The sequence below is a fragment of the Kitasatospora sp. NPDC094016 genome (assembly GCF_040304045.1).
Classification (GTDB): domain Bacteria; phylum Actinomycetota; class Actinomycetes; order Streptomycetales; family Streptomycetaceae; genus Kitasatospora.
Window position 1 is genome coordinate 1 of record NZ_JBEOUK010000058.1, and the last position, 50542, is coordinate 50542.

Genomic DNA, 50542 nt, shown 5'->3' on the forward strand with positions numbered 1-50542 from the left:
AAACGCTCGGCTGGGAGACCCCAGCCGAGCGCCTGCATAAACTGCTCGCGGCCTAGACAACCGACCACGTGTTGCAACGACCCCTAGAAACCGCCGGTCGGTGCGGGGCCCTTTCGGATGCGGCGGGCGCGGGTCAGGCGCTCTTCTCGCGCCGCTCGCGCTTGATCATGTCGCGCGGGACGAGGGTGGGGATGGCGTGCTTGGAGACCACGTCCCCGGTGACGACCACGCGGGCGACGTCCTGACGCGAGGGCACCTCGTACATCACGGACATCAGCACCTCCTCCATGATGGCCCGCAGACCGCGCGCGCCGGTGCCGCGCAGGATCGCCTGGTCGGCGATCGCCTCCAGCGCGTCCCGGGAGAACTCCAGCTCCACGCCGTCCAGTTCGAAGAGCTTGCGGTACTGCTTGACCAGCGCGTTCTTCGGCTCGGTGAGGATCTGCAGGAGCGCCTCGCGGTCCAGGTTGTGCACGCTGGTGATCACCGGCAGCCGGCCGATGAACTCGGGGATCATGCCGAACTTCACCAGGTCCTCGGGCATCACCTGACGGAAGTGGTCGCTGGCGTCCGACTCCCGCTTGGAGCGGATGTTGGCGCCGAAGCCGATGCCCTTGGCGCCGGCCCGGCCCTCGATGATCCGCTCCAGGCCGGCGAACGCGCCGCCGACGATGAACAGCACGTTGGTGGTGTCGATCTGGATGAACTCCTGGTGCGGGTGCTTGCGCCCGCCCTGCGGCGGCACCGAGGCGGTGGTGCCCTCCAGGATCTTCAGCAGCGCCTGCTGCACGCCCTCGCCGGAGACGTCCCGGGTGATCGACGGGTTCTCGCTCTTGCGCGCGACCTTGTCGATCTCGTCGATGTAGATGATCCCGGTCTCGGCCTTCTTGACGTCGTAGTCGGCCGCCTGGATCAGCTTGAGCAGGATGTTCTCGACGTCCTCGCCGACGTACCCGGCCTCGGTCAGCGCGGTGGCGTCCGCGATCGCGAACGGCACGTTGAGCATCCGGGCCAGGGTCTGCGCCAGCAGCGTCTTGCCGGAGCCGGTGGGGCCCAGCAGCAGGATGTTGGACTTGGCCAGCTCGATGGCGTCCTCGCGGCCGTTGCCGCCGCTGCGGCCCGCCTCGCCGGCCTGGACACGCTTGTAGTGGTTGTAGACCGCCACCGACAGCGCCTTCTTGGCGAGGTCCTGGCCGACCACGTACTGGTCCAGGAACTCGTAGATCTCCCGCGGCTTCGGCAGCTCCTCGAAGCGCACCTCGGAGGTCTCGGCGAGTTCCTCCTCGATGATCTCGTTGCACAGGTCGATGCACTCGTCGCAGATGTACACGCCTGGGCCGGCGATCAGCTTCTTCACCTGCTTCTGCGACTTGCCGCAGAACGAGCACTTGAGCAGGTCGCCACCGTCTCCGATGCGTGCCACGAGGTGCTTCCCCTTCGCCAGGGGCCCCGCAGGGGTTCCGGGGCCTGGTGCTGTGGACCGTCAACGCCGACGGCGATCGGTCTCGCTATCCGACGGTACTCTGCCGGGCCCCTGATTCCGTCCTCTTCGCCGGGTCTGCCCTACGCCCTGGGCGAATTGATACCGAACAGATGCCGTTGCGGAGGCCGCCGACGAACCGGAGCGGGGCGCGCACGCGGAATGCGCGCCCCGTCTCGGAGGGTGCCGGCCTCAGGAGGTCAGCGAGGTCTTGCGGGTGGAGATGATCTGGTCGACGAGGCCGTACTCCAGGGCCTCCTCGGCGGTGAGGATCTTGTCGCGCTCGATGTCCTCGCGCACCTGCTCCACCGGCTTGTTGGAGTGCTTGGAGAGCATCTGCTCCAGCTGCTCGCGCATCCGGAAGATCTCCTTGGCCTGGATCTCCAGGTCGGACACCTGGCCGCGGCCCGTCTCGGTGTACGGCTGGTGGATCAGGATGCGGGCGTTCGGCAGCGCCATCCGCTTGCCGGGAGTGCCGGCCGCGAGCAGCACGGCCGCGGCGGAGGCCGCCTGGCCCATGCAGACCGTGGTGATGTCCGGCTTCACGTACTGCATGGTGTCGTAGATGGCCGTCAGGGCCGTGAACGAGCCGCCGGGCGAGTTGATGTACATCTGGATCTCGCGGTCCGGGTCCATCGACTCCAGGCACAGCAGCTGCGCCATGATGTCGTTCGCCGAGACGTCGTCGACCTGCGAGCCGAGGAAGATGATGCGCTCCTCGAACAGCTTGGCGTACGGGTCGTACTCGCGGATGCCCTGCGTGGTGCGCTCGACGAAGCGCGGGACGATGTAGCGACCCTCGGCGCGCATGTCCTCGACGCGGGCCTGGGCGGCCGACAGGCTGGGGATGTTCATGGGGGTTCTTGTCCTCCGGGGCGTTGTGGCTGTGGTCTCGTGGGCCGGGCCGAGGCTCAGGCGCCCGTGCCGCCGCCGCCGGGGACGTCCGCGGCACTGTGCATGATCGCGTCGATCAGGCCGTACTCGAGGGCCTCCTCCGGCGTGAACCAACGGTCGCGGTCGGAGTCCCTGGTGATCTGCTCGAAGGACTGGCCGCTGTGGAAGGCGATCAGCTCGGACATCCGCTTCTTGGTGCGCAGCAGCTGCTCGGCCTGGATGCGGATGTCGGTGGCGGAGCCGCCGAGGCCGGCGGAGGGCTGGTGCATCAGGATGTTGGCGTTCGGCAGCGAGAAGCGCTTGCCCTTGGCGCCGGCGGTCAGCAGGAACTGGCCCATCGAGGCGGCCATGCCCATCGCGATGGTGACGACGTCGTTCTTGATGTACTGCATGGTGTCGTAGATCGCCATGCCCGCCGAGATCGAACCGCCCGGGGAGTTGATGTAAAGGAAGATGTCCTTTTCCGGGTCCGCGGCCAGCAGCAGCAGCTGGGCGGTGATCTTGTTGGCGATGTCGTCGTCGACCTGCTGGCCGAGGAAGATGATCCGCTCGTTGAGCAGCCGGTTGTACACCTGGTCGCCCAGGCCGCCGAGCACGTCACCAGAGGCGGCGTGCGGCGCCATCGGGCCAGGCATCTGCATCTGCGGGAACGTCACTTAGCCACCTGCTCAGTCGATTTGGACGGTCGCTCCACGGCCGTCACGGTGTCGCACAGCTTCCGGGTATCACGGTGTGATTGGTGCTGTCCAAGGACCCTAACGCGCAGGCCGGGCCGCAGAATCCCTCACGCAGAACTGTTCGCTGTGAGCGCAGGGTCGGGCCCGTCCCGGGGGACGACGACGGGCCCGGACGCCGTACGGCGTCCGGGCCCGTCGCAGACCTCAGGGGTTACCGGGGCACTCAGGCCTCGGTCTTCTCCTCGGCGGCGGTCTCCTCGGCGGCGGGGGCCTCGACGGTCTCGGCCGTCTCGTCCTCGTCGTCGAAGTTGACCTCGTTGCCCTCGGTGTCGACGACCTTGGCGGCCTCGACCACGGTGGCCAGCGCCTTGCCGCGGGCGACCTCGCCGACCAGCAGCGGCACCTGGCCACCCTGGACGACCTGCTGCGCGAACTGGTCCGGGGTGAGACCCGAGCCGGCGGCGCGGCGGATGAGGTGCTCGGTCAGCTCCTCCTGGTTAACACCCAGCTCTTCGTCGGCGACGATCTGGTCCAGGACGAACTGGGTCTTGATGCCCTTCTTCGCCTGCTCCTCGATCTCGGCGTCCCACTCCTCGCGGGTCTTGCCCTGGGTCTCCAGGTAGCTGTCGATGTCGAGGCCCATCGGCTGGAGCTGGTGGTGCTCCAGGTTGTGCTTGCGGGTCTCGACCTCGTCCTTGAGGAGCTTCTCCGGGAACTCGATCTCGACCAGGCCGAGCAGGGCGTCCAGCACCTTCTCCTGGGCCTGGGTGGCCTGGTCGTACTCCTTCATGCGCTCAAGGCGCTTGCGGGAGTCGTCGCGCAGGGCCTCCAGGGTGTCGAACTCGCTGGCCAGCTGGGCGAACTCGTCGTCCAGCTCGGGCAGCTCCTTCTCCTGGACGGCGGTGACGGTGACGGTGACCTCGGAGGTCTGGCCCGCCTGGGTGCCACCCTTGAGCTCGGTGGAGAAGGTGGCGGTGCCACCGGCCTCCAGGCCGGTCACGGCGTCGTCGATGCCGTCGATCAGGCGGCCCGAGCCGATCTCGTAGCTGACGCCGTTGGCGGTGCCGTCCTCCGGCACCTCACCGTCGACCTTGGCGATCAGGTCCACGACCACGATGTCGCCGGCGGCCGCGGCGCGCTCGACGTCCTTGACCGAGGAGAAGCGCTCGCGCAGCTGCTCCAGGGACTTCTCGATGTCCTCGTCGGAGACGACGATCGGGTCGACGGTCACCTCGATGGAGGCGAAGTCCGGAAGGGTGATCTCCGGACGGATGTCCACCTCAGCGGTGAACTTCAGGTCACCGCCATCGGCGATCTTCTCGACACCCTCGATGTTGGTGATGTCGGGCTGGCCGAGGACCTCGATCTTGCCCTCGTCGACGGCCTGCGTGTAGAAGCGCGGCAGGGCGTCGTTGACGGCCTCCTCCAGCACGGCACCGCGGCCGAAACGCTGGTCGATGACGCGAGCCGGGATCTTGCCCTTGCGGAAGCCCGGAACCGTGACCTGCTGGTTGATCTTCTTGTACGCCGCGTCGAGGCTGGGCTTGAGCTCCTCGAAGGGCACCTCGACGGTGAGTCGAACCCGGGTCGGGTTCAGAGTCTCGACGGCGCTCTTCACGGTTAGGTCTCCTATGGGCTTGCGGTCAGGTTGCCTCCGCCGTTCCCGGCCGCCGGCCGAGGCCGTGCGAGTGGGTCGGGCGAGACGGGCGATGAAGGGTTGGAGCTGCATCTCCCGTGGGGGGTGGACGGTGAGAGTGACTCCTCGCCCTCGTGCGGTTGACCTGGGTTGAGACCGCAGGGACTACCGCCAGCGCCCCATCCTACCGGTACCACGAAAGGCGGACGCCAGGCGCCACCGTCGGGCCGAACAGAACAGGGCCCCGCCACGGTGGACGAGACCCTGCCGCACTGTCGGGGTGACCGGATTCGAACCGACGGCCTTCCGCTCCCAAAGCGGACGCGCTACCAAACTGCGCCACACCCCGTGGTGCCGAGAGGAAGCGTACACGTCGGGCCCTGGCGGCTCGCCGACATATTCGGGGACGGTCCGAGGGAGCGCGCGGAGAATCCGGTGTGCACGGAAGCGGCCGGACCAGGTACGCTGTCTCCCGAACTTCCGGCCGGCAACGACCGGGGGATCGCGCGGGCGTAGCTCAATGGTAGAGCCCTAGTCTTCCAAACTAGTCACGCGAGTTCGATTCTCGTCGCCCGCTCATCGACCCGGCCCCGGTGCGTCTCCACGCACCGGGGCCGTCGGCGTTTCCGGGCGGCCCTCCCGGCCCCGCGAGGGCCGGTTCAGAGTCCGAGCCGGGCGGCCCGGGCCGCGGCCCGGTCGAGCAGCCGGTGGACGTCGGCCTCCCGGGTGGCGGGGCGGTCGTTGTACTCGTCCGGGGAGCGCGCCGGGCGGCCGGTCGCGTGCAGCACCTCCATCAGCTGGACCCGGGCGGTGCGCACGGTGGCCGGGGTGCCGTAGCCGTGCGCGAGGACGGCGGCCTGGGCGCCGAGCAGGCAGACCCGGCCGTCCGCGTCCCACATCGCGCCCTGCAGCCAGCCGTGGGCGCCGATGTAGCGGGAGGCGAGCCGCAGGTGGTCGGCGGCGCTGACCGGCACCGGGCGGGCCGGGCGGCGCAGCGCCCGGTCGAGCAGGGTGGCCCGGGGCTCCGGGTGGCCGGCGCACCACGGCCGCACGGCGGTGCCGTGGGAGCAGACGTACGGCACCGGGTGGCGCGCTGGGGCGGGCAGCGAGGCGAGGTAGGCCTCGATCTCGGCGGCCAGGCCGGAGCCGTCCGGGCCCGCCAGGAGGGGCGGAAGGGGCGCCGGAGGGGCCGTCAGGGGTGACGGCGGGGGCGTCGGGGCGGTGCGGGTCATGCGGGCTCTCCAGGCGGGCGGCAGGGCCCCGGCCGACGGCCACAGGGCGGTTCCGCTTCCCAAACTGGTGCATTCCAGACATTTCCGCGACTGGAGAACCGGGGAGGCCGGACGGTTTCCCGCCTGGCTGCCGGGCCGATAGCCTCGGCGGCGTTCGAGCGCAGTTCGAGCGGGAGCTCACCCGCCGCGCTCCGAGGTGGAGGAGTCCCGGTGCGTCCCCAGGAGCGGCTGGCCGTCATACAGCGCTGTGTCGTCCGGGAGATGGCACGCCTCGGGCAGGAGTTCAGCGCCGACGGCGAGGTGGTGCGCGGCCCGGGGACGACGGCGGTGGCGGTGCGCGAGCACCCCGGGGACGACGGCGCCGGCCACGTCGACCTCGGCTACGTGCTGCACCTGGGCCGGGCGGACGCCCCGGTGGTGTGGGACTGCGCGGCCGGCCTCGGCAAGACCGAGGAGGAGAAGCTCGCCAACGCGGTGAAGATGTGGGCGACCACCACCGCCTCGGTGCTGGTCGAGCTGACGGACGGGCGCGGCGTGCACGCCGACCACGCGGACCACGCCGAACTCCCGGGCTGGCACGCCCTCCAGGGGCCGGCGGCGGTGTTCGGCTTCGGCAACGAGCACCTGGCGGGCTGGCTCGCCGAGCACCGGGTGCTGCCGGCGCTCGCGCCCGCGCTGCGGCCGCAGCTGGCCGGGCCGGGGCCGGTCGGGGTGAAGCTCTTCCTGGGCGGGAAGGCGGGCGACGACGTCGCCGAGGTCCGGGTCGACGGCGAGGTGTCGGAGGCCGCGTCGGCGGCGCTGCGCGCGATGGACTGGCCGCGGGGCGAACGGCTGTGCTGGGCGCGGCTGTTCGTGCTGTTGACGGCCGATTCGGCGGCGCCGGGGCAGGCCTGCGCGGCGGGTGCCGCGACACCCCCGCCGATGCGCGCCCCCGCCCCGGCGGCGGCCCGCCCCCGGGGACTGCTCGCTCGCTGGCGGGAGGCCAGACGGGCCGGCCGGTGATCCCCTCGCGGGGGTAGCGGACGGCCCGGCCGGGTCAGCCGCCGGTGATGCCCGAGATGCTGTGGGCGAGGTTCGCCAGCAGGGAGTTGATCGAGCCCGCGACCGTGGTCTCGTGCAGCATGAAGCCGAACAGGGCGGCGATGATGCCGTGCGCGATCTTCAACTGCTTGTTGCGGATGAAGATGATGCACAGGATTGCGAACAGGACCAGCGCGGAGACGGAGAGTGCCACCCGGACTCACTTCCTCGTTTCATAGCGTGGTGCCGCCGCCCGGCGGCACCTGCGAAGCCGGACCCCGGCCTGTCCGACGGTCCCGAGGCGGAATCGCGGATCGACCGGCACACCACCGGCGAGGGAGCCCGGCGCGGTCGAACGTTGTCTGCCGTGCCGCACGTGACGCCCCCCATCCCCCGAATCCTGAACAGTCCCGCCCGGACTCAGTGTGGTCGACCGTGCCGATTGCGTAAAGGTCTGACAGTCAGCCCAACGCCGATATCCTGCGATGCGAGACGAGTTTCCGCCGACCGGGACGATAGCGGAGCCGTTCTGACGAATCATCGGCGGGGCGGCGCTGAGCGGCCGGAAGGCGGCCGGGGGCGGGTAACGGAAGCCGCAGGTCCGGTCAGCCGACGGGGCGGCCGATTTGGCCGAAGATCGGCTGCCCGGCTTGACAGCACGTGCCCGCGGCATGTGCCGGTCCGTCCGGTGACGGACGGCCGGGCCGAGGGGGCGTCAGTCGCGCCAGAGCAGCAGGACCGCGCGGTCGTCGTTGATGTCCCGGGCCACCGTCTCGATCAGCGCGGCCGCCGCGCCGGCCCCCGCGCCCGGACCGCTGCCGGGCACCAGCCGGTCCGCCTCCCCCATCAACCGGTCCATCCCCTCGGAGAGGTCCCGGCCCGGCTCCTCGACCATGCCGTCGGTGCACAGCATCAGCACGTCGCCGCGGTTCAGCCGGCCGCGCACGCCGTCGAACTTCGCGCCGTCGTAGATCCCGAGCAGCGGGCCCTCGGCCTCCTTGACCTCCCAGCGCCCGGCGCCCGCCAGCCGCTGCATCCCCGGCAGGTGCCCGGCCGACAGCAGCTCGTACTCACCGGTGTCCAGGTCCAGCACCAGGTGGACGGCGGTCGCGAAGCCCTCCTCCCAGGACTGACGCAGCAGGTAGCCGTTGGCGGCGGGCAGGAAGTCGTGCGCGGGCAGCGAGCCCACCAGGCCGCCGAAGGCGCCGGAGAGCAGCAGCGCGCGGGAGCCGGCGTCCATGCCCTTGCCGGAGACGTCCGCGAGGACCACCTCCAGCAGCCGCTGGCCCGGGCCGGTGCGGGCGGCGACCACGAAGTCCCCGGAGAAGGACTGCCCGCCGGCCGGGCGCAGCGCCATGTCGGCGTGCCAGCCGTCCGGCAGCTCCGGCACCCGGCTCTGCACCCGCAGCCGCTCGCGCAGGTCGAACAGCATGGTCGAGCCGCCCCACCAGGGCACGCCGACCCGGGCCCGGAACTGGGCCAGCAGCAGGCCGCCCACCCCGGCGGCGCCGACCACCAGGGCCGCGCCCGGGGTGACGCCGTAGATGTAGGCCTCGGGGTTCTCGCTGGCCACCCGCTGGCCGGTGTGGATCACCGACTCGGCGGACAGGCCGAGCGCCGCCAGCGCGTACAGCACCACCAGGCTGCCGGGGCGCAGCAGCAGCGCGCCGGCCAGGATCGGCAGGACCAGCGCGGTGGGCGGGGCCCAGGCGGGGATCCAGATGTTGAGCAGGATCAGCAGCGGGACGAGCAGGGCGAGCGCGCAGAGCACCGGCCAGTCGGCGGCGCCGCCGCGGAAGTAGTCGACACCGGCCGTGCGCAGCCTTCGGCGGACCCGGCGGAGCCTCCTGCGCAACCGGGCCGTCACGGGTCCGGACGCCGTGGCGGCGCCGGGCCTCGTCGCAGTCGTCTGGGGCGGTGCGCCCGGCGGTCTGCCAGCCATGGGGCCCGACCCTATCCACGGGCACCGCCCGGCGTCGACGGGCCGGACGCGAGCGGGTGTGCCGTGGCGCGGGCCCGTCAGCCGGTTTCGGCCGATTGCCGCGACGGCGGGCGCGGCGTCAGGAGGCGTGCGCCGGTTGGGCGTACGAACCACGCGGGCGGCGCACGCGCCCCGCGCGTACCGGCGTCGGCCCGCCCGGCCCTGTGGCCGATGACACAGCCGTACGGGCCCGGGAACGGCGGCGGCCGGCCGCGTGGAGCGTGCGGCCGGCCGACGGGGGTGGACGGGGGGAGGGATCAGCCCTGCGGGTGGTGGGCCGGGATCGGCGGGAGTTCGCCGGTGGTCTCGTACTCGCTCAGCATCTCGATCCGGCGGGTGTGCCGCGGCTCGCCGCTGTAGGGGGTGTTGAGGAAGACCTCGACGAACTTGGTGGCCTCCTCCAGCGTGTGCATGCGGCCGCCGACGGAGACCACGTTGGCGTTGTTGTGCTCGCGGCCGAGCCCGGCGGTCTGCTCGCTCCAGGCCAGCGCCGCCCGCACGCCCTTGACCTTGTTGGCGGCGATCGCCTCACCGTTGCCCGAGCCGCCGATGACGACGCCCAGCGCCTCCGGGTCGGCGGCGGTGCGCTCGGCGGCGCGCAGGCAGAACGGCGGGTAGTCGTCCTCGGCGTCGTAGATGTGCGGCCCGCAGTCGACCGGCTCGTGGCCGGCCTCCTTGAGCCACTCCACGAGGTGGTTCTTCAGTTCGTATCCGGCATGGTCTGAGCCCAGGTACACGCGCATGCCATGAGTGTGGCATGCGCGTGCGCCCGGGCCCGGCAGGGGGCTCACCGCTTCGCGGCGAGCTTCCAGACCAGTGGCAGGGCCCCGGCGGCGAGGACGGCCTTCAGCGCGTCGCCGACCAGGTACGGGTAGAGGCCGAGCTCGGCCGCCCGGGCGAGCGGGACGTGCAGCGACAGGGCCAGGTACGGGACGCCGACCGCGTAGATGGCGAGGCTGCCGAGGACCATGGTGACGGCGGTGTTCACCGGGCTCCGGTCGGCGCCGCGGCGGGCCAGCTCGCCGGTCAGGCCGGCCGCCAGGACGAAGCCGAGCACGTAGCCGAGCGAGGGCATCGTCCAGCCGGAGGTGCCCTCGGCGAACCAGGGCATCCCCGCCAGGCCGGCCAGCAGGTAGAGGGCGAGCGAGGCGATGCCGCGGCGGGCACCGAGCGCGGTGCCGACCAGCAGGGCGGCGAAGGTCTGGCCGGTGACGGGCACCGGCGAGCCGGGGATGTTCACCGACAGCTGGGCGGCCACGCCGGTCAGGGCGGCGCCGCCGGCCACCAGGGCCAGGTCGCGGGCCTGGGCGCCGAGGCGGGTGGTGGCGGCGGGCAGCAGGTCGGCGAGGACGGCGCGGCGCGGTATCGGGGTGGTGGCAGTGGCCATCGGGGGTCTCCTGTGGGGTGCTCAGGTGAGTGAACACCTGTGAACCTACGTGGTGATCCACTACGCCACCGCCACGGTTTCGGACAAAGCCCCGCCCTCGACCGTTGTCGGAACCATCCCATTCCGCCCGATATCGACGCTGTGTCACCGGTCGGACCCGTTTCGTCACCGCGTGGTCCGCATGGTGGGCCCGGGGTCCCCGCTCTTGGCATGAACAGAGGTATCACCGGATATTGGACAGCTCATGCCGCATTCCGCACAGTCTGGATCCAGCCCTATGGCCCCCACCCCCGCGCCCCAGGCGCCCGGGACCACCGACGCCGACGGCGCCCCGGCCACCGGCCAGCAGCTCGCGCACGGCCTCAAGCAGCGCCACCTGTCGATGATCGCGCTGGGCGGGGTGATCGGCGCGGGCCTGTTCGTCGGCTCCGGCGCCGGCATCGCGGCCGCCGGTCCGGCGATCATCCTGGCGTTCACCCTCTCCGGCCTGCTGGTCATGCTGATCATGCGGATGCTCGGCGAGATGTCGGCCGCCCGCCCCGCCTCCGGGTCGTTCTCGGTGCACGCCGAGAAGGAGATCGGCCCCTGGGCCGGGATCACGGCCGGCTGGATGTACTGGGTGATGCTGTGCTGCGGCGTCGCCGCCGAGGCCACCGCCGCCGGGAAGATCGTCAACGGCTGGGTGCCGGGCGTCTCCTCCTGGGTCTGGGTCGGCCTGTTCATGGTCTTCTTCTGCGCCAGCAACCTGACCGCGGTGAAGAACTTCGGCGAGTTCGAGTTCTGGTTCGCCACCATCAAGGTCGCCGCGATCGTCGCCTTCCTGGTCCTCGGCGGGCTCGGCGTCGCCGGGGTGATCGGCCCCGGCGCCCCCGGCGCGACCAACCTGACCGGCCAGGGCGGCTTCCTGCCCACCGGGGTCAGCGGGCTGATCGTCGGCCTGCTCGCCTCGGTCTTCGCCTACGGCGGGCTGGAGACCGTCACCATCGCCGCCGCCGAGTCCGACGACCCCCGCAAGAACGTCGCCAACGCGGTGCGCACGGCGGTGTGGCGGATCGCGATCTTCTACATCGGCTCGATGGCCCTGGTCGTCACCCTGGTCTCCTGGAAGGACCCGGCGGTGGTCACCGACGGCCCGTACGTCACCGTGCTGCGGCACCTCGGGGTGACCGGCGCCGGGACGATCATGGAGGTGGTGGTGCTGATCGCGCTGCTCTCCGCGATGAACGCCAACATCTACGGCGCCTCCCGGATGGCGTACTCGCTGGTCGGCCGCGGCCAGGGCCCCCGGGCGCTCGCCAAGGTCTCCGGCGGGGTGCCGCGCCGGGCCGTGCTGGCCTCCTGCCTGTTCGGCTTCGGCGCCGTGCTGGCCGCCAAGTTCTGGCCGGAGACCGTCTTCACCTGGCTGATGAACACCACCGGCGTGGCCATCCTGGTGGTCTGGCTGTTCATCTGCCTGGTCCAGCTGCGGATGCGCCGCCGGCTGGAGCGCGAGGCACCCGAACTGCTCACCGTGAAGATGTGGGGCTACCCGTACCTGACCTGGATCGCGACGGCCGCCGTGACCGGCATCCTCGCCCTGATGACCACCACCGAGGGCAACCGGCAGCAGCTGTACGCGGCCGGGGTGCTGGTCGCGCTGCTGAGCGCCGCCGGCCTGGTCAAGCAGCGGCGGGACGCGGCCGCAGCCCGCTGACCCCGGCACGCACAAGGGCCCGGTACCGCAGCAGGCGGTACCGGGCCCTTCGCGCGCCCCGCGCTACTCGAAGGACGGGCCCGCCGTACGGGTCCGCTTGATCTCGTAGAAGCCCGGGGTGGAGGCCACCAGCAGGGTGCCGTCCCAGAGCCGGGCCGCGGCCTCGCCCTTCGGGGCCGGGGTGACCACCGGGCCGAAGAAGGCGACCCGCTCGCCGTCCACGCCCTCCACCGCGATCACCGGGGTGCCGACGTCCTCGCCGACCAGGGTGATGCCCTCCTTGTGCGAGGCGCGCAGGGCCTCGTCGTACGCGTCCGTGTCGGCCGCGTCCGCCAGCCCCACGGGAAGCCCGGCGGCCACCAGCGCCGCCTCGACCGTCTCCCGGTTCTGCGGCAGGCCCTGGTTGTGGAAGCGCAGGCCCAGCTCGGTGTAGAGCCGGCCCAGCACCTCGTCGCCGTGCTCCCGGGCGGCCGCTATGCACACCCGCACCGCGCCCCAGGCGTTGTCCAGCAGCTCGCGGTAGTTCTCCGGGAGGTCGCGGTCCTCGTTCAGCACCGACAGGCTCATCACGTGCCAGTTCACGTCCACCGGACGCAACTGCTGCACCTCGATCAGCCAGCGGGACGTCATCCACGCCCACGGGCAGGCCGGGTCGAACCAGAAGTCGGCGGTCTTGCGCTCAGCGGCAGTCGTCACGGCTGTCGTCCTTCGTGAGGTGATGACGAGGCAGGCAGGCGTGCCACCCCGACTCGTCAACACCCGCCCGCCGCCGCTGATTCCGGCCCCGCCGGGACGGCCTGTGCAATGGTACCGGCGAGGGAGGGCGTGAAAGGATGCCCCTGCGGGGCGCGGCACACCGCGCGCCGAGACCGCACCACCCACAGACGCACCACCGTGCGAGCCGGACAAAGGAGTACCGCCGTGCCGGGCAAGAACCTGAGCCGCGACGAAGCGCAGCAGCGGGCCAGCATCCTGGCCGTGGAGGGCTACCAGGTCCGGCTGGACGTGACCTCCGCCCCCGATCCGGCGGCCGCCACCTTCCGCTCCACCACCACCGTCACCTTCCGCTGCTCCCGGCCCGGCGCCGACACCTTCCTCGACCTGCTCGCCCCCGCCGTCCACGCCGTCACCCTCAACGGCCGCGCGATCGACCCGGCCACCGCCTACGACGGCGCCCGGGTGCACGTCGACGGCCTCGCCGCCGAGAACGTCCTCACCGTCGAGGCGGACTGCGCCTACAGCCGCACCGGCGAGGGCCTGCACCGCTTCACCGACCCGGTGGACGGCGAGACGTACCTCTACACCCACTACGAGCCGGCCGACGCCCGCCGGGTCTTCGCGACCTTCGAACAGCCCGACCTGAAGGCCCCGTTCCGCTTCACCGTCACCGCCCCGGCCGCCTGGGACGTCTGGTCCAACGCCGTCCACGACGAGGTCACCGAGGAAGGCGCCGCCCGCACCTGGGAGTTCGCGCCGACCCAGCCGATCTCCAGCTACCTCACCGCCGTCGTGGCCGGCCCCTACCACGTCGCCCGCGACCACTACAGCCGCGAACTCGCCGACGGCACCACCCTGGAGATCCCGCTCTCCGCGATGTGCCGCAAGTCCCTCGCCCAGTACTTCGACGCGGACGAGATCCTCGGCGTCACCAAGCTCGGACTCGACTTCTTCCACGAGGAGTTCGACTACCCGTACCCCTTCGGCAAGTACGACCAGGCATTCGTCCCCGAGTACAACATCGGCGCCATGGAGAACCCCGGCTGCGTCACCTTCCGCGAGGAGTTCGTCTTCCGCTCGAAGGTCACCGACGCCGCCTACGAGGGCCGCGCCAACGTCATCCTGCACGAGATGGCGCACATGTGGTTCGGCGACCTGGTCACCATGCGCTGGTGGGACGACCTGTGGCTGAAGGAGTCCTTCGCCGACTTCATGGGCTCCTACGGCCTGATCGGCGCCCGCACCCGGTACTCCTCCGCCTGGGTCACCTTCGCCAACCAGCGCAAGGCCTGGGCCTACCGGCAGGACCAGCTCCCCACCACCCACCCGATCACCGCCGACATCCGCGACCTCGAGGACGCCAAGCTCAACTTCGACGGCATCACCTACGCCAAGGGCGCCGCCGTCCTCAAGCAGCTGGTCGCCTACGTCGGCTCCGAGGCCTTCTTCGAGGGCGCCCGCCGCTACTTCAAGCGCCACGCCTTCGGCAACACCGAACTCGGCGACCTGCTGGACGTCCTGGAGGAGACCAGCGGCCGCGACCTCAAGGCCTGGGCCGCCGCCTGGCTGCAGACCGCCGGGGTCGACTCGCTCACCCCGCAGGTGACCACCGACGCCGAGGGCCGGATCACCGAACTCGCCGTCCTCCAGGACGGGGCGGTACTGCGCCCGCACCGGATCGCGATCGGCCTCTACGACCGGGACGCCGACGGCTCCCTGGTGCGCACCGAGCGGATCGAGCTCGACGTCACCGGCAACCGCACCGTCGTCACCGAGGCCGCCGGCCGCCCCCGCCCCGCGCTGGTGCTACTCAACGACGACGACCTCACCTACTGCAAGGTCCGCTTCGACTCCGAGTCCCTGCAGACCCTGCGCACCGGCCTCGGCGACATCCACGACGAGCTCGCCCGGGCCCTCGCCTGGTCCGCCGTCTGGAACCTCACCCGGGACGGCCTGATGCCGGCCCGCGACTACGTCGCCCTGGTGCTGCGCTTCGCCGGCCAGGAGGGCAACATCGGCGTGCTGCAGTCACTGCACGCCCAGGCCAAGACCGCCGTCGACCTGTACGCCGACCCGGCCTGGCGCGGCGAGGGCGGCCGGCAGCTGGCCGACGGCGCCCTGCGCGAACTGCGCGAGGCCGTCCCCGGCAGCGACCACCAGCTGGCCTGGGCCCGCTTCCTCGCCCAGACCGCGGGCGGCGCCGAGCACCTCGGCCTGGTCCGCGGCCTGCTGGCCGGCAGCGCCCGGATCGACGGCCTGGAGGTCGACCAGGAGCTGCGCTGGTCGCTGTGGCTGGCGCTGGCCGCCGCCGGCCAGGCCGGCGACGAGGAACTGGCCGGGGAGCTGGCCGCCGACAACACCGCCAGCGGCAAGCGCCAGTACACCCAGTGCCTGGCCGCCCGGCCCACCCCGGAGGCCAAGGCCGCCGCCTGGTCGGCCGTGGTCGACTCCGACGAACTGCCGAACGCCCTGGTCGAGGCCGAGATCGCGGGCTTCGCGCTGCCCGCCCACCGCGACCTGACCGCGCTCTACGCGGCGCCCTACTTCAAGCTGCTGGAGCGGGTCTGGGCCGAGCGGACCATCGAGATCGCGATGCGGATCGTCAGCGGTTTCTTCCCGCGCGCGCAGACCGGCGAGCAGACCCTGGCCGAGGCCGACGCCTGGCTGGACGGCCACCCGCAGGCCGCGCCGGCGCTGCGCCGCCTGGTCCTGGAGTGCCGCGACGACCTGGCCCGCGCGCTGCGGGCGCAGGCCTGCGACCGGGCCTGACCCAGGTGTGAAGGGGCCCGCCGTGCGGACACGGCGGGCCTCTTCACGTCGGGGCGTCAGTCGCGGCGCAGGCCGCGGTCCAGGGCGGCGATCGCACTGCCCTGGGCGTCGTCGCCGTCCAGCGACCAGACCATCACGCCGCCCAGGTCGTTCCAGCGCACGTACCGCGCCTTCTGGGTGAGCACCTCGGCGGTGTCGTAGCTGTAGAAGGTGGTGCCGTCGTACTTCCAGGACGCGCCGTGGTCGCGGTCCACGTACACCTTGCCGGGCAGCGCGTTGACCTCCCGGTAGGAGAGGTCGGGGGCGGTGGCGGTGGCGCTCTGGTAGAGGCCGCCGCGCCTGCCGGGCGCGACGCCCGTCCAGCCGTGGCCGTACAGCGGGGCGCCGAGCACGATCTGCTCGGCGGGCAGGCCGCGCTCCTGGTAGTGGTCGACGGCCGTGTCGGCGCTGCGCCGGCGGGCGTCGGGGTCGGCCGGGTCGGAGTAGAGGTTGGCCTGGTGGTTGGCCGGGCCCTTGCCCTCCCAGGGGCCGTGCAGGTCGTAGGTCATCAGGTTGAGCCAGTCGACGGACTCGCTCAGCTCGGGCAGTTCGAGCCGGTCGGCGACGGTCTCGTTGGCGGCGACGGCGGCGGTCAGCAGGTAGTGCCTGCCCTTGTCGCCCTTCTTGCCGCCCTTCTTGCCGAAGTCGTCGAGCTGGCGCCGGAACTCCTGCATCAGCAGGGTGAAGTTGCGCCCGTCCTCGGGGCGGACCACGTTGCCCGCGTCCCCGCCGCCGCCCGGGTACTCCCAGTCGATGTCGATGCCGTCGAAGACGCCCGCGGCCGCGCCGGCGCCGCCCTCCGGGGAGCCGGGCAGGACCGGCACGTCGCCCTTGAGGTAGAGGTCGATGCAGGAGGAGACGAACTTCTTGCGCGCGGCGTCGGTGGCGGCCGCGTCGGAGAAGTACTTGGACCAGCTCCAGCCGCCGAGCGAGATGACCGTGCGCAGCTGCGGGTTCTTCGCCTTGAGCTTGCGCAGCTGGTTGAAGTGGCCCTTCAGCTTCTGGCCCGGGGCGTCGGCCACGCCGTCGACCGAGTCGGCGGCGGAGAAGGCGCGCTGGTAGTCGTTGTGGGCGTCGCCCTGGCCGGCGTCGTTGCTCTCGAAGCAGGTGCCGTCGGCGGAGACGTTGCCGAAGGCGTAGTTGACGACGGTGAGCTTCCCGGCCTGGCCGGAGTCCTGGACGCGCTTGGCGGAGCTGTCGGCGCCCCACTGGGTGAAGTAGCCGACCCGCTGGCCCTTCAGCTTCGGGCCGTGCCCGCCGTCGGCGGCGTTGGCGGTGGCGGGGGCGGCGAGCAGCGCGGCGACGGTGGCGGCGGCGAGCAGGGCTGAAGCGCGAGTGGGCATACCGGACCTGTTCTCTGAATGAGCGTCAATTGGTCTGGACCAGATGGGATAGAGGTTTAGTCCATCGCGGCACACCGCACAAGGGGCAGGGCGCAGGAGAGGCAGCATGCAAAAGAGGCCGGACCGCGCGATGCGGTCCGGCCTCTCAGCCACCGGGGCGCTCAGCCCCCGGAACTAGAACTCGGTTCAGCCGATGAGCGAGCGCAGCACGTACTGCAGGATGCCGCCGTTGCGGTAGTAGTCCGCCTCACCGGGGGTGTCGATGCGGACGACCGCGTCGAACTCCTTGTCACCGGCCTTGACCTTGACGGTCTTCGGGGTGCGGCCCTCGTTGAGCTCGGTCACGCCGGTGAAGGAGAAGGTCTCCTCGCCGGTCAGACCGAGGGACTCGGCGGTCTGGCCCTCCGGGAACTGCAGCGGCAGGACGCCCATGCCGATCAGGTTCGAGCGGTGGATGCGCTCGTACGACTCGGCGATGACGGCCTTGACGCCCAGCAGCGCGGTGCCCTTGGCGGCCCAGTCGCGGGACGAGCCGGAGCCGTACTCCTTGCCGGCCAGGACGACCAGCGGGGTGCCGGCGGCCTGGTAGTTCTGCGAGGCGTCGTAGATGAACGACACCGGGCCGTCGGCCTGGGTGAAGTCGCGGGTGTAGCCGCCCTCGGTGCCCGGCGCGATCTGGTTGCGCAGACGGATGTTGGCGAAGGTGCCGCGGATCATCACCTCGTGGTTGCCGCGGCGCGAGCCGTAGGAGTTGAAGTCGCGCTTCTCGACACCGTTGGCGGTCAGGTACTGCGCCGCCGGGGTGCCCGGCTTGATGTTGCCGGCCGGGGAGATGTGGTCGGTGGTGACCGAGTCGCCCAGCTTGGCCAGGACGCGGGCGCCGGCGATGTCGGTCACCGGGCTCGGGGTCTTGGCCATGCCCTCGAAGTACGGGGGCTTGCGGACGTAGGTGGACTCGGCGTCCCACTCGAAGGTGTTGCCGGTCGGGACGGGGAGCGACTGCCAGCGGTGGTCACCGGCGAAGACGTCCTGGTAGCCCTTGTCGAACATCGCCTCGTCGATGGAGCCGGCGACGGTGTCCGCCACCTCCTGCTCCGACGGCCAGATGTCGGCGAGGAAGACGTCGTTGCCGTCGGCGTCCTGGCCCAGGGCGTCGCGGGTGATGTCGATGTTCATGTTGCCGGCCAGGGCGTAGGCGACCACCAGCGGCGGCGAGGCCAGGTAGTTCATCTTCACGTCCGGGTTGATCCGGCCCTCGAAGTTGCGGTTGCCGGAGAGCACCGAGACGACCGCCAGGTCGGCCTCGTTGACAGCGGCCGAGACCTCCTCGGGCAGCGGGCCCGAGTTGCCGATGCAGGTGACGCAGCCGTAGCCGACCAGGTTGAAGCCCAGCTTCTCCATGTACGGGAGCAGGCCGGCCTTCTCGTAGTAGTCCATGACGACCTTGGACCCGGGGGCCAGGGTGGTCTTGACCCACGGCTTGACCGTGAGGCCCTTCTCCACGGCCTTCTTCGCCAGCAGGGCGGCGCCCAGCATGACGGAGGGGTTGGAGGTGTTGGTGCAGGAGGTGATCGAGGCGATCACGACCGCGCCGTTGTCGATCTCGTACGTCGACCCGTCGGGGGCGGTGACGGCGGTCGGCTTCGAGGCCTCGGCGGAGTACGTCGGCAGCGCCTCGGCGAACCGGGTGGCGGCCTCGGCCAGGACGACGCGGTCCTGCGGGCGCTTCGGGCCGGAGATCGACGGGACGACGGTGGAGACGTCCAGCTCCAGGTACTCGGAGAAGACCGGCTCGACCGACGGGTCGTGCCAGAGGCCCTGCTCCTTGGCGTACGCCTCGACCAGGGCGAGCTGCTGCTCGTCGCGGCCGGTGAGCTTGAGGTAGTTGATGGTCTCGGCGTCGATCGGGAAGATCGCGCAGGTCGAGCCGAACTCCGGCGACATGTTGCCGATGGTGGCGCGGTTGGCCAGCGGGATCGCGGAGACGCCCTCGCCGTAGAACTCGACGAACTTGCCGACCACACCGTGCTTGCGCAGCATCTCGGTGATGGTGAGCACCAGGTCGGTGGCGGTGGTGCCGGCCGGCAGCTGGCCGTTGAGCTTGAAGCCGACCACGCGCGGGATCAGCATGGAGACCGGCTGGCCCAGCATCGCGGCCTCGGCCTCGATGCCGCCGACGCCCCAGCCCAGCACGCCCAGGCCGTTGACCATGGTGGTGTGCGAGTCGGTGCCGACGCAGGTGTCCGGGTAGGCCTGGCCGCCGCGGACCATGACGGTGCGGGCCAGGTGCTCGATGTTCACCTGGTGGACGATGCCGGTGCCGGGCGGGACGACCTTGAACTCGTCGAACGCGGTCTGGCCCCAGCGCAGGAACTGGTAGCGCTCCTTGTTGCGGCCGTACTCGATCTCGACGTTCTGGACGAAGGCGTCCGGGGTGCCGAACTTGTCGGCGATGACGGAGTGGTCGATGACCAGCTCGGCCGGGGCCAGCGGGTTGATCTTGGCCGGGTCGCCGCCCAGCTCCTTGACGGCCTCACGCATGGTGGCGAGGTCGACCACGCACGGCACGCCGGTGAAGTCCTGCATGATCACGCGGGCCGGCGTGAACTGGATCTCCTGGCTCGGCTGGGCGCTGGCGTCCCAGTTGCCGAGCGCGCGGATGTGGTCGGCGGTGATGTTCGCGCCGTCCTCCGTGCGGAGCAGGTTCTCCAGCAGCACCTTGAGGCTGTACGGCAGCCGCTCGGAACCCTCGACGGCGGAGAGCTTGAAGATCTCGTACGACTCGTCGCCCACCTGCAGCGAGCTGCGGGCGTCGAAGCTGTTCGCGGACACGACTGACTCCTTCTGGGTGCTTCGTGCGGTATCCGGCCGCCACGGTGGTAAGGTCAGCCTTACTTAGGCTTACCTTGCCCGCATCGCCGGCGAGCTCCGCTCGGCAAGTATCTTGATGTCGAGATATATCCTATGGGGCAGTTATCTCGATGTCGAGATAAACCATAGTGCATGCCGTCACCTTCACCACCGCAGGCATGCCTGGGTCGGCAAAAGCGCAGGTCAGAGGCCTTTCGGGCGGCGGCGGGCGGCAACCGCACCGCTGCCGGGTCGGCGCAGGCCCAGTGTCGACCCAACACCGACCCAGCACCGACTCACACCAGCTCACCACCGGAACCGCCGGTCGGCGACGGGACGAGCAGAGGTGCGCCCGCGCGACCCCGTTCGCCTCCGGGACCGTTCGAGGGTGTCCACCGGCGCCCGGCGCCGTTGAGCAGGGCGTCCGTCACCCCGCCCGTGGAAGGCCCGTTGATGTCCGCTCCGCTCGCCGCCGCGCTGCTGCCGCTGGCCCTGCTCGTCCCCGCCGCCGCCTCGTCGGCCCCTGCCGCCTCGCCGGGCTCCGCCGCCTCGCCCGTCTCCGTCGTCGAGGCCGCCTTCGACCCCGCGACGGCCTTCGTCCCGCCGACCGCCGTCAGCTACGCGGACGACCTCGTGCCGTACGGCGCGCGCACCCGGATCGTCACCGACCGCTCCACCGCGGGGCGGACGGTGCTCACAATGACCGTCACCGGACTCGCCCCCGACCACGAGTTCCCGGTGCACCTGCACACCGGCTCCTGCGGGGCCGACCCGGCCTCGTCCGGACCGCACTACCAGGACGCCGTGGACCCGGTGCAGCCGTCCACCGACCCCGCGTACGCCAACGGGCGCAACGAACTGCGGCTGGCGCTGCGCACCGACGAGCACGGCGAGGGCACCGCGACGACCTCGGTGCCCTGGCAGCCGCGGCCGGGCGAGGCCCGCTCGCTGGTGATGCACGCGGGCACCCCGGCCGGCCCGCACGCGGCGGGCGACCGGGCGGCCTGCGTCAAGCTGGAGAAGTGAGCTCCTGCTCCTGCTCCTGCTTCAGCTTCAGCTTCAGGAGCCGAGGGTGGCGACCAGGACCGCCTTGATGGTGTGCAGGCGGTTCTCGGCCTGGTCGAACACGACGGAGTGCGCCGACTCGAACAGCTCGTCGGTGCACTCCAGCTCGGTCATGCCGGTCGCCTCGTACAGCTGCCGCCCGACCACCGTGCCGAGGTCGTGGAACGCGGGCAGGCAGTGCAGGAACTTCACGGCCGGGTTGCCGGTGGCCCGGACGGTGTCCATCGACACCTGGTAGGGCTTGAGCAACTCGATCCGCTCGGCCCAGACCTCCTTGGGCTCGCCCATCGAGACCCAGACGTCGGTGTAGAGGAAGTCCACGTCGGCCACGCCCTCGGCCACGTCCTCGGTGAGGGCGATCCGGGCGCCGGTCGCCTCGGCCAGCGTCTCGGCCGCCTTCCGGACCTCCTCGGCGGGCCAGAGGGAGCGCGGGGCGACGATCCGGACGTCCATGCCGAGCAGGGCGCCGGTGACCAGCAGCGAGTTGCCCGTGTTGGAGCGGGCGTCGCCGAGGTAGGCGAGGGCGGTCCCGGTCAGCGTCTTGGTGCCGTGCTCGGTCATGGTGAGGACGTCGGCCAGCATCTGGGTGGGATGCCACTCGTCGGTGAGACCGTTCCAGACCGGGACGCCGGCGTTCGCGGCCAGCTCCTCGACGACCTCCTGGCCGTGGCCGCGGTACTCGATGCCGTCGAACATCCTGCCGAGCACCCGGGCGGTGTCCCGGATGGACTCCTTGTGGCCGATCTGCGAACCGGACGAGTCCAGGTAGGTCGTGGTGGCGCCCTGATCGTGGGCGGCGACCTCGAAGGCGCAGCGGGTACGGGTGGAGGTCTTCTCGAAGATCAGCGCGATGTTCTTCCCGCGCAGCCGGGGCTGCTCGGTGCCCGCATACTTGGCCGCCTTGAGCCCGGCGGCGAGGTCCACCAGGAAGCGGAACTCCTGGGGCGTGAAGTCGAGCTCCTTGAGGAAGTGCCTGTTCCGGAGGTTGAAGGCCATGCCGGGCTCCTGGGATGACGGGACGTGCGGGAAAGAAGCAAGTCTATACGATACTCGGAATTTCTATACACGGCGGGGGTGGAAGAGGGGGGAACCCCGCCGCAGGCTCCCCCCTCAACGCCCGGTCGGCCTACAGCCGCGGGCACCCTCCGCGCCCGGTCAGCCCACAGGCGCGGGCCTCCTCGACTCCCGTCGGCCTACAGGCGCGGATCGACCGGCTCGGACTCCAGCGCGAGCACCGCGAACACCGGCTCGTGCACCCGCCACAGCGGCTCGCCGGCCGCCAGCCGGTCCAGCGCCTCCAGACCCAGCGCGTACTCGCGCAGCGCCAGCGAGCGCTTGTGGCCCAGCGACCGCTCGCGCAGCCGGTCCAGGTACTCGGTGTAGTCCGGGCCGTAGACGATCCGCAGGTACTCCCGGCCGCGCACCTTCACCCCCGGCTGCACCAGCCCGCCCGGGCGGTCCCCGCCCCGCTTCGTGCGCACCACCGAGGCCAGCGGTTTGACCACCATGCCCTCGCCGCCCGCCGCCGTCAGCTCCTCCCACCAGGCCGTGGCGGCCGCCACCGAGGCCTCGTCCTCGGTGTCCACCAGGAAGCGACCGGTGCGGTGCACGACCGGTGCCCGGTCGCCGTCCGTTTCGGACGCCGCTTCGTCGGCCACGACCAGGCGGTCGATCCAGGCCAGGTGCTCGTCGTGCGGGCGCACCGCGAGGTTCGCCCCCTCGGCGGCCAGCACCTGGAACGGCGCCAACCGCACGCCCGACAGCCCCTCGGTCGGCCAGCAGTACCGCCGGTACGCCTCGGTGAACGCCTGCGCGTCGGCCGCGCGCCGCCGCTGCCTGTCGGTCAGCTCCGCCAGGTCCAGCCCGCGACCGGCCGCCCGCTCCAGGGCCGCCAGCGCCTCCGGCAGGGCGGCGCCCGCCGCCGCGCCGACCGCCGCGTACTGGCGGCGCAGCAGTTCCACGGCCTTCAGTGACCAGGGCATCAGCTCTGCGTCCAGCAGCAGCCAGCCGGTGCCCAGCTCGTCGAACAGCCCCGAGCGCTCGGCGGCCGCCCGTACCCGGCCCAGCACGGCCGCGGTCAGGCCGTCGTCGGCGAGGAACGCCCGGCCCGTCCTGGTCCAGATCGCGCCCGGACCGGCCACGCCGAAGCGCCGCTCCAGCGCCGCGTCGTCCCGGGCGACCAACACCACCGCGCGGGACCCCATGTGCTTCTCCTCGCACACCAGGTGCCGCACGCCGTCCGCGCGGTAGGCGGCGAACGCCTCCTGCGGGTGTTCCAGGAAGCCGTCCCGGCGGGAGGCCGCGCTCGGCGCCATGGTCGGCGGCAGGTACGCCAGCAGCCGCGGGTCCAGCGCGAAGCGGCTCATCACCTCCAGCGCCGCCGCCGCGTTCTCCTCCCGGACCGCGACCCGCCCGTGCAGCCCGGTCTCGACGATCCGGCGGCCCGCCACGTCGGCGAGATCCAGCGGACGGCCCTCGCGGGCGCCCGGCGCGTCCGTGGACAGCGGGCGCACCGGCGCGTACCACTCCCGCTCGGCCGGCACGCTCACCAGCTCCCGCTCCGGGTAGCGCAACGCCGTCAGGGTGCCGCCGAACACGCAACCGGTGTCCAGGCAGACGGTGTTGTTGACGAAGCTCGCCGACGGCACCGGCGTGTGGCCGTACACCACCAGCGCCTTGCCCCGGTACTCCTCCGCCCACGGGTAGCGCACCGGCAGGCCGTACTCGTCGGTCTCGCCGGTGGTCTCCCCGTACAGCGCGTGCGAACGCACCCGGCCCGAGTTGCGGCCGTGGTAGCGCTCCGGCAGACCGGCGTGGCAGACCACCAGCGCGCCGCCGTCCAGCAGGTAGTGGCTCACCAGGCCGCGCATGAACTCCCGCGCCTCGGCCCGGAACTCCTCGGACTCGCCGGCCAGCTGATCCAGCGACTCCTGCAGACCGTAGGCGACGTTGACCTTCTTGCCGTCCAGCGCCCGGCCCAGCTTGTTCTCGTGGTTGCCCGGCACGCACAGCGCGTGCCCGGCCCCGACCATGCCCATCACCAGGCGCAGCACGCCCGGCGTGTCCGGGCCGCGGTCGACCAGGTCCCCGACGAACACGGCGGTACGGCCCGCCGGCGGCACCGCGTCCACCGGCCGGCCCCCGGCGTCCCGGGTCAGCGTGTAGCCGAGGCGGGTCAGCAGGGTCTCCAGCTCGGAGCGGCAGCCGTGGATGTCGCCGACGATGTCGAACGGGCCGGTCAGGTGACGCAGGTCGTTGTAGCGCTTCTCCAGCTCCACCTCGGCCGCCGCCACCTCGGCCTCGCCGCGCAGCACGTGCACCTTGCGGAAGCCCTCGCGCTCCAGGCCGTGCAGGGAACGGCGCAGCTCGCGGTGCTGGCGCGGGACGACGTGGGCCGGCAGCTGGCGGTCCGGGCGGGAGCGGTTGCGCTCGGCGCACACGCCCGGCGGGACGTCCAGCACGATCGCGATCGGCAGCACGTCGTGCTCGCGGGCGATCCGCACCAGCTGGCGGCGCGCCTCGGGCTGGACGTTGGTGGCGTCCACGACGGTCAGCCGGCCGGCCGCGAGGCGCTTGCCGACGATGTAGTGCAGGACGTCGAAGGCCTCGGCGGAGGCCGACTGGTCGTTCTCGTCGTCGGCGACCAGGCCGCGGCAGAAGTCGGAGGAGACGACCTGGGTGGGCCGGAAGTGGCGGCGGGCGAAGGTCGACTTGCCGGCGCCGCTGGTGCCGATCAGGACGACGAGGGAGACGTCGGTGACGGGGAGGCGGCGGGGGGCGGGGTGGTCCTGGGGCCGGCCCTGGTCGTGCTCCTGGTGCTGGTGCTGCTCGGGCGTCGGGGTCGCTTCGTCGGTCATCGGGATTCGCCTCCTTCGGGCGCCGGGTCGGTCGGGGTGTGCTCGGTCGGGGTCGGGTCGGTCGCGGCCTGGTCGGTCGCGGCCTGGTCGGTCCGGGCGGTGCCGGTCGGGGTCTGCTCGGCAGGACCGGTGCCGAGGCGGAACAGGGCCAGCTGGGTCGGCGCGCCGACCTCCTCGTCCTCCGGCCCCACCGGACGCAGCACCACCGTGTAACCGAACACGGCCGCGACCCGCTCGGCCCACGCGCGGAACTCGGCGCGCGACCACTCGAAGCGGTGGTCGGCGTGCCGGACAGCGCCCGCCGGCAGGCTCTCCCAGCGGACGTTGTACTCGGCGTTCGGCGTGGTGACGACCACCGCCCCCGGCCGGGCCGCGCCGAACACCGCGTACTCCAGGGCGGGCAGCCTCGGCAGGTCCAGGTGCTCGACCACCTCGCACAGCACCGCCGCGTCGAAGCCCTTCAACCGGGCGTCCGTGTACGTCAGCGCGCCCTGCGCCAGCGTCACCCGGGCCGCCAGCCGCTCCGGCATCCGGTCCAGGCGCAGTCCGCGGGCCGCCGCCTGCAACGCCCGCGCCGACACGTCCACGCCGAGCACCTCGGTGAACCGGGCGTCCTTCAGCAGTTCGCCGATCAACTCGCCCCGGCCGCAGCCGAGATCGGCGACGCGGGCCGCGCCCACCTCCCGCAGGGCGGCGATGATCGCGGCGCGGCGCCGCCCGGCGAGGGACGGCGGCTTGGGCTCCGATGTCGCCCCCGTCGCCCCGGTCGCCTCCGCCGGTTCCTCCGGCCGGTCGTCGACCGCGTTGTCGACCTCCTCGGGCTCCCGGTCGTCCGCCTCCGCCAACCGGGCCAGCTCCAGACGCTCCATCGCCACCCGGGTCAGCGCCCGGCTCCGGGACAGGTAGCGGCGGGTGATCAGGGCGCGTTCCGGGTGCGCGGCCAGCCAGCCCTCGCCGGCGGCGAGCAGCTTGTCCACCTCGTCCGGGGCGACCCAGTAGTGCTTGGCGCCGTCCAGCACCGGCAGCAGCACGTACAGCTGCTGGAGCGCGTCGGCGAGCCGCACGGCGTCCGAGACCAGTGCGAGCCGCACGTACCGGGACTCACCCCACTCCGGGAACGCCTCGTCCAGCGGGAGCGCCACCGCCTCGACCCGCCAGCCCAGCGGCTCGAACAGCCGGACCGCCATCACCGGGCCGCCGCCCTCGCCCGCGCCGTTCGCGGGCACCGCGGGCAGCGTGATCCGCAGCGGGCGCGGCCGGTCCGCCAGCCCGGGCCGGGCCGGGCAGGCGCCCTTCATCGCGGACCGGAACACCGTCCGCAGCGCCACCGCGAGCAGCGAGGACGCCGCGTACGGGCGGTCGTTGACGTACTGGGCGAGCGCGAAGTCCGGCGAGCCGCCGCGCCCCTTGCCCCGGCCCTTGCGGACCAGCGCGATCGGGTCGACGTCCAGCAGCAGCGCCGCCGTACAGACGTCGTCGCCCGCCTCGGGGTAGAAGACGTGCGCCTCGCCGTGCGACGTCGCGAACCGCTGGACCTTGCCCGGGTGCTTGTGCAGCAGGAAGCCGAGATCGGTGGCCGGGCCCTCGACGCTGCCGGTGGTGGAGATCGACATGAACACCCGTCCGAGTATCACCGAGCAAACCTCCGCTGAACACCGGGTTTTCCGGCTCGGCGGCCGTCCGCCGCAGCCCGCCGGCGGCCGTGTACGCACGGCAGGGGCGTGCCGACCGGCGGCCGCGTCCGCACGACGGGCGTGTTCGGCAGCAGGGCCCCGCATTGGTTAACGTGCACGGTGTGACTGCTGAATCGACCTCCCTCCCGAACGGGGCCGTGGCCGCCGGCCTGGCCACCATCGCCGCCGACGGCACCGTCCTCGACACCTGGTTCCCCGCCCCCGCCCTGGCCGCCGAGCCCGGCCCGGCCGGCACCGTCCGCCTGACCGCCGAGCAGGCCGAAGCCGAACTCGGCGCCGGCGCGGCCGAGGCGCTGCGCGCCGACCCGCGCCGCGGCGTCGAGGTGGTCGCCGTGCGCACCACCATCGCCTCGCTCGACGAGAAGCCGCTCGACACCCACGACGTGTACCTGCGCCTGCACCTGCTCAGCCACCGCCTGGTCAAGCCGCACGGCCAGAACCTGGACGGCGTCTTCGGGCTGCTCGCCAACGTCGCGTGGACCAGCATCGGCCCCGTCCCGGTGGACGCGGTCGAGCAGGCCCGCCTCGCGGTCCGCGCCCAGGGCGGCCAGCTCGCCGTGTACGGCATCGACAAGTTCCCGCGGATGACCGACTACGTCGCCCCGTCCGGCGTGCGCATCGCCCACGCCGACCGCGTCCGCCTCGGCGCCCACCTGGCCGTCGGCACCACCGTGATGCACGAGGGCTTCGTCAACTTCAACGCCGGCACCCTCGGCACCTCCATGGTCGAGGGCCGGATCAGCGCGGGCGTCGTCGTCGGCGACCACAGCGACATCGGCGGCGGCGCCTCGATCATGGGCACCCTCTCCGGCGGCGGCAAGCAGGTCGTCTCGGTCGGCGAGCGCTGCCTGCTCGGCGCCAACGCCGGCATCGGCATCTCGCTCGGCAGCGACTGCGTCATCGAGGCCGGCCTCTACGTCACCGCCGGCACCCGGGTGACCACCCCGGACGGCACCGTGGCCAAGGCCGTCGAGCTGTCCGGCCAGGACAACCTGCTGTTCCGCCGCAACTCGCAGACCGGGGCCGTCGAGGTCATCGCCCGCTCCGGCTCCTGGGGCGGCCTCAACGCCGACCTGCACGCTCACAACTGACCTGCGGGACCACGCCGTCGGGGTCCGGAGCCGACTCGGGCTCCGGACCCCGAGTGCGTGCTGCGGCTTTCGGTGGGCGTGCGGGGCCCCTCCCCCCCCTCCCTCCCCTCCGCCCTCTCCTCCTTCCCCTCGCCCGAAGCCCTGGTCCTGTCCCGGCTTGGTCGGGCGCCCGGCTTGCTCGGCGCCGAGCAAGCCGGGTATGTCTCGTCGCGCACCTAGCCCAGGCCGCTTCGCGGCGGCAAGCCGGGATCACCCGGGAGGCTTACGGCGTAACGGAGTTGGACCACATCGGGTGGCGCGCGGTGACCGGCCGCCGGAGCGGTTCGTTGGTGCTGCGGCGGGGGCGTGTGCCTCGGTGGCCAGGCATCAGGCACCCCCGCTGCGCGGGCCGGCCGAGCCACCGCCGGCCGCCTCACGCCGCACTACCGATCCGAAGAGGTCCCGTCATGACCGAACCAACTGCCACGCCGCAGCTCCCGAGCAGCCCGGCGGGCTCGGCCGCCGGTATCTCGTCCGGGCCCGCCCCGCAGAAGAGCTTGCTGGAACAGTTGCACGAACTGCTCGCCTCGGTGTCCGCGGATCTCGCCGAGTTGCAGTTCCCCGGCATCCGGGAGGACGACCCGACCACCTATCCCACCGGTACGGACACCTCCTCCTCCGACGCTCCGGCCACGCCAGGCACCTGGTAGTCCGGCGCCTGCTCCTCCCCCGTCGGCCCGCCCTCGTCCGGCGGGCCGAGCCGGACCACGAGTAAGGGCGAGCCCCGCTCGGCCGGCGCCCCGCCGAGCACCGCGCCTTCCTCTCCCTCCAGCCTGCCCGCCGCCTTCCGCAGCCGCCCGGCCAGGTCCTTGCACTCCGACACCGCGTCCACGCCGTCGATGCACGTCCAGTAGAGGCTCTCGGTGTCGGCCCCGCAGGCCAGCACCACCAGCGTCTCCCCGACGTCCCGCAGCAGCCCGTCCAGTGCACCCAAGGACGGTGCCAGCTCGCCGAGTTCGGCGAGCCGACCGGTCCGGCCACCGCTCAGCACGGCGGCCCTGACGACCGAGCGTTCCAGGCAGACCGCCGCGTGCGCCGCGGCCTCGGCCAGTTGCTGCCCCAGCCCGGCGAGCTCGTCGTCGTCCAGCTCCGCCAGCCTCGCCCCCACCGCCTCGGTGAGCAGCGCGGCCTGCCGCGCCTCGGCCAGCACGTCCGGTACGTGTCTGGCCTCGGCCAGGGCGTGCCGGGCCCTCTTGATCAGTCGCAGCGCCTCCATGGCCACCGCTCCTTTCGCTCGCTGTCGCCGTGGGACCACGACCGCCGGTGGGGCGGTCAGGTGGTCACGGCGAAAGCGTGCGGCGAAGTCGGCGAGGGCGCATCCGTCATCGGGAAAGCTGTGGACAAGTCCGGGGCTGTGGATAACTCCCGTCCCTCACAGGGATTATTCGTCCACGTCCGGGTTGACACCCGCCCCGCCGTGGTCGGTGTCCGCCGGTCCGTCCGGCACCGGGAAGCGGAGCTCGTTCCGCTCGATCTTGGCCGCGAGGGCCTCCAGCGGATCCACCCCGACCACCGTGCAGAACTGCACCAGGTACGCGAGGACGTCCGCGACCTCGTCCCGCACCCGGTGGGCCCGCTCCGGATCGGACATCACCGCGGCCGCCTGCTCGGGCGTCAACCACTGGAAGATCTCCAGCAGTTCGCCGGCCTCCACGCTCAGCGCGGCCGCCAGGTTCTTCGGCGTGTGGAAGGGCTCCCAGCGCCGGGCCGCCGCGAAGTCCGCCAGCCGCTGCCGCAGGGCCTCCAAGGTCGGCCCGGTGGGCCCGGCCGGTTCTCCCGGCCTCGTCACTCGTTCGTTCACCCGTCCAGGTCTACCTCACCCGTCCACCTCCTCCGCCCCCGGGTCGGCGCCGTCCCCGCGCCCGCACTGGGCCGGCACCCGGATCGTCTCGGGCCGCAGCACGGTGTGCCCCGAGTCCGGGTCGCGCCGGCACTCGACCAGCACGGCCGCGCCCGACCGCGGTTCGGCCGCGCCGAGCGCCTCCCGCGCCGCGGCGGGCTCCTGAAGGGCGGCGAGGACGCGCAGCTGGTTGCGCCCGGACATGTCCCGGGCCAGCCGCAGCAGTGAGGCGGTCTGTTCGGTGGCGAGCCCGGCGCCGAGGTCCTCGGCGAGCACGGTGAGCTGCCGGTGCGCCCACGGCACCTCGGCGGCCACGTCGAGGTCGAGCACCCCGGCCCCGGTGAGCAGCACCGCGGCGAACGCGAGGTGGCGCAGCATGCCGTCGGAGGCCTGGTCGGCCCCGGTGCGCCCGAGGACGCCTTCGTCGAAGACCGCGAGGACGCGCTGGTCGGGCCCGCTGCCGCGGTGGGCGAGGGAGAGTCCGAGCAGCGGGTGCGGGGCGGCGGACTGGACGGCGCGCAGGAGCTGCCCGTAGCGGCGCGGGCACTCGTTGCCGAGCCGGGCGAGGACGGCGGAGATGTTGGCGGCGTTGCTGCGCAGCCGGGCCTGCGGGTCAGGCCGGGCCCAGCCGCGCATGAGGGCGGGGACGGGGTGGACGGGGAAGACCTCGCGCAGGGCGGTGAGCAGGTCCTCGGTGGCGGCGAGGACCTGTCGTTCGCCCCGGGAGGAGCCGGCCACCCGGAGCGGCAGTTGCGCGGTGATCATGGTGCCGCTGGGGAAGGGCGCCCGGATGTCGCCCTGGCGGGTGTCGTTGTGCCAGCAGACGTTGACGCGCCGCTTGCGGACGTCCTGTTCGCCGGTGTCGACGAGGGTGCGGCCGTCCAGGGTGAGCGATTCGCGGGCGATCCGCACCGGGCCGTCGGTGCGGACGACGACGTCGAGCCGGATGCGGCCGTGCGGGGAGCGGACGGTGCAGCCGAGGATGACGGCGTCGCGCCCGTGCGGGACGCACCCGGTCAGGCCGCCGCGGACGGGTTTGGCCAGGGGTCCGGTGCGGTCGGGCAGCCCGTCGAAGGAGCCGGCGATCTCCTCTCCGAGGGCGAGTCGGGAGAGCACGGCCAGTGCGTCGAGGGCGTTGGACTTGCCGACGCCGGCGGGCCCGTGCAGGACGGTGAGGGGCGCGAGCGGCAGGACCGCGCGCCGGTAGGACTTGAACGAGGTGAGCCGGAGCTCCTCGACGGTGGGACGTGTTACGGATGGCCGATCGGGCCCCGGGGCGCTCGGTCGGGGGTGGGCCGGCGCGGCGGGCCGGGTGGCGTCGCGGTTCACCCGTCGGACGTTAGCCGCAGGCCGGTCGGCAGAAACGTGCCTGCTCAGGAGATTCATCCCAACGTGGCGGCCACACCCCGCGCGCGCCCGTCGTTCAGCGCCGGTAGGCGGCCACCGTCACGGACGCGGTCACCTCGACCGGGTCCGGCAGGTCCGCGAGCGCGGCGGCCAGCCGGTCCGGGTCGGTGTGCCAGGCGCTGGGGCCCATGCCGACGACGGTGCGCACGTCGTCCGGGCCGAGCCGCAGGGTGAACTCGACCTGCCGCTGCCCGGCGGGGGTCAGGTAGGGGCCGAGCTTCTCGTCGATCCGCCGCTGCTTCTCCTCGTCGACCGACAACAGGCCGAGCGCGCCGACGAGTTCGCGCAGGTGGCGGGCGGTGGGCGAGACCAGCAGCAGGGTGGCGCCGGGGCGCAGCACGCGGCGGATCTCGGGCCCGTTGCGCGGGGCGAAGACGTTGAGCATCAGCCCGGCGGAGGCGTCGCGCAGCGGCAGCGGCCGCCAGGCGTCGCAGACCACGGCACCGATCCGGGGGTGGGCCTTGGCGGCGCGGCGCAGCGCGAACTTGGAGATGTCGAGGGCGGCCCCGACGCGGCCGGGCAGGGCGTCGAGGACGTGGGCCAGGTAGTGGCCGGTGCCGGCGCCGAGGTCGGCGACGAGGCCTTCGGGGTCGGCGGCCGCGGCGGCCTCGGCGAGGGCGTCGGCGATGGGCCGGTAGTGGCCGGCGGCGAGGAAGTCGGCACGGGCGGCGACCATCTCGGCGGTGTCGCCGGTGCCGGTGTGGGCGTCGCCGGCGAGGAGGCTGACGTAGCCCTGCTTGGCGAGGTCGAAGCTGTGGCCGGCGGGGCAGCGCAGGGCGCGCTCGTGCCGGGTGAGGGCCTGCGCGCAGTGGGGGCAGGCCAGGTAGTGCTCGATGTCCTGCAGCAACGTTCCGTCTTCTCTCGCCGTTCAGCCCGGGTGCCCGGGGGTCTCGCGGGTCCGGTGGCCCTGAGCAACCAGCCTAACGACCCCGCCCGACCCCGACGGCCCGCTGCCCGGCCTACCGATCCCGCCCCTGCGCGACGCTCCGGAGCCCGCGCTCCGCCGCGACGCGCAGGGCGAGGGCGGCGAGCGCCTCGGGCGCGCCCGGCCGGCCACGGATGCCGGGGAAGGCGTTGACGTCGACGATGACGGGTTCGGCGGGCCCGTCGAGCAGGTCGACGCCGTAGACGTCGAGCCCGAACACCTCGCCGACGCGCAGGGCGAGGGCGGCCCGTTCGGCGGGCGGCTCCCACTCCTGCCCCCGTCCCGACTCCCCCTGTTCGTCGGCGAGTTCGGACCGCCGCCGGGCGGCGAACACCTGCCGGTCGATCACCCACAGCTTCTGGTCCCAGCCGGTCCCCGGGACGAACGGCTGGGTGACGACGGGCTCGTCGGGCCAGCGCGCGACGAGTTCGCGCAACCGGGCCGGGCCGTCGACCCGGGCGACCAGGTCGTGGCGCCGACTGTTCCGGCTCTTGACGACGAACGGGTAGGCGGAATAAGCGAGTTCGGCGAGCCGCCCGGCGTCGCTGGTGGCCGCGAAGGGCAGGTCGGCTGCGCGCGCGAGTTCGGCCATCCGCACCCGGTCCTGGCAGAGTTCGGTGGCCGCGGCCGAGTTGATGACAGGCGCCCCGCGCCGCTCCAACTCTCGTGCGAGGGAGAGGGATCGACGGGTGTGCGCCTTGAGCAGATAGACGTCGGCGAGCGCCGGTCCCGCCGGGCCGTCAGGGTCGACGATCGTCACCTCGTGCCGGTCCGCCAGCAGGGCGGCGGTCGCCGCGAGCACCGGGTGTCCGGGGTCGGCGGTGATCAGGCCGATCCTCATATCGCCCCGCCCAGGCGATCCCCGCCCAGACCGACCCCGCCAAAGCCGCCCCCGCCCAAGCCGGCCCCGCCGAACTCCCCACGACCGAAGCCCAGTTGCCCGTACCCCGCGCCACCACCCGCCGGCACCAGCGCGGGCGCGGGCGCCGACACGGCCGTCCCGCTGCGCGCGAGCCGCAGCACCGCCCGGGAGACCCTGGCGACCGCGTCCGGCACCTGGCGGAAGCTCGGGAAGTCGTTGATGTCGACGACCACCGGCCCGTCCGGCCCGAGCAGCACGTCGACGCCGTACAGGTCGAGCCCGAACACCTCACCGACCTGCGCCGCGATCCGCGCGACCTCCCCGGACAACGGGACCTGCCGTTCGCGCACGCCCTGTCCGGGGTGGAGCGGGGAGGAACGTTCCGTCGCGAAGAGCTCGCCGTCGACGCAGTACACCTTGAGGTCGGTGCCGGAGTTGGGCACGTAGGGCTGGGCGATCAACAGCCCCTCGTCGGCGAGTTCGGCGCCGAGGTCGAGGAGGTGGTCGGGGCTGGGCACGAGCCGGACGGCCCGACCGGAGCTGCCGTCGGCGGGCTTGACGACGAGCGGGTACTCGGCGGCCGGGATCTCGGCGAGCCGTTCCCAGCGAGCGGTGGCGTAGGTGACGGGGACGGGCAGGCCGCGAGTGCTGGCGATGACGGAGGCGAGCGCCTTGTCGCGGACGCCGCGGATGGAGCGGACGTCGTTGACGGTGGTGAGGCCGACGGCGGCGGCCGCGTCCAGCAGGGTCAGTCCGGGCCCGCCGGAGACGGTCTTGAGCACCCAGGCGTCGTGGCTGCCGGCCCGGATCGCCTCGGAGACCGCCATCAGCGAGTCCCCGGGGCGCAGCACGTCCACCCGGTGCCCCCACGCGGTGAGCCGGCGTGCCACGTCGAGCGGCATGCCGTCGTGCCGGTAGTGCTCCTCCACCAGAAAGCAGAGCCTCATGGGCCTGTCTTCCCCCCTTGCCGAGCCGAGTGCGGACGTCCGCCGTCCCCCTTCGGCAGAGCTGTCAAGGCATCAGCATGCCACGCGGTATACGCACAAGATCGCTGCGAGCCGGTAAGCGTTCGGCAACAATCAGGCGCCCGCACCACCCCGTCCTTCGGCGCCTCCGGCGCGACGCACCGCCCCGCCCGTCACCGCCCCTGGCGTCCCCGGCGCGAAGCCCGGGAACAATACGGTGGCGGGCCCCCGACGCCCCTGCTTGGATGCACGCCGTGACTTCTGTCGATCATGATCCCGACCCTTCCCTCCTCGACGCGATCGAGCGCTACTACGACGCGGTGCCGCGCAGCGCCGCACGGGCCGAGGACTTCGGCCCGCTGACCCTGTTCGTCCGCGAGAGCGCGGGCTGGCCCTACTACGCCCGCCCCACGCTCGACCACGACGGCCCCGCCACCACCGCCGAGGACGTCCTGCGGGTGCTGGCCCGCCAGCGGGAGCTGGGCGAGCCGGAGGCCTTCGAGTGGGTGGCCGAGCGGAGTCCCGAGCTGCGGGCCGCGGTGGAGGCGGCCGGGCTTGCGGTCCACGAGCACCCGCTGCTGGTGCTGGGCCCGCAGGACGAGCCGGCCCCGGCGCCCGAGCTGCCGGAGGAGGTGCGGGTGGAGGTGCTGGGCGCGGACGCGCCGGAGCTGGCGTCGGCGGTCGCCGTTGCGCACCTGGCGTTCGCCGATCCCGGCACCGGCGTGGGTGTCGTGGGCGCCACCGAACTGGCGGAGGCCGCAGGGCGGTTGACGGCGGAGGGCGCGGTGGCGCGGATCGCACGGCGGATCACCGACGGCGCCACCGTGCTGGCCGCCGCGCTGGAGGACGGGTCCGCGCTGTGCGCGGGCCAGCACAATCCGGTGGGCGCGGTCACCGAGGTGGCCGGGGTCGGGACGCTGCCGGCCGCGCGGCGGCGCGGGCTGGGTCTGGCGGTCACCGCGGCCCTGGTCGCGCACGCGCGGGCGAACGGCGTGCGGACGGTGTTCCTGTCCGCCGCCGACGAGGAGGTCGCCCGGATCTACCGCCGGGCGGGCTTCCGCCCGTTCGCGACGGCCCTGATCGCCGAGCCGGCCCCGGACCGGCCCGGCGACTGACCTGCCGAGCGCACCGACCGGAGCTCTGCGGGGCGGACGACGGGGACGACGCGACCGGACGGAAGCCCACCCGGTCAGTCGTCGTCCTCGTCCTCCGCCCCGCTGACGCCCTCCCCCTCGGCCTCGTCGACGACCCACCCCGCCAGCCGTTCGGCGACGCCGGACACGCCGAGCCGCCCCTCCCGGATGGCCCGGGCGAGGCTGCGCACCTCGCGGGCGGTGGTGGCGACGGTGCAGCCGCTGGCGACGAGGTAGGCGTAGGCGACGGCGGTCGCGTAGAGCTCGTTGGTCTTCTCCAGGGCCGGCACCCGGATCAGCTGGTGCATCAGGGCGGCGGCGCGGTCCTGCGGTTCGGGGTAGACGTCGATGTCGAAGATCTCGGCCTGGTGCCGGGCGACGGCCGCGAGCAACGACCCGTAGTCGGTGACCTGCGGGTCACCGGGCGTGTACTGCTCGGCGGTCATGAGCAGCCACGAGAGGTCGACCTCCAGCTTCAACGGCGCACGTCCTTCAGGTCGCCGGACTCCGCGAACTCGGCCAGGAAGGCCGTCTCGTACTCCTTCATGAACTGGGCGGCGGCGTCGACGAAGGCCCGCCCCGCCTCGCCCATGTCCTGCTGGACCAGGCGCTCGATGTACTGGTTCATGCTGATCCCCTGCTGCTCCGCCCGTTCCCGGGCCATCTCCGCGGTCGTGGCGTCCACCCGGACGTTCAGCTGCTTCTTACCCATGAATCTCAAGCTAGCGCTGAAGTGCTAGCACAACAAGGGCGCGCGCACGCCGGGCGGACGCCCCCACGGACGCCCGGCAGGCGCCCCCACGCACACCGGGCGGCCACGCCCGCGGCAGGGTGCCGCGGGCGTGGCCGCCCGGGAGCGGACGCGGGACCGGATCAGAACTGGGTGCTGACCGTCACCCCGCTGAAGTCGGTGTTGGCGTAGAGGCTGATGTAGCGGTAGCCGGCCGTCGGGTTGGTGACGGTGATGCTCTGCGTGCCGCCGGCGTTGGTGGAGGAGGCGGTGAAGGCGTTCGGCGAGGCCCAGGTGTCCGCGTTGTAGTACAGGTACGCGGTGCCGGTGCCGCCGGAGGTGCTGATCTTCAGGGTGCTGACACCGGCCGGCAGGTAGACGTAGAGGTAGTCGAGGTTGCCGGCGGTGGCGGTGAGGTTGGACCGGGAGCAGTTCTGCCCGAGCGCGTCGGTGCGCGGGTCGGTGCAGGTCGGCAGGGTGGTGCCGCCGCCGGTGCCGGTGGTGACGGTGACCGAGGCCGGGGTGCTGGCGGTCCTGCCGGTGGCGTCGGTGACGGTCAGGGCGACGGTGTACGTGCCCGCGGCGGCGTAGCCGTGGCTCGGGTTCCGCTCGTCGGAGGAGGTTCCGTCGCCGAAGGTCCAGTGCCAGGCGGTGATCTGGCCGGGGCCGGTCTGGACGGACTTGTCGGTCAGCGTGACGGTGGCGCCGTTGACGGCCTGGGCGAACAGCGCGGTCGGGCCGGCCGCGTAGCAGGCGCCGGCGGCGCAGCCGTCGAGCCAGGCGTCGAAGTCGGCGTCGTAGCCGGTGCCGATGCCGTTGTAGACCGCGTAGCCGCCCTGGTAGTCACCGGTGCGGAAGTGGCCGAGCATGGCGTAGACGTCGGCCGGGTGCTTCTCGAACATGTACCGGACGGCGAGGTAGCCCCACGGGTAGGTACGCACCGAGTCCGAGTTGCCGTACGTGTTCTGGAAGACGGTGCTGAGCTTGTAGGTGTGCTTGGCGGCCTCGGCCATCGCCTGGGTGTCGGTGGTGCCGCGGTAGGCGTAGGACTCGTACTCGGCGACGCCCTCGATCCACCAGATGTCGGGCACGGAGATCTCGGTGGAGAAGTTGCCCTTCATGTCGTAGATGCCGTCGAGGTAGTGCGTGTACTCGTGGTTGAGGTTCCACACGTTGGCGGTGAAGCCGTCGTTCCACGACTTCTGGTACATGACGCACACGGCGCGGTTGTTCGGGTCGGTCGGGTCCATGACGGTCTGGCCGCCGTTGTCGGTGGAGTTCCCGAAGATCGCCCAGGAGTAGTTCAGGTAGTCGGCCTGGTTGGCGAAGACCGCGAGGGTCATGTTCTTGCCGTACGGGTTGACCGGGCCGTTGTCCTTCACCAGGTTGTGGAAGAAGGTGTCCTCGCCGCGCAGGCTGGTGCAGACGGCGGCCAGGTCGGCGGGCGACAGCGACTCGGTCTGGATGGTGCGGTTGTCGCAGACCAGCTGGTTCGGCAGCACCGCCGCGGTCAGCTTCGCCGGCAGGTCGCAGGTGCCGTAGTACGAGCACTGGCCGGGGTCGAACGCGTTGGCCTGGTAGGCGGTGTGGACGTACAACGGGCCGGTGACGCCGGTGATCTGGGCGCCGTCGAGCACCTCCTTGACCTTCCCCTTGACCGCGGCCTCGACGACGGGGCCGTCGCCGGCCATCCGGCCGAGGTCGTTGCCGGCGTTGACGTCGAGGTAGGCGTTGGCGGTGCCGAGCAGGTCCTTGTGGTTGAGCGCGAAGTCGCCCAGGACGGTGCCGATGCTCGGGTCGGCGCCGACCGCGCTGACGAAGTCGCTGTTCCAGTTGCCCCGCCACAGCGGCGCGGACAGCACCGCGTTGACCGCCTTGAGCATCTTCGGGAAGGCGTTGTACGAGTTGTTGTAGCTGGTCAGCACCTGCTTGTAGACGCCCAGGTAGCTGCCCTGCAGGTTGGCGCTGTCGGTCAGGACCAGCACCTCGTTGAGCACGGTGCCGTTGTTGTCGGTGACGTCGGTCCAGTGCCGGCCGGCGAAGAAGGCGTCGAGCCCGGCCTTGGAGGCGGTGGTGAGCGCCGCGTCGTAGGGGCCGACCGCGTCCGCGTTGTTGGACTGGACGTAGTACCCGGCCCGCAGGAAGAGCACGAGCTGCAGGATGCCGGTCGAGTTGTCCCCGGTGTAGTTCGCCGCCAGGCCCTGGTAGGCGTTGGCGACGGTGAGCATCTGGGATTCCTTGAAGATCCTGCCCGCGTCGGCGCCGGTGACGTTGAACAGCGTGTTCACGCAGTCCGTGGTCGAGCCTTCGAGGAAGGAGACCAGGTCGGCGCCGCTGCGCCCGCCGAAGTCGGCGGGGGCGCAGCTCGCCGCGGCGGCACCGGCCGCACCAGCGACGGCGCGAGCCGCACCGGCCGCGGCACGGGAGGAACTGCCCTGCTGGGAAGCCGAGTTGCCCGGCTTGGCCGCGGGTGCGTGCGGCTGGGCCGGGCGGGGCGCGGTCTGCACGACGGTGCCGGCCGGCTGGCCCATCACGACCTGGCCCAACAGCGCCGGCGGCAGCGGCTTGGCGGCGGGGGCGGCGGCCTCGGAGGGATCGGCCGCGAGGAAGGCCCCCAGCGGCTTCGGGACGGCCGCCGCGGTGTCGGCCGACGCCGGGGCGGCGGCGGACGACCGGGCACCGGCCGACGGCTGGGCGGCCGGCCCGGACGCGGCGAGCGCCGGGACGGGCAGCAGGGTGGCGGCGGTGGCACAGCCGGCGACGACGCCGGCCATGAGCGTGGGGAGGGGTATGCGAAGGCGCACTGCGGGGTCCTTCTCCTGTGGGGGAGGTGACTGGACGACTGCCGAGGCTTGGGGGAAGTCGACGTGATCCTGCCATCGGGCGACCCGTCAGAACAATGTCACAGGTCATATGACATCGACCGCGTCCGGCATAACACCGCCCCAGCGCCGGACCTGACCGCCCCACCGTCGGACCCGACCGCACTACCGGCCGACCCGGCCGGCCTCCCTACGGCCGGACCGGCCGGTACGTCCGCGCCGCCCAGGCCTGGAAGGTCGGCGAACTGGCGATCAGGTCCCGGTAGGCCGCGGCCGCCGCGCCGAACAGCGTCTCCACCACCTCGCCGCTCACCCCGGCGGCCCGCCAGGCCAGCAGGTGGCGGACCCAGATCGGCGTCCCGGCGAGCGGCTTGACCACCACTTCGGCCAGCGGCCTGGTGGTCGCCTGGACGACGGAGATCCCGAGCCCGGCGGAGATCATCTCCTGCAGCTCCAGCCGCCCGCCGAGGAATTCGTGGACGGTCGCCGGGGTGAAGCCCGCTGCGGCGCACGCGCCGTAGAACACGCCGTGCCAGCCGGCCCCGTCGTCGGGGGTGAGGAACCAGTCCTCCTCGGCCAGGTCCACCAGGGCGATCTCGGTGCGGTGCCGGAGCCGGTGGCCCGCCGGGAGCGCGACGAAGGCCGGCTCGGTGACGATGCCGCGGTGCGCGACGGCCGGCGAGTGGCGCAGTTCCCGGCCCGGGTAGTCGACGGCCACGGCGGCCTCCGCGTCACCCTGCTCCAGCAGGTCGACGATGTCCGACGAGCGGTAGACGGAGGTCACCGTGAAGCGCTGGTCGGGCCGCTGGTGCCGGGCCCTGGTGACCAGTGCGGGCAGGATCGGAGAGATGGTCGCGGCCAGCCGCAGCTCCTGGCGGGCCGGCTCGCCGGGGGCCGCCGGGCGGCGGCCGAGGCAGTCGGCGCGGGTGAGAAGGTCGCGCGCGGCGGCCACCACCTCGACGCCGAAGCAGGTCGGCGCGACGCCCACGGCCGTGCGCTCGAACAGCGGCGCGCCCAGGTGGCGTTCGATCCGGCGCAGTTGCGTACTGGTCGCGGGCTGCGAGGCGCCGAGCAGGACGGCGGCCCTGCCGACGCTCCCCGTGTCGGCGATGGCGCACAGCACGCGAAGGTGCCGCAGTTCCAGCTCCATGACCCTCCCCCTCACGCAAGGGCCGCACCCTCCCGGCCGACCGCTCCGGGCGGGAGGGTGCGGCCCCGGCGGTGGCTGTGCAACAGCACACATGACATGTCGGCCGCTCACCTTCGCCCCGCGCGAATCACCTCGTCAAGCCCCCTCCGGGAGCCGAACGGCGGCGCGGGCAGCGGCCTTTACCGGCACATTGCGTCCCCCTGACCACTCCCTGACCCGCACCCCGGCGGCCGCCCTGCCTGGCACCCGCCACCGCGCCCGACGCCGGCCCCGCGAAGCCCCTCCGAAGCTCTCCGACGCCACCCCGCCCGACGCCACCCCGCCGGGGCGAGCGAGACTTGAAGAGTTCTTCGCCTTCCGGGACTCTGAACTCTCCTGAGCGTTCCGCGGAGCGGCACCGACCGGTCTGGAGGCCGGCAATGACAGCCATGTTCGACCAGGAGCTGCGCGAGCAGCTCGCCCAGGCCCGCCGGGACCTCGCAACGGCCCGGACCGAAGGAGACGCCGACGGCGTCCAGGCGTACGAGGGCCGGATCGCCGGACTGCTCCGGCTCGCCGCCCAGCACGGGATCGACCTTCCGCACAGTGCCGACGAAGAGGAGCACAACCGGCCCTGACCGTCCCGCACCGGAACGGCGAGGAGGCGGCACCCGCGTGAACGGGTACCGCCTCCGCTACCGAACTCGGCCGAACTCGGCCGAACTCTCCCGAACTCCCCCGGACCCCCCGCGACCCCTCGCGACCCCTCGCGAACGCAATCAGCGCCCGTCGAAGCCGACCGGCACCCCGGAGGGCCGCCGGGTCACTTCCCGATCGGCTCCAGGACCGCCACGCACTCGAAGTGGTGCGTCATCGGGAACAGGTCGAAGGCCCGCAGCGAGACCGGCCGGTAGCCGCCCTCGCGGAAGAACGCCAGGTCCCGGGCGAGCGCCGCCGGGTCGCAGGCGACGTACGCGATCCGGCGCGCCTCCAGCCCGACCAGGTGCGCGACGGTCTCGCGCCCGGCGCCCGAGCGCGGCGGGTCCAGGACGATCAGGTCGGTGGCGGTGATGCCGGTGCGCGGCAGCAGCGTCTCGACGCGGTCGCACTCGATCCGCACGTTGTCCAGCGCGGCCAGGTTGTGCCGGGCGTCGGCCACGGCCTGCTTGGAGGACTCGATGCCGAGCACCGCGCCCTCCTCGCCGACCCGGTCGGCCAGCGCGCCCGCGAACAGGCCGACGCCGCAGTACAGGTCGAGCGCGTTCTCGCCCCACTGCGGGTCCAGGCCGTCGAGGACGGCGTCGACCAGGGTGTCCGGCGCCTCGGGGTGGATCTGCCAGAAGCCGCCGTTGCTGACCCGCCAGGTCCGCCCGGTCGCCCGCTCGCGCACGAAGCTGCGGCCGTGCACGCGGTGGATGTCGCCCTGGTCGTCCACCCGGGCGATCGACACCGGCTTGTCCAGCTCGACCAGCGGCAGCTGGGCGCCGGAACGCGGGGTGAGCACCACCTGGCGGTCCGAGGAGCCGCTCGCGGCGATCACCTCGACCGAGGCGATGCCCGGCCAGTCGCGGGCCTCGATGCCGAGTTCGGTGACGCCCTCGGCGGCGATCAGGCAGCGGTCCACCGGCTGCACGTCGTGCGAGCGGTGCTTGCGCAGGCCGACCTTCCCGGTCTCCTGGTCCACGGCGTACTGCACGCGGGTGCGCCAGGTCGGCACCTGCCCGGCCGGCAGCTTGCCGCCGACCGGCTCGACACTGCCGTCCCAGCCGGCCTCGGCCGGGGTGAGGCCGGCCAGCTTGGCCAGCTGCTCGGTCAGCACCTGCCCCTTGAGCTTGCGCTGCCCGCCCGGGGTGACGTGCTGCCAGTCGCAGCCGCCGCACTTGCCGGGCCCGGAGAACGGGCACGGCGGCGTGATCCGCTCCTTGGCGGGCTCCAGGATCTCGACCGCGTCGGCCCGCAGGAACCGGGAGGTGGAGGTGCCCTCGGTGACCAGTGCGACCACCTTCTCGCCGGGCAGCGCGTGCCGGACGAACAGCACCCGGCCCTCGTGCCGGGCCACGCAGTGGCCGCCGCCGTGCGCGACCGGGCCGACCTCGACCTCGTAGCGCTGGCCGGCCAGCGGATCGCCGGACGGCGTCTCGGGCCGCGCGGCCCGCGGCGCGGTGCGCAGCGCCTTCGGCGGCCGCACCGCCTGCTTGCGCGGCCGCTCCCCCGGCGTGCGGGGCGCCTGCGCGCGGGAGCCCTGCGCACGGTCGCCCTTCGGCGCACCGTCCTTGGAGCGCTCGGCCTTCTGCGTGCGCTCGGCCTTCTGCGCACCGTCGGTCTTCTGCGTACGGGCGGCCTTCGGCTTCCCCGTGTCGGCTTCCGCCGGACGCGCGGGAGCGGGCTCGCCCGGCGCGAGCGGCGCGGTCTGCGCGGTGAAGCCGTCGCGGTCGGTGGCGGCCGGGCGCACGGGCTTGCCCCAGCGCGGCCGGGCGACCTTGCCGGGCTTGGCGGCGCCCTTGCGGGCGCCCTTGCCCGAGGATCCGGAGGAGCGGGACGGGGTGTTGCGGGTCACTGGGCGGAGTCCTTGCTGCTGTCAGCGGTGGCGTCTGGCATAACGGGGACCTTCGACTTTACGGCCTTCGGCGCCCGAGGCTCGCCACGCCGGACGGCACCCGGCGCCGACCAGGCCTTCTGCGGCTTGCGCCGCTCGGAGGACTCCAGCTGCCACGGCACCGAGGTGACCATCACCCCGGGCTTGAACAGCAGCCGTCCCTTGAGCCGCAGCGCGCTCTGGTTGTGCAGCAGGTGCTCGTACCAGTGGCCGACCACGTACTCGGGGATGTAGACCGACACCACCTCGCGCGGGCTGCTGCGGCGCAGGTTCTTCACGTAGTCGAGGACGGGCCCGGTGATCTCGCGGAACGGCGAGTCCAGCACCTTGAGCGGCACCTCGATGCCGCGCTCGTCCCATTCCCGGCGCAGCGCCGCCGTGTCGGCCGGGTCGACGTTGACGGTGACGGCTTCCAGGGTGTGGGCGCGGGCGAGCCTGGCGTAGGCGAGGGCGCGCAGCGCGGGCTTGTGCAGCTTGGAGACCAGCACGATGGCGTGCACCCGGGTGGGCAGCACCACGTCGTCCGGCTCCTCGGCGGCGGTGAGCTCCTCGGAGACCCGGTCGTAGTGGCGGCGGATGCCCTTCATCATCACGAAGAGCACGACCATCGCGGCGATCGCGATCCAGGCGTGGCTGATCTTGGTGACCAGGACGACGATCAGCACGGCCATGGTCATCACCAGGCCGAAGGTGTTGATCGCCCGGCTGCGCTGCATGTGGCGGCGCTTGGCCGGGTCGGTCTCGGTGCGCAGCAGCCTGGTCCAGTGCCGGATCATGCCGGACTGGCTCATGTTGAAGGAGACGAAGACGCCGACGATGTAGAGCTGGATCAGCCGGTTGGGGTCCGCGTCGAAGGCGATGACGAACAGGATCGCGGCGATCGCCAGCAGGATGATGCCGTTGGAGAAGGCCAGCCGGTCGCCGCGGGTGTGCAGCTGGCGCGGCAGGTAGCGGTCCTGGGCGAGGATCGAGCCGAGCACCGGGAAGCCGTTGAAGGCGGTGTTCGCGGCGAGCACCAGGATCAGGCCGGTGACGGCGGCGACGAAGTAGAAGCCGGGCGTGAAGTTGTTGAAGACGGCTTCGCTGATCTGGGCGAGCGCGGTCTTCTGGTGGTAGCCGGGCGAGGAGCCGACGAGCTGCTCGGCCGGGTTCTCGGCCATCTGGACGCCGGTGAGGCGGGCCAGCCAGATGATGCCCATGAACATCACCACGGCGATGCTGGCCATCATCAGCAGGGTGGTGGCGGCGTTCTTGCTCTTGGGCTTGCGGAAGGCCGGCACGCCGTTGGAGATGGCCTCCACGCCGGTGAGCGCGGCGCAGCCGGAGGAGAACGACTTGAGCAGCAGGAACACCATGGCGAACCCGGCCAGCGAGTCGTTTCCGGGGGTGGCGGCGAGGTGGAAGCCGGAGCTCTCGGCGGGCATGTCCTGGCCGAACAGGAAGTGCCGGACGAAGCCGTAGCCGACCATGCCGATGACGCCGATCATGAAGGCGTACGTCGGGACGGCGAAGGCGGTGCCGGATTCGCGGACGCCGCGCAGGTTCATGCCCATCAGCACCACCACGACGATGACCGACAGGGTCAGTTCGTGGCCGCGCAGCGCGGGGACGGCGGAGACGACGTTGGCGACGCCCGAGGTCGTCGAGACGGCCACGGTGAGCACGTAGTCGACCATCAGGGCGCTGGCGACGACGAGCCCCGACTTGGGCCCGTGGTTGACGGTCGCGACCTCGTAGTCGCCGCCGCCGCTCGGGTAGGCGTGCACGTTCTGCCGGTAGGAGGCGACCACCGCGAGCATCACGATCGCGACGACGACGCCGATCTGCCAGGAGAAGTGGATCGCCGAGGCACCCGCCACGGAGAGCGTCAGCAGGATCTCCTCGGGGGCGTACGCGACCGAGGAGAGCGCGTCCGAGGCGAAGACGGGCAGCGCGATCCGCTTGGGCAGAAGTGTTTCGCCCAGTTTGTCGCTGCGCAGGGCGCGCCCGATCAGGATGCGTTTCGGTAGGTCAGTCGGCATAGGCACGTTAAGGAATCGTAGGGGCTTCCCGGGCCGGGCTCCGCCGTTTGTCCCCCCCTTCGTCGCGACCGCGTTCTGTGGACCGGCTAGCGTGTCGGATACGAGTCGGCGGGCAACACTCACGTTGTGAGTCGGCGCCCCACGAGAACGCTCGCCCAGGGAAGCCGGGCGGGAAAGGGAGATGAACGGTGTTTGCGCAGGTCAAGAACCCTACGGGACGGGTGAGGTAGCGCCGGTGCACATCGTCATCATGGGCTGCGGCCGCGTGGGCTCGGCCCTCGCCAGAGCCCTGGAGAAACAGGGCCACTCGGTGGCCGTGGTCGACCAGGACCCGACCGCGTTCCGTCGGCTGGGCGCCGGGTTCAACGGGCGCCGGGTGACCGGCGTCGGCTTCGACCAGGACACCCTGCGCGAGGCGGGCATCGAGGAGGCCGGCGCGTTCGCCGCGGTCTCCAGCGGCGACAACTCCAACATCATCGCCGCGCGGGTGGCCCGGGAGAACTTCGGCGTGGAGAACGTCGCGGCCCGGATCTACGACCCCCGCCGCGCCGAGGTCTACCAGCGCCTGGGCATCCCGACCGTGGCGACGGTCCGGTGGACCGCCGACCAGATGCTGCGCCGGCTGCTGCCGAGCGGCGCCGAGCCGCTGTGGCAGGACCCGAGCGGCGGCGTCCAACTGGCCGAGGTCGCCTACGACCCGGGCTGGGTCGGCCACCGCATCAGCGGGCTGGAGGAGTCCTCCGGCGCCCGGGTGGCGTTCGTCACCCGGCTCGGCGAGGGCGTGCTGCCCTCGCCCCAGATGGTGGTGCAGGAGGGCGACCTGGTGCACGTGATGCTGCGCCGGGGCGACCTGACGGCGGTCGAGGCCGCGTTCGCGCAGGGGCCGAAGGAGGAGGGTCACTGATGCGGGTCGCCATTGCCGGGGCCGGTGCCGTGGGTCGCTCGATCGCGGGCGAGCTGCTGGAGAACGGGCACGAGGTCCTGCTGATAGACAAGAACCCCAACTCCATCTCGGTGGAGCGGGTGCCCATGGCGGAGTGGCTGCTGGCCGACGCCTGCGAGATCACCTCGCTGGACGAGGCGGCACTGCAGCGCTGCCACGTGGTGATCGCCGCGACCGGCGACGACAAGGTGAACCTGGTCGTCTCGCTGCTCGCCAAGACCGAGTACGCGGTGCCGCGGGTGGTCGCCCGGGTGAACAACCCGAAGAACGAGTGGCTCTTCAACGAGTCCTGGGGCGTGGACGTGGCCGTGTCCACCCCGCGTCTGATGTCCGCCCTGGTCGAGGAGGCGGTCAGCGTCGGTGACCTGGTCCGGCTGATGCGCTTCAGCCAGGGCAACGCCAACCTGGTCGAGCTGACCCTGGCCGCCGACACCGAGCTGGTCGGCACCCGGGTGGGCGACGTGGCCTGGCCGCAGGACACCGCGCTGGTGACGATCATCCGCGAGGGCCGGGTGCTGGTGCCGGGCAAGGACGACACCCTGGAGGGCGGCGACGAGCTGCTCTTCGTGGCCGCGCAGGAGCGCGAGGAGGAGTTGGAGGACCTGCTGTCGGCGTCCTCCGGCGCCCAGTAGGGCCGAAGGCGCGGACCGGACACGGGCGAGGGCCCGCACCCACCAGGGGTGCGGGCCCTCGCCCGTCGCGTTCGGACCGGCCGGGGCTCCGGCTAGCGGGCCGGCTCCTCGTCGTCGTCGAACTGCGCCTTGATCGGCGGCGGCGCCTTGAGCAGGATCTGCCAGGTGACGTACATCGCCAGCAGCATCGGCGGGATGCCGAGGGCGACCTTGAGCCAGCCGAGCAGGTTGACGTTGTGGGTGAAGTACAGCGGGAAGAGGATCACCGGCTTGAGGCCCATGATCACCACCCAGGCCCAGGTCGCCTTGGTGTAGGCGGCGAACCGGCCCGGGTTCTCCTTGCGCCAGGTGAACATCTCGCCGGTGACCGGGCCGAGCATCACACCGATCATCGGCCAGCGCACCAGGGCGGAGACCGCCAGGGCGATGCAGTAGCCGACGTTCCACAGCAGGCCGGGCAGGTAGAAGTCCTCGGCGCGGCCGCTCTTCATCGAGATCCAGGCGCCGAGGGCGACGCCGAACACCCCGCTGAAGGCGTGCTGGACGGTCTCCCGCCGGGCCAGCCTGGTCACCACGAACACCGCGCACAGGCCCAGCGCGGCCCAGGCGGCGGAGCTGACCTGGTGGGTGATGTTGAAGGTGACGATGAAGACCAGGCCGGGCAGCGTCATGTCGATCATGCCGCGCACGCCGCCGAAGGCCTGCAGGATCGTGTCGGCCGCCTCCTTGGAGGCGGCGGCCTTGCGGGCGGCCTCCTCGGCCGCGCTGTCGGCGGCCTCCGTGGCGACGACGGCCTCGCGGACGGCCGCGTCGGCCGCGGCCCCGGGTCCGTGCGGGCCGGGCGGCGCGTGGTGGTTCGCGGCCAGGTCAAGCTGGGCGGCGGACTCGCCGCCGGGCTGGTTGCTCACGCTCATTCGCTCCCGTGTCCGACCGGACGCAGCTCATAGCGGGGGTTGAACAGCACGCGGCGCCCGCGTGCGTGGCTGATCCGGCCGCTGGCGACGAGCCGGCGGCCCGGCTCTATGCCCGCGATCGAGCGGCGGCCGAGCCAGACCACGTCCAGCGCCTCGGTGCCGTCGAAGAGTTCGGCCTCCAAGGCCGGCACCCCGGCCCGCGGGCGGAGCGTCACCGTGCGCAACGTGCCCGCGACGGTGACCAGCTCGCGGTCCGCGCAGCCGGCGATCGGCGTGCAGCCCGACTCCGCCGCGCTCTCCTGGCGCAGCTCCTCGGCCTGCAACTCCTCGGCCGAGGATGTCAGCCGGCTGAGCATGCGGCGGAAGCGCCCCTGCGGCTGGTCGCTGCTGTTGTCACCACTCATGTCGGAAGGGTACCGGTTTCCGCGCCCCCGGCGGCAGGCCGTGCGACCACCGGGAGCGCCCCGGGATCAGCTCTCGAAGCGGTAGCCCATGCCCGGTTCGGTGATGAAGTGGCGCGGGTGCGAGGGGTCGCGCTCCAGCTTGCGGCGCAGTTGGGCGAGGTAGACCCGCAGGTAGTTGGTCTCGGTGCGGTAGGCGGGGCCCCACACCTCCTGGAGCAGCTGGGTCTGGCTGACCAGCCGGCCGGCGTTGCGGACCAGCACCTCCAGCAGGTGCCACTCGGTCGGGGTGAGGCGGACGTCGGTGCCGTCCCGGTTGACCTTCTTGGCGGCGAGGTCGACGGTGAAGCTCTCGGTGACGACCAGCGAGTCGTCCTCGCCCGCGACGGGCTCCGCGCGGCGCACGGCGGCGCGCATCCGAGCGAGCAGTTCGTCCATGCCGAACGGCTTGGTGACGTAGTCGTCGGCGCCGGCGTCCAGGGCCTCGACCTTCTCGTCGGAGGCGTGCCGGGCCGACAGCACGATGATCGGCACCCGGGTCCAGCCGCGCAGGCCGCGGATCACCTCGACGCCGTCCATGTCGGGCAGGCCCAGGTCGAGGACGACGACGTCGGGATGGCGGGCGGCGGCCAGTTCCAGGGCGCTCGCGCCGTCATGGGCAGCGTCGACCTCGTACTTGCGGGCCTTGAGGTTGATCACCAGCGCGCGGACGATCTGCGGTTCGTCGTCCACGACGAGGACCCGGGTCATTTACGGGCTCCGCCTTTCAGGGCTGTCGGACTTACGGACTGTGGGACTTGCTGAACATACGACGTGCGGAAGCGGGGAACGACAGGCCGGAGCGGCAGGCCACCGGCTGTCACGTGATCAGCCGCGACAGCGGATCGTGCCCGTCCCCGGCCGCCTCCCCCGGTTCCGGCGGACGCTCGGCGGCGGGCAGGCTGACGACCATGGTGAGGCCGCCGCCGGGGGTGTCCTCGGCGGTGACGGTACCGTCCATCGCCTCGACGAAGCCGCGCGCCACCGCGAGCCCGAGCCCCACCCCGGCGCCGCGCGGCGCGTCCCCGTAACGCTGGAACGGCGCGAAGATCCGCTCCTTGGCGTCCTCGGGCACGCCCGGGCCGCGGTCCACGATCCGCAGCTCGACCCGCGCGGAACCGCCCGGCTGACGCAGCGCGTCGGCCTTGACCAGCACCTTGACGCCGTCCGGGCTGTACTTGACGGCGTTCTCGACCAGGTTGGCCAGCGAACGCTCCAGCAGGCCACCGTCGGCCCGGATCATCGGCAGCGTCTCCGGGACGTCGAGGCGCACCGACTCGGGCGGCACCCCGCCGAGGGCGAACGGCACCACCTCGTCCAGGTCGGTCTCCTGGATCAGCGGGGTGACGGTGCCGGTCTGCAACCGGCTCATGTCCAGCAGGTTGTTGATCAGGTGGTCGAGCCGGTCGGCCCCGGCCTCGATGCCGGCCAGCAGCTCCGCCTCGTCCTCCGGCGCCCACTCGACGTCGGCCGCCCGCAACGAAGTGACGGACGCCTTGATCCCCGCCAGCGGGGTGCGCAGGTCGTGCGAGACGGCCGCCAGCAGGGCGGTGCGGATCCGGTTGCCCTCCGCCTCCCGGCGGGCCGCCGCGGCCTCCCGGGCCAGCCGGCGGCGCTCCAGCACCACGGCCGCCTGCGCGGCGAACGCCCCGAGCAGGCGCCGGTCCGCCCCCGGCAGCACCCGGCCGCGCAGCACCAGCGCCAGGCTGTCGCCGACCGGGACGTCCACGTCGGCCTCCTCCGGCCGCTCCGGCGGGCGCGGCCCGGCGGTGGCGACCGGCACCCAGGCACCGAGCGGCTCCGGGCGCTCCAGCAGCGCGGCGCTCTCCTGCCCGAAGGTCTCCCGGACCTGCTCCATCAGCGCGGTCAGCACCCCGTCCCCGTTCGGCGCGCCGCGCAGCACGGTACCGGCCAGCGCGCTGAGCGTCTGCGCCTCGGTCTGGCTGCGGGCGGCCTGGTGGGTGCGCCGGGCCGCCAGGTCGACCACGGAGGCGACCGAGATGCCGACCACGGTGAATATCGCCACCGCCATGATGTTCTGCGGCTCGTTGATCGTGAAGGTGTGGATCGGCGGCGTGAAGTAGTAGTTCAGCACCGACGAGGCGACCAGCGCCGACCCGATCGCCGGCAGCAGCCCGCCGACCAGCGCCGCGCACACCGTCAGCGACAGGAACAGCAGCATGTCGGTGGACAGGCCCAGCCCGCCGATCGCGGTCAGCACCAGCGCCAGCACCGGCGGACCCGCCAGCCCGATCAGCCAGCCCGCGATGGTGCGGGAGCGGCCCAGATCGGTGATCCGGCGCACCGGCACCCGCCCGCGGCCGTGCCCGGCGTGCTCGTGGGTGACCATGTGGATGTCGATGTCGCCGGCCTCCCGGGTCACCGTGGTGCCGACGCCCGGCCCGTAGAGGTACTGCCAGGCCGGCCGGCGGCTGGTGCCCAGCACGATCTGGGTCGCGTTCACGCCCCGGGCGAAGTCCAGCAGCCCGGCGGCCGGGTCGTCGCCGAGGACGGCGTGGAAGGAGCCGCCGAGGCTCTCGACCAGGGCCCGCTGCTCGATCAGCGTCTGCGGGGAGCCGGTGCCCGAGAGCCCGTCCGAGCGGGAGATGTGGACGGCGAGGAGCTCGCCGCCGGAGACACGGGCCGCGATCCGAGCCGCCCGCCGGATCAGCGTCGCCCCCTCGGGGCCGCCGGTCAGGCCCACCACGATCCGCTCCCGGGCCTGCCAGGTGCCCTCGATGCCCTGCTCGGCCCGGTACTTCTGCAGGTACTCGTCGACCCGGTCGGCGGTCCACAGCAGCGCCAGCTCGCGCAGCGCGGTCAGGTTGCCCGGGCGGAAGTAGTTGGCCAGCGCCGCGTCTATCTTCTCCGGCGCGTACACGTTGCCGTGCGCCAGCCGCCGCCGCAGCGCCTGCGGCGACATGTCGACCAGCTCGATCTGATCGGCCCGGCGCACCACCGCGTCCGGCACGGTCTCGCGCTGGCGCACTCCCGTGATGCCCTCGACGGCGTCGCCGAGCGACTCCAGGTGCTGGATGTTGACGGTGGAGATCACGTCGATCCCGGCCGCCAGCAGCTCCTCGACGTCCTGCCAGCGCTTGGCGTTGCGGCAGCCGGGGATGTTGGTGTGCGGCAGCTCGTCCACCAGCGCCACCTGCGGGCGGCGGGCGAGGACGGCGTCCACGTCCATCTCGGTGAACGCGGCCTCCCGGTGCACCAGTTGCTGGCGCGGCACGACCTCCAGCCCGTCGACGAGCTCCGCGGTGAGCCGCCGGCCGTGATCCTCCACGAACGCCACCACGACGTCCGTGCCACGCTGCTGTCGCCGGTGCGCCTCGGCGAGCATGGCGTACGTCTTGCCGACCCCGGGGGCCGCCCCAAGGTAGATGCGCAGCCTGCCTCGTCCCATGAGCACCATTCTTGATCCGGCTCTGCCCCGGGGCCACCCCCGGACACCTGTTCCCCTTCCCTTCGAGACTACGGCGTGAGCGGCGATTTTCCGCTGATCAGTGGACTGATCATGCGGTTTTAGCGACATATTGACGGCGCCCACCCCCTCGGCCGGGCCGGTGTGAAAGCCTTCTGCCGTGTCTCCGGGAAATGCAAAAAGACCCCCTCCCGGATGGGAGGGGGTCTTTTCGGAATAATTGTTCGGCGGCGTCCTACTCTCCCACAGGGTCCCCCCTGCAGTACCATCGGCGCTGTAAGGCTTAGCTTCC

41 protein-coding genes, 2 tRNA genes and 1 rRNA gene are annotated in these 50542 nt (G+C 72.5%); 11 read left to right on the forward strand and 33 right to left on the reverse strand.

All coding sequences use genetic code 11. The annotated features are described in order from the left end of the window. Positions 1-133: 133 nt before the first annotated feature. The 5 genes from clpX to ABT015_RS34090 form a co-directional block, all read right to left on the reverse strand. On the reverse strand, positions 134-1423 hold the full coding sequence (clpX, locus tag ABT015_RS34070) for an ATP-dependent Clp protease ATP-binding subunit ClpX (RefSeq protein WP_063347569.1): 1290 nt from the start codon (positions 1421-1423) through the stop codon (positions 134-136). A gap of 249 nt (positions 1424-1672) precedes the next feature. Next, positions 1673-2335, reverse strand: coding sequence for an ATP-dependent Clp protease proteolytic subunit (locus tag ABT015_RS34075; protein WP_350886164.1), 663 nt, complete (start codon positions 2333-2335; stop codon positions 1673-1675). Between the two features lie 56 nt (positions 2336-2391). Beyond that, positions 2392-3009: an ATP-dependent Clp protease proteolytic subunit gene (locus ABT015_RS34080; RefSeq protein ID WP_360211667.1), complete on the reverse strand. Its 618-nt coding sequence runs from the start codon at positions 3007-3009 to the stop codon at positions 2392-2394. Positions 3010-3274: 265 nt separating this feature from the next. Then, positions 3275-4669: a trigger factor gene (tig, locus tag ABT015_RS34085; RefSeq protein WP_350886166.1), complete on the reverse strand. Its 1395-nt coding sequence runs from the start codon at positions 4667-4669 to the stop codon at positions 3275-3277. Positions 4670-4962: 293 nt separating this feature from the next. Next, positions 4963-5036 (reverse strand) — tRNA-Pro (locus ABT015_RS34090). 157 nt (positions 5037-5193) lie between these two features. Between ABT015_RS34090 and ABT015_RS34095 the strand changes: the two genes are divergently transcribed. Beyond that, a tRNA-Gly gene (locus ABT015_RS34095) sits at positions 5194-5264 on the forward strand. A gap of 82 nt (positions 5265-5346) precedes the next feature. Here ABT015_RS34095 and ABT015_RS34100 read toward each other — a convergent pair. Further along, positions 5347-5919, reverse strand: coding sequence for a DUF6197 family protein (locus ABT015_RS34100; protein ID WP_350886168.1), 573 nt, complete (start codon positions 5917-5919; stop codon positions 5347-5349). A gap of 210 nt (positions 5920-6129) precedes the next feature. On the opposite strand from ABT015_RS34100, the gene ABT015_RS34105 reads away from it, so the two are divergent. Further along, a complete protein-coding gene (locus ABT015_RS34105) occupies positions 6130-6921 on the forward strand; it encodes a DUF6348 family protein (RefSeq protein WP_350886170.1) in 792 nt (263 codons plus the stop codon). Between the two features lie 34 nt (positions 6922-6955). Here the strand turns inward: ABT015_RS34105 and ABT015_RS34110 are convergent, their stop codons facing one another. The 4 genes from ABT015_RS34110 to ABT015_RS34125 all read right to left on the reverse strand — a co-directional run bounded on the left by ABT015_RS34110 (position 6956) and on the right by ABT015_RS34125 (position 10307). Further along, positions 6956-7153 (reverse strand): hypothetical protein, encoded by a 198-nt coding sequence (locus ABT015_RS34110; RefSeq protein WP_063347574.1) that lies wholly within the window; start codon positions 7151-7153, stop codon positions 6956-6958. A 501-nt stretch (positions 7154-7654) separates the two neighbouring features. Next, entirely contained in the window at positions 7655-8794 is a 1140-nt protein-coding gene (locus ABT015_RS34115) for a PP2C family protein-serine/threonine phosphatase (RefSeq protein WP_350886172.1), read from the reverse strand. A gap of 383 nt (positions 8795-9177) precedes the next feature. After that, positions 9178-9663: a ribose-5-phosphate isomerase gene (locus ABT015_RS34120; RefSeq protein WP_063347575.1), complete on the reverse strand. Its 486-nt coding sequence runs from the start codon at positions 9661-9663 to the stop codon at positions 9178-9180. A gap of 44 nt (positions 9664-9707) precedes the next feature. Next, positions 9708-10307: a biotin transporter BioY gene (locus tag ABT015_RS34125; protein WP_350886174.1), complete on the reverse strand. Its 600-nt coding sequence runs from the start codon at positions 10305-10307 to the stop codon at positions 9708-9710. A gap of 277 nt (positions 10308-10584) precedes the next feature. On the opposite strand from ABT015_RS34125, the gene ABT015_RS34130 reads away from it, so the two are divergent. Continuing rightward, complete coding sequence (locus ABT015_RS34130; protein WP_402446325.1) at positions 10585-12000, forward strand: amino acid permease; 1416 nt, start codon at positions 10585-10587, stop codon at positions 11998-12000. Positions 12001-12063: 63 nt separating this feature from the next. Here the strand turns inward: ABT015_RS34130 and ABT015_RS34135 are convergent, their stop codons facing one another. Continuing rightward, positions 12064-12696, reverse strand: coding sequence for a mycothiol-dependent nitroreductase Rv2466c family protein (locus ABT015_RS34135; RefSeq protein WP_402446327.1), 633 nt, complete (start codon positions 12694-12696; stop codon positions 12064-12066). A 225-nt stretch (positions 12697-12921) separates the two neighbouring features. On the opposite strand from ABT015_RS34135, the gene pepN reads away from it, so the two are divergent. After that, positions 12922-15486 (forward strand): aminopeptidase N, encoded by a 2565-nt coding sequence (pepN, locus tag ABT015_RS34140; RefSeq protein ID WP_350886176.1) that lies wholly within the window; start codon positions 12922-12924, stop codon positions 15484-15486. 56 nt (positions 15487-15542) lie between these two features. Here the strand turns inward: pepN and ABT015_RS34145 are convergent, their stop codons facing one another. Together ABT015_RS34145 and acnA are read right to left on the reverse strand one after the other, a co-directional pair. After that, positions 15543-16868, reverse strand: coding sequence for a glycoside hydrolase family 18 protein (locus tag ABT015_RS34145; protein WP_350886178.1), 1326 nt, complete (start codon positions 16866-16868; stop codon positions 15543-15545). 186 nt (positions 16869-17054) lie between these two features. Further along, positions 17055-19700: an aconitate hydratase AcnA gene (gene acnA, locus ABT015_RS34150; protein ID WP_350886180.1), complete on the reverse strand. Its 2646-nt coding sequence runs from the start codon at positions 19698-19700 to the stop codon at positions 17055-17057. 471 nt (positions 19701-20171) lie between these two features. Between acnA and ABT015_RS34155 the strand changes: the two genes are divergently transcribed. Further along, complete coding sequence (locus ABT015_RS34155) at positions 20172-20744, forward strand: superoxide dismutase family protein (RefSeq protein WP_350886182.1); 573 nt, start codon at positions 20172-20174, stop codon at positions 20742-20744. A gap of 33 nt (positions 20745-20777) precedes the next feature. Here the strand turns inward: ABT015_RS34155 and argF are convergent, their stop codons facing one another. The 3 genes from argF to ABT015_RS34170 all read right to left on the reverse strand — a co-directional run bounded on the left by argF (position 20778) and on the right by ABT015_RS34170 (position 26259). Further along, positions 20778-21779, reverse strand: coding sequence for an ornithine carbamoyltransferase (argF, locus tag ABT015_RS34160; RefSeq protein ID WP_350886184.1), 1002 nt, complete (start codon positions 21777-21779; stop codon positions 20778-20780). Between the two features lie 197 nt (positions 21780-21976). Then, a complete protein-coding gene (locus ABT015_RS34165; protein WP_350886186.1) occupies positions 21977-24640 on the reverse strand; it encodes a polynucleotide kinase-phosphatase in 2664 nt (887 codons plus the stop codon). After that, on the reverse strand, positions 24637-26259 hold the full coding sequence (locus tag ABT015_RS34170) for a 3' terminal RNA ribose 2'-O-methyltransferase Hen1 (protein WP_350886188.1): 1623 nt from the start codon (positions 26257-26259) through the stop codon (positions 24637-24639). The genes ABT015_RS34165 and ABT015_RS34170 overlap by 4 nt, the downstream gene beginning before the upstream one ends. 176 nt (positions 26260-26435) lie before the next feature. Here ABT015_RS34170 and dapD point away from each other — a divergent pair, with 176 nt between their 5' ends. Then, entirely contained in the window at positions 26436-27425 is a 990-nt protein-coding gene (gene dapD / locus ABT015_RS34175; RefSeq protein ID WP_350886190.1) for a 2,3,4,5-tetrahydropyridine-2,6-dicarboxylate N-succinyltransferase, read from the forward strand. A gap of 446 nt (positions 27426-27871) precedes the next feature. After that, positions 27872-28114, forward strand: coding sequence for a hypothetical protein (locus ABT015_RS34180; protein ID WP_350886192.1), 243 nt, complete (start codon positions 27872-27874; stop codon positions 28112-28114). Here ABT015_RS34180 and ABT015_RS34185 read toward each other — a convergent pair. From ABT015_RS34185 to ABT015_RS34210, 6 genes are all read right to left on the reverse strand, one after another. Continuing rightward, positions 28054-28680, reverse strand: a complete 627-nt coding sequence (locus ABT015_RS34185) for a DUF6099 family protein (RefSeq protein WP_350886194.1) — start codon at positions 28678-28680, stop codon at positions 28054-28056. The two genes, ABT015_RS34180 and ABT015_RS34185, sit on opposite strands and share 61 nt — an antisense overlap. Before the next feature lie 165 nt (positions 28681-28845). Continuing rightward, positions 28846-29253: a nucleotide pyrophosphohydrolase gene (locus ABT015_RS34190; RefSeq protein WP_350886230.1), complete on the reverse strand. Its 408-nt coding sequence runs from the start codon at positions 29251-29253 to the stop codon at positions 28846-28848. Between the two features lie 27 nt (positions 29254-29280). Beyond that, positions 29281-30633: an AAA family ATPase gene (locus tag ABT015_RS34195; RefSeq protein ID WP_350886196.1), complete on the reverse strand. Its 1353-nt coding sequence runs from the start codon at positions 30631-30633 to the stop codon at positions 29281-29283. A gap of 94 nt (positions 30634-30727) precedes the next feature. Further along, positions 30728-31558 (reverse strand): putative RNA methyltransferase, encoded by an 831-nt coding sequence (locus tag ABT015_RS34200; protein WP_350886198.1) that lies wholly within the window; start codon positions 31556-31558, stop codon positions 30728-30730. A gap of 112 nt (positions 31559-31670) precedes the next feature. After that, a complete protein-coding gene (locus ABT015_RS34205) occupies positions 31671-32477 on the reverse strand; it encodes an ATP-grasp domain-containing protein (protein WP_350886200.1) in 807 nt (268 codons plus the stop codon). Further along, a complete protein-coding gene (locus ABT015_RS34210) occupies positions 32474-33445 on the reverse strand; it encodes an ATP-grasp domain-containing protein (RefSeq protein ID WP_350886202.1) in 972 nt (323 codons plus the stop codon). The genes ABT015_RS34205 and ABT015_RS34210 overlap by 4 nt, the downstream gene beginning before the upstream one ends. Positions 33446-33717: 272 nt before the next feature. On the opposite strand from ABT015_RS34210, the gene ABT015_RS34215 reads away from it, so the two are divergent. Continuing rightward, positions 33718-34578, forward strand: coding sequence for a GNAT family N-acetyltransferase (locus tag ABT015_RS34215; protein ID WP_350886204.1), 861 nt, complete (start codon positions 33718-33720; stop codon positions 34576-34578). 74 nt (positions 34579-34652) lie between these two features. Here ABT015_RS34215 and ABT015_RS34220 read toward each other — a convergent pair whose 3' ends face one another. The 4 genes from ABT015_RS34220 to ABT015_RS34235 all read right to left on the reverse strand — a co-directional run bounded on the left by ABT015_RS34220 (position 34653) and on the right by ABT015_RS34235 (position 39298). Next, entirely contained in the window at positions 34653-35075 is a 423-nt protein-coding gene (locus ABT015_RS34220) for a fic family toxin-antitoxin system, toxin component (RefSeq protein WP_350886206.1), read from the reverse strand. Next, the gene (locus ABT015_RS34225) at positions 35072-35308 is read right to left on the reverse strand and encodes a toxin-antitoxin system HicB family antitoxin (protein WP_350886208.1); all 237 of its coding nucleotides are present in this window, start codon (positions 35306-35308) and stop codon (positions 35072-35074) included. The genes ABT015_RS34220 and ABT015_RS34225 overlap by 4 nt, the downstream gene beginning before the upstream one ends. A 161-nt stretch (positions 35309-35469) precedes the next feature. Next, positions 35470-38130 (reverse strand): collagenase, encoded by a 2661-nt coding sequence (locus tag ABT015_RS34230; RefSeq protein ID WP_350886210.1) that lies wholly within the window; start codon positions 38128-38130, stop codon positions 35470-35472. Between the two features lie 208 nt (positions 38131-38338). Further along, entirely contained in the window at positions 38339-39298 is a 960-nt protein-coding gene (locus ABT015_RS34235; protein ID WP_350886212.1) for a LysR family transcriptional regulator, read from the reverse strand. 419 nt (positions 39299-39717) lie between these two features. Between ABT015_RS34235 and ABT015_RS34240 the strand changes: the two genes are divergently transcribed. Further along, entirely contained in the window at positions 39718-39915 is a 198-nt protein-coding gene (locus ABT015_RS34240; RefSeq protein ID WP_350886214.1) for a hypothetical protein, read from the forward strand. A 185-nt stretch (positions 39916-40100) separates the two neighbouring features. Here the strand turns inward: ABT015_RS34240 and ABT015_RS34245 are convergent, their stop codons facing one another. Together ABT015_RS34245 and ABT015_RS34250 are read right to left on the reverse strand one after the other, a co-directional pair. Further along, positions 40101-41447 carry a class I SAM-dependent RNA methyltransferase gene (locus ABT015_RS34245; protein WP_350886232.1) on the reverse strand — a complete coding sequence of 449 codons (1347 nt, stop codon included), beginning with the start codon at positions 41445-41447 and terminating at the stop codon, positions 40101-40103. A 383-nt stretch (positions 41448-41830) separates the two neighbouring features. Further along, complete coding sequence (locus ABT015_RS34250) at positions 41831-43900, reverse strand: APC family permease (RefSeq protein WP_350886216.1); 2070 nt, start codon at positions 43898-43900, stop codon at positions 41831-41833. 229 nt (positions 43901-44129) lie between these two features. Between ABT015_RS34250 and ABT015_RS34255 the strand changes: the two genes are divergently transcribed. Then, entirely contained in the window at positions 44130-44798 is a 669-nt protein-coding gene (locus ABT015_RS34255; RefSeq protein WP_350886218.1) for a potassium channel family protein, read from the forward strand. Continuing rightward, positions 44798-45469, forward strand: coding sequence for a potassium channel family protein (locus tag ABT015_RS34260; RefSeq protein WP_063347598.1), 672 nt, complete (start codon positions 44798-44800; stop codon positions 45467-45469). Before ABT015_RS34255 ends, ABT015_RS34260 begins: the two co-directional genes overlap by 1 nt. Before the next feature lie 92 nt (positions 45470-45561). Here ABT015_RS34260 and ABT015_RS34265 read toward each other — a convergent pair whose 3' ends face one another. The 5 genes from ABT015_RS34265 to rrf all read right to left on the reverse strand — a co-directional run. After that, a complete protein-coding gene (locus ABT015_RS34265) occupies positions 45562-46377 on the reverse strand; it encodes a DUF3159 domain-containing protein (protein ID WP_350886220.1) in 816 nt (271 codons plus the stop codon). A gap of 2 nt (positions 46378-46379) precedes the next feature. Continuing rightward, positions 46380-46787, reverse strand: coding sequence for an OB-fold nucleic acid binding domain-containing protein (locus tag ABT015_RS34270; protein WP_063347599.1), 408 nt, complete (start codon positions 46785-46787; stop codon positions 46380-46382). A gap of 66 nt (positions 46788-46853) precedes the next feature. After that, a complete protein-coding gene (locus ABT015_RS34275; protein WP_033351413.1) occupies positions 46854-47534 on the reverse strand; it encodes a response regulator in 681 nt (226 codons plus the stop codon). 109 nt (positions 47535-47643) lie between these two features. Further along, positions 47644-50232, reverse strand: coding sequence for an ATP-binding protein (locus tag ABT015_RS34280; RefSeq protein ID WP_350886223.1), 2589 nt, complete (start codon positions 50230-50232; stop codon positions 47644-47646). 240 nt (positions 50233-50472) lie between these two features. Then, positions 50473-50542, reverse strand: a 5S ribosomal RNA gene (rrf, locus tag ABT015_RS38065); the annotation flags it as partial.

Bases quoted from the DNA above. Each gene is read 5' to 3' on its own strand.
- ABT015_RS34240 (WP_350886214.1), top strand. From the start codon at position 39,718: ATGACAGCCATGTTCGACCAGGAGCTGCGCGAGCAGCTCGCCCAGGCC.
- ABT015_RS34080 (WP_360211667.1), bottom strand. From the start codon at position 3,009: ATGCCTGGCCCGATGGCGCCGCACGCCGCCTCTGGTGACGTGCTCGGC.
- ABT015_RS34270 (WP_063347599.1), bottom strand. From the start codon at position 46,787: ATGAGTGGTGACAACAGCAGCGACCAGCCGCAGGGGCGCTTCCGCCGC.
- ABT015_RS34125 (WP_350886174.1), bottom strand. From the start codon at position 10,307: ATGGCCACTGCCACCACCCCGATACCGCGCCGCGCCGTCCTCGCCGAC.
- ABT015_RS34185 (WP_350886194.1), bottom strand. From the start codon at position 28,680: ATGGAGGCGCTGCGACTGATCAAGAGGGCCCGGCACGCCCTGGCCGAG.
- ABT015_RS34260 (WP_063347598.1), top strand. From the start codon at position 44,798: ATGCGGGTCGCCATTGCCGGGGCCGGTGCCGTGGGTCGCTCGATCGCG.
- ABT015_RS34205 (WP_350886200.1), bottom strand. From the start codon at position 32,477: ATGAGGATCGGCCTGATCACCGCCGACCCCGGACACCCGGTGCTCGCG.
- ABT015_RS34075 (WP_350886164.1), bottom strand. From the start codon at position 2,335: ATGAACATCCCCAGCCTGTCGGCCGCCCAGGCCCGCGTCGAGGACATG.
- ABT015_RS34180 (WP_350886192.1), top strand. From the start codon at position 27,872: ATGACCGAACCAACTGCCACGCCGCAGCTCCCGAGCAGCCCGGCGGGC.
- ABT015_RS34165 (WP_350886186.1), bottom strand. From the start codon at position 24,640: ATGACCGACGAAGCGACCCCGACGCCCGAGCAGCACCAGCACCAGGAG.
- ABT015_RS34130 (WP_402446325.1), top strand. From the start codon at position 10,585: ATGGCCCCCACCCCCGCGCCCCAGGCGCCCGGGACCACCGACGCCGAC.
- ABT015_RS34120 (WP_063347575.1), bottom strand. From the start codon at position 9,663: ATGCGCGTGTACCTGGGCTCAGACCATGCCGGATACGAACTGAAGAAC.
- ABT015_RS34225 (WP_350886208.1), bottom strand. From the start codon at position 35,308: ATGGGTAAGAAGCAGCTGAACGTCCGGGTGGACGCCACGACCGCGGAG.
- ABT015_RS34210 (WP_350886202.1), bottom strand. From the start codon at position 33,445: ATGAGGCTCTGCTTTCTGGTGGAGGAGCACTACCGGCACGACGGCATG.
- argF (WP_350886184.1), bottom strand. From the start codon at position 21,779: ATGGCCTTCAACCTCCGGAACAGGCACTTCCTCAAGGAGCTCGACTTC.
- ABT015_RS34155 (WP_350886182.1), top strand. From the start codon at position 20,172: ATGTCCGCTCCGCTCGCCGCCGCGCTGCTGCCGCTGGCCCTGCTCGTC.
- ABT015_RS34280 (WP_350886223.1), bottom strand. From the start codon at position 50,232: ATGGGACGAGGCAGGCTGCGCATCTACCTTGGGGCGGCCCCCGGGGTC.
- ABT015_RS34145 (WP_350886178.1), bottom strand. From the start codon at position 16,868: ATGCCCACTCGCGCTTCAGCCCTGCTCGCCGCCGCCACCGTCGCCGCG.
- ABT015_RS34100 (WP_350886168.1), bottom strand. From the start codon at position 5,919: ATGACCCGCACCGCCCCGACGCCCCCGCCGTCACCCCTGACGGCCCCT.
- ABT015_RS34275 (WP_033351413.1), bottom strand. From the start codon at position 47,534: ATGACCCGGGTCCTCGTCGTGGACGACGAACCGCAGATCGTCCGCGCG.
- ABT015_RS34235 (WP_350886212.1), bottom strand. From the start codon at position 39,298: ATGGAGCTGGAACTGCGGCACCTTCGCGTGCTGTGCGCCATCGCCGAC.